This is a genomic window from Enterococcus sp. 12F9_DIV0723, assembly GCF_002174375.1.
Lineage (GTDB): Bacteria > Bacillota > Bacilli > Lactobacillales > Enterococcaceae > Enterococcus_A > Enterococcus_A gilvus.
In genome coordinates this window covers 803,593-861,263 of record NZ_NIBK01000002.1, presented here as the reverse complement: position 1 = coordinate 861,263, position 57,671 = coordinate 803,593, and the positions used below count along the sequence as shown (strand labels likewise).

Here is a 57,671-nt window from a genome sequence, read left to right as displayed (position 1 = left end):
GAAACAGTCATTGATCAGGAAATTGCCAGCTGTTGAAACCATGGGTGCTGTTTCCGTTTTAGCCGTGGATAAAACCGGGACCATCACCGAAAATAAAATGACGGTATCCGAAATATGGGTGGCGGCGAATCAAGTGGAAGATCGATTGATCGAAACCATGGGTCTTGCTAGTGAAACTGAGCCGTACGATCCAATGGAAATTGCCATGCTGGAGTACGATGAAGCCCATGGCTGGAGCAAAGAACGATTATTTAACGGACAATTGGTGAAGGAATATCCTTTTACCGATGAACTAAAAATGATGGGGCATGTCTGGGAACGGAATGCTCGAATCGAAATCACGGTCAAAGGGTCACCAGAAAGTGTGCTAAACATTTCTGCTGTTGATTCGAAGAAGAGAGCGGAAATCGCTGAGGTGATTGATCGCTTTTCTCACGAAGGCTTGCGAGTGATTGCGGTAGGCGAACAAATCGTCTCGACCGAAGCTGAGGTTCCGAAGACGATTGAAGCGTGCGAGCTGAATTTTCTTGGACTGATTGGTCTGTCTGATCCGCCAAGAAAAGGCGTAGCTGAGGACATCCAGCAGTGTCAGAAAGCCGGCATCAAAGTCGTGATGATTACGGGGGATAATGGTGTGACAGCAGGAGCGATTGCACGAAACGTCGGGATCGCAAATACCGATGAATTTATCGCAGGCGTGGAGATCGATACGCTGACCGCTGAGGAACTAAAAGAAAAAGTCGCCGATATCACGATTTTCTCACGAGTGACTCCTGAGCATAAAATGCGCATCGTCCAAGCGTTCAAGGCAAGAGGTGAAGTCGTTGCAATGACTGGCGATGGGGTGAACGATGCACCGGCTTTAAAATATGCGGATATCGGGATCGCGATGGGCAAAAGAGGTTCTGAAGTATCCAGAGAAGCCGCCGACTTGATTTTAATGGATGATGATTTTTCTACTATTGTAAGTACCGTGAAAGATGGTCGCCGGATCTACGACAATATTAAAAAGGCCATCGGGTATATTTTTGTGATTCACCTCCCCATCGCGTTGACCGCGCTTTTCGGTCCGATTCTTGGTATTCCGCAAGCCGCGCTACTGCTTTTACCTGTACATGTGGTGCTGTTGGAATTAGTCATTGACCCAACGTGCTCCGTCGTGTTGGAAAGACAGCCTAGCGAGCCGGATATCATGGACCGGCCGCCTCGTGATCCGAAAGAAAGTATCCTGAGCAGAGGGTTGCTAGTCAAAAGTATAGTACAGGGACTGGTTATTTTCGTCGCCTCTTTTCTGGCTTACTATCTTACTTTGCAGCAAAATCCGTCAAATGATGAACTGGCCCGTACTATGGGATTAGCTGTTTTGATCGTAGCCAATCTTTTCCTAGTTCAAGTCAATAGTTCCAATCATCTATTCGGCATCCAAACCTTTATCAAGTTGATCCATGATAAGGTGATCTGGCTGATCCTTGGTGGAACGATGCTCATTTTACTTGCGTTGATCTACGCGCCGATAAACAGTTTTTTGGATCTGGCACCATTGTCGTTGACGCAATTAGCGATCTGTGCGGCTTTAGGAATGGTCTCCGTTTGCTGGTATGATTTGATTAAGCTGGCTCGAAGGGTTTTGAATAAAGAATAACTGGATGCGTCACTTTTTTATTCTCTATTTGCAAAAGCGATCGTGGGTGATAATAAGAGAAAGCTGATCAATGTCCCTTCTCGGACCATCAAAGGTAAATGGAAGTAAAAGGTGAGTACCAGAGCACCTAGAATACAAAGAAGGTCGATGCTGTAGCGATAATATTTGAAGCTGAGGGTCGTCCGTTCGGTCAAAAAGACACAGAACGTCTCGATTGGAAATTTCAACCAGCGGTATTTCAAGACTTTTCCAGTCCCAAAGCCTGCAATGAGCGTTCCTAAAACAAACAGCAGACAATTTAAGAAATACGCATCCAGTGAAAAGAGCGGAAAAATAAAATAGGTGAAGAGATTGATTGTCGAGCCAAAGCACAGAAGTGCCGTAGTCATGGTGACATAATCCTTTAGTTGTCGTTTTTCGTCTAATGCGATACAGCCTATTAAAAACAGGAAGTTCAATCCCGTGGTGATCGTACCGATCTTAATGTGACTAAAGGCAGCAACCGTTGCGTTCAGAGAGTTGAAGCTGCTGACACCGATTCCAGCCTTCAACGTCAAACTGATGCCAAAGGCGCTAAGGAGATAATAAAGAAAGGAAAGAGTCTTCGTTTTTTGATTCGTCATAGTTGTTCCTCCAATAATGAATTGATAGGATAAGTATGCAGGACATAAAAAACGATCAATAGGAGATATAGCCTAGTTATGATGAAAAAAATAACAGATTCCTCTGTGGCACAGGAGCTTCAGCGATTACACCGAGCTCATTTTACAGGGGATCTATTAAAGCACTGTGTTGTTAGGACGTACGATCGAAATGAACCGCTCCTTCATCAAGGTGCAAGGGTGTCTCATTTACTCATCCTTTTAGCAGGAAAAGCTCGCATCGTTCAACAGGAACCTAATGGAAAAACACTGATTTTGCAATTTCTTGAGCCGGGAGATTTGATCGGTGAATTGACTTTGGTACAAGCAGAGGAGGAAGCGAAGGATGTCGTGGCCATTGATACGGTTCGCTGTTTGGCGATTCCTATGCCGGAGGTAGAAAAACTGCTGAGAACCGATCCCGCGTTTTCTGCGTGGATCGCTAAGTACATTGGAGAAAAACTTCTCTTGCGCATGACTCATTTCTCGAATGCGCAAACCTTTGAGCTGAAATATCGTCTTGCGGCATTATTAATCGAAGTGTCGGTGAACGGCCAATATAGCGAAAAAAATACGCAGATCGCCGATTATTTAGGGGTGAGTTATCGTCATTTGACTCACACATTCAAGTATTTACGAGAAGAAGGCTACATTGAAAAGAATAAACGGGGTTATCGAGTCGACGTGGAGAAACTGAGGGCGCTGGTGCAGGTGGGAAACGACGCTTAAAAATGTGTGCTTTAGAAATGTTGCAAAAATAGATTTAAAACGCCATTTGTAGTGTAAAATTACTGTATACAGAAAAGGAGTGAAGGTATGACAACCGTTAACGTAGAGGCGTCTTTTTGGGAAATCTTTCCCGAGGCGCAGATTCATGTATTGATCGTCAAGGGCATTGGAGAAAATAAGGGGAAAGCGTCTGATCTCTTTTTGACACAGTTATTGACCGATGGAAAAGAAGCAGCCCAAGCTTTTCTTACAAATGAGACATTTAGTCAAAATACGGTCATTGCCCAGTGGCGCGAGGCCTTTAGTAAGTTCAAAACTAAAAAAGGTGCACGTTCATCCATCGAAGCACTGCTGAAGCGTGTGAGTCAAGATCGTGAATTTCATCCCATCAATCCTTTAGTGGACATTTACAATAGTGTGTCACTCGAATTCGCAGTTCCTTGTGGCGGAGAGGATTTAGAGAAGGTCGTCGGTACGATTCATTTGGGTCAAGCCGCAGGCGGTGAATCTTTTTTACCTTTGGGGGCGGAAGCAGATGCACCGGCGCTACCCGGGGAAATCATTTATGCTGATGAGGAAGGGGCCATTTGCCGTTGCTTAAACTGGCGGGAAGCCCAACGAACCATGTTGACAGAAGATACTCATGACGCGATTTTCTTTATGGAATCTGTCAATGAAGAACAGGCTGCACGCGCCGATCAAGCGATGCAGGCATTGAAGCAGCGAATCACGGATTATTTCGCTGTGGAAGGTGTCGATGGGGTCTTGACCGCCGCAAACCCACAAATGGAAGCATAAAAAAATCAGCTTTTAAGGATAATTTCCTTAAAAGCTGGTTTTTTGTTTAAAGATATTTTTCTAATCCTGCGGCAATACCGTCTTCATCGCAAGATAGGGTCACATCGTCTGCGATGGCCTTCAATTCGTCTACCGCATTGCCCATCGCCACGCCGATCCCAGCGTATTCAATGATTGAACGGTCATTTTGCCCATCGCCGAATGCGATCATGTTATAGGAATGGATACCCATTTCAGGGAATACCGCATTCAAGGCCTTAGCTTTGTCGATTCCTTTATCTGTAAATTCAAAATAGAAAGGAGCAGAAAAGGCAGCCGTCACGGTCTCATCAAAGGGTGCATGGATGGCTTCTGCATGCTCCTGCAAATAGTCTGGCTGAGCAGCGATCAAGATTTTGTTAATAGGGAAGGTGGCAAATGCCGCCAAATCATCTATTTCGCAAAGCTTGAAATTGCCGCCCCGCGATTCATATTGAATAATGTTGAAAGGCCCCTCGGGTAAATCAAGCATCCCGTTGTAAACGTCATTTACATAAAGATAGTCATCCTTGTCAATCATTGGCTGTACGTTAAATTTTTTCAGATGCTCTAAGATCGCTTGGCTTGTTTTAACAGCCATCGCTTGGTTAAAAATGACATCTTTTGTTAAGCAATCCGTCACCCGTGCCCCATTGTAGGAGACCAAATACCCTTCATACTTCGTCATTTCTAGTTCTTCTGCCAACCTAAACATCCCTGGAGTCGGTCGCCCAGAAGCCAATATCACTTTAACGCCTTTCTTTTGTGCGTTGATCAATGCTTGTTTTGTTTTTTCAGAAATCTTCTTTTTCGAGTTCAGCAATGTCCCGTCAATGTCTAATACGATTGCTTTAATATCCATTCCACCACGTCCTTTATTGTATTACTTTAAGTCTACTATCGGTAGGAAGACGTGTAAATGGTTTCATTTGTAAATGACGATGGAAAATGGACTGCCTATTTCTAATAAAGAAAGTTTTGATGAACCATTTTTTAAGTGTGATTCGGCAAAAAATCTGAATATCAGGTCACAGATTTATTCATTTATGAATTAAATAAGAAAAATTTAATAATTTTCAAAGTGTTTTCAGAAAACGTTTGGTCTATACGGATTCGTCGTGTCTTTAAACCGTTTTTTAACGAAAATAATTGTTATTTAATATTCTTGAGAATCTGAGAAAAGTGCTTACTATTTAGTAATCAGTACCTAATGTCTGTCTCTTATACACATCTAGATGTGTATAAGAGACAGGATTCGTCGTGTCTTTAAACCGTTTTTTAACGAAAATAATTGTTATTTAATATTCTTGAGAATCTGAGAAAAGTGCTTACTATTTAGTAATCAGTACCTAATGTTGTCTTTAGAGTATATAAAAATGTAATATGACAGACATTATTTTAATATTAATATAAAATGAATCTGCTTTTGGTTTTGTTAATAATAGACTAATATCACAAGTGTTATAACTAAATTACCAAATCTTTTAAAAAATAATATAAAAAATGGGCAAACGCTATGATAATATTTAGTTCGTAAAGGAGGTGAGAGAATGTTAAGACGCAAAATTAAAGTAGTCTTATTTTTAATCATTTTACTTCCATATTTCCAAGTTCCTCATGTGAATGCTGAAGAAACCACACAAGAAAGTACGCGTTCCACTGAGCAAACGGAGGTAGGAGATCTAAGTAATAGTATCCAATCTTCTACTGATGAGAGTAAAACAGATGATCGTGTAATGGAATCATCATCTGAAGACATACCGTCAGCAGAAACAAGTTCGACAGCTCCTCGTGATGAAAAGACAGAAAATTCTGAAAACTCAACAGATAAAACAGCGTCTTCGGAAACGAGTGAGAAGGAACCAGAAGCCAAAAAGGTAAAGATTCGAGCATTAGCAGCAAATGAAGCGGTCGTGGATAACTGGTCAGATTTTGTCAAAGCGATTCGGAATGAAACGATTACTAAGATATCCTTGTCCAAAAGCTTTGACAACCCAAGTGCTTCAGATGGGACCTTGTCGACTTACGCCAGAAAAAATGACCTGGAGATCGACGGTCAAGGGCACCGTGTTGATTTCAAAGATTCTTCCATCTATTTAGCTTCACCTCAAAATGCTACGGGTTCTTTTCATATGCATGATATCACCTTAAACCAAAGGTATGGCGGAGCGTATTCTGAAGACATCGTTGGGAACCGTTTAAATTATACTTTTGGAGCAAAATGGAAGTATCGCTTTGGGAATATCACAGCTGAATCTGGGGTACAACGATTAGCGAGGGCATCACACTCGGAAGTCAGAGTGTATGGCAATATGAACATCAATACCCGTGCTGAAAACTTTTACCTAGGAAGCTTAATCATGGAAGACGGCACGAACTATAAAGGAAACGTCAATTACTATGATTTCTCTGTATTTTGGTACAACGTACGTGCTAGCGCTGGATCAACGGGGGCTTCAAGAGAATTCACGATAGGAAAAAATTGTCATGTTGATGTTGGTCAAACACAAACGACAGGGCGAACCTATCCAGCAGTTTACAGCTATTATTTAGCGCTGACGGTTGGAGAGAACAGTGTATTCAACGTAGACATGCCTGGGAATGCGGTACGTTTTGATGATACTGGTGCGGGAATGACGATCAAAAAAGGCGCAGTTGTCAATCTAACAAGTAAACAATTGGCCGGGTCGATCGTTGCATTTAGTGCCAACAATACGTATTTAAACGCGGAGCCGGGAAGTTTCTTTTATGTGATCGGAACAAGTAATCAACCGTTGATCAATATGGCAGCGAACGGTATAGGAACTGGGAGTGTCAGTCGAACGGGGAACTCCTTCACGTTGAACAGTCCTGCTCAATATGATTTGAGAAACCTGAATAACTCGCAAATCGCGGTTAATGTCGCGTATGGAAGTGAAGCGAACAATACGTTTTCAATTCTAGATTCAGATGTTGATCTTTGGAAGGTTGGCGTGCCTGTTTTAGGCCCGTCAAGTGAAACCTATGCGAAAGTACCGAGTTTGAAAGTTACGGGGAGTGGTTCGAGAGAGGCTGTGACGACATCCGTTGCTGGATTGGACCAATTCAAGCAGGCGAACTATCGCCGAATTTCAGGGATGAACCAAGATCCTAAAATCGAATGGACACCTGTGACAGATGCCGATAAGACGATCAAAGGCCGAGTAATTATTGGTGAAGTACCCGATAACAATGGTTTGGTTGGCGGGGAGATCAAGTATATTCCTGTGTATGCGTCAGAAAACCAGGCGAAGGTGAAACTGACAGATACAAACGGGAATGTCCGAGACAATCTACTGACAGATAAAAATGGCTATGTCTCTTACACAGACACAAGCACACCCGTCAAATTCCAAAAAGCTGGAGAAAATATCTCAGGAATCGCAGAACGCGGACCTTGGATCACACCAACACCAATCACTACCACTGTCATCGATGTTACACCACCAGAACCTGCGAAAGTCGATCATGCGGATGGCATCCAAAGCATTACGAAGCAATTAACAGGAACTGGGGAACCTAACAGTATTATAACATTTACCGTCAATGGTCAACCATCTGGAATTCCTGGGCAATTAGTAGGAGCCGATGGGAAATGGACGATTGATATATCAACGATACAAATTACACGAGGAGATGTCTTACAATTCTTCTTGCAAGACCAGAGCGGTCCGATCACGGTATTAAGCGAGGCGGACCGACCAAGTACGAATAATTCAATTGGTAATATTAATCCTAAAACAGATATGACTTATCGTGACGCAACATTTAAAGCGGGTACGAAGATCACAGTAGTAGGAAGTTTATCATTAGTTTCCGTTCCCAATGGACTGGAATTTGGTAGTAATTCTGTTTCGAACAAATTGGAGACCTATCGTCCAACAGCTACAGGTACTCTTGTAGTCTCCGACACACGAGGCGGAGCAAGAAAGCCTTGGCGATTGACGTTGAGCCAATCTGAAACACTAAAAAATGGGACGATCTCTTTAGAGGATGCTTTATATTATACGTCGACATTAGGTGAAAAACCGATCACCACAGCTTCGCAAATCGTAGAATCCGGATCATTTTCTTCTGATGGCTCCAAGGATATTTCCGCTGGATGGACAGGAAACAACGGCTTCAAGTTGAGTGTCCCCGTTGAAAAGCAACGGGTGGGTGAATATTCAGGAAAACTCTCATGGCAATTAGAAGATGTTCCAGGAAATTAGGTGAGTAGATGAAACGATTAGCTATAAAAAGTTTGCTACTAATAGTGTTGCTGTTTACTGCTGTTCCGGCTTTTGCCGCAGATGCGGAATATGATAGCAATGGGGTTACCGCCTTTTATGGAAAATATGAGTATCCTAAAAAGCCCACAAAAAAAGAGGAATCCCAAAAAGATGGCGGTTCTGCCGCTGTTCCTGAACAGGGCGCTCAGGAATCTGGACATTCAACGACGGGCTATGCCGGCGCGTTACCTTCCTATAAAGGAGAAGGAACGATCATTCCAGCTACAGGGGATACTTCAAATGTGGTCACCTCATTGATCGGCGTTGTCTTGTTAGCATTTGTTTTCTTCAAGCTAAAGGAGGGCGAGAACACTGAAACACATACCATTCGTTAGTATTTTTCTGATGGTCTCGCTTCTATTTATTGGAGGAACGGGCGTACATGCAGAAGATACGAACACACATATGAAGTATCAAAGTGGTGGGGGAACGACAACAAAACCACTTGACCCGCTGCTCCCAGATCCTACAAAGCCAGTTGTTCCTGTTGATCCGACAAATCCAGTTGGACCGCCGGCAGGTACAGGCGGCAGTTTATCTCTTGATTTTTCTTCAAGTATCCAATTCGGGAATCAAGCGATCTCTACGAAGGATGAGACCTATTATGCTCATGCACAAGAATACACTGATTTTGACGGTGTTAAGAAAAAGGGTCCAAACTATGTACAGGTCACAGACGTTCGAGGAACGGGTAGTGGATGGAAGTTAGGAGTCAAACAAAACGGTCAGTTTCAAACTTCTGAATCTCAAAAATTAAACGGTGCTGAATTGATATTTACTCAAGGTGGAATGATCTCGAATCTTTCAAATGCGTATGCACCTGTTGCAAGCGGCGGATTTTCTTTACCGCTTGATGCGGAGATCAATGTAATAACAGCCGACGCAGATAAAGGATTCGGAACATGGCTGTACCGTTTTGGGACCAACGAAGCCACAGGTGGACAAGCGATTCAGTTGAAGGTTCCTGGGAAAACAGTCAAATACGCGAAAAAGTATCAAACAACAGTAACATGGACATTAAAAGATGTTCCTTAAAATAACAGTCGTTTCCGCTTTTTTATGAATGAAAAATTTCGGCAACGACACTAAAAGATGTGAGGAGAAAAAAAGATGAAAAAAGTAAGGTTAATGACCGTTGCGACACTTGCAGCACTATCACTTTCAACAGTCGGCGGTGTTATTTCACATGCAGCAGACACAGATTACACATCAAATGGTGCGGTGGAATTTATTCCAAATCCAGATCCAACAAAACCAGTGGACCCCACTGATCCTGATCCGTCTAAACCGGTCGAACCGGTCGATCCAACAGATCCAAATGGTCCGAATCCAGGAACCGATGGTCCGTTATCCATCGACTATGCGTCATCACTTGATTTTGGTGTAAATAAGATCACCAATAAAGATGAAGTGTACTATGCAAGAGCACAACAATTTAAAGACGGCAGTGCAGCAAAGCCAAACTATGTTCAAGTCTCAGATAACCGTGGAAGTAACGGCGGATGGACGTTGAAGGTAAAACAAAACGGTCAATTCAAAGCGGCAAGCACATTGAATGATACGTTAACGGGCTCAGCGGTTAAATTGGTTAGTCCGACGGTTGCCAGCAATTCGACAGCCGTACATCCTAAAGCGGCAGCAACGATTTCCTTAGATCCTGCTGGTGCAGAAAGTATGGTTATGTCAGCGAAAACAAATCAAGGTGCAGGAACCTACGTCAATCGTTGGGGAACGGCTGAATCAGTAAAGGAAAAAGACAAAGATGGCAAAGAAGTCGATGCAGACGTGACAAAAGCAATCACTTTGTCTGTACCCGGCAGCACACCGAAAGATGCTGTGAAATACAGTACAACATTGACATGGAGCTTATCTGACGTACCTGGCAATTAATTCAAATAAAAGGAGACTATCACAATGAAAAAATTTGGTTCTTTATTTCTAGCAACAGCTATTTTAGCAAGTATTGGCTTGAGCACAACAACAACTTTTGCGGCAGATGGCGGCAATTACGACACAAACGGGGTCATCACATTTACACCTAATACAGACCCAACAAATCCAGTCGATCCAACGGATCCAACGAAACCAGTTACGCCAGTCGATCCAACAGACCCAACAGGTCCTAAACCAGGAACGAATGGCCCATTATCGATCGATTATGCATCAAGCTTAGATTTCGGAACACAAAAAATCACCTCAAAAGACGAAGTATACAAAGCAAAAGCGCAAAAATATCTTGATAAAGACAGCAATGAAAAAACTGGTCCTAACTTTGTCCAAGTAACAGATAACCGCGGAACAGAAGCAGGTTGGACATTGCAAGTAAAACAAAACAGCCAGTTTAAAACAGAGGATGCAAAAGAATTGACCGGGGCTGAAGTAACATTTAAGAACGGAAATGTCGTTACAGCATCCGATTCAGCAAAACCTACGGGTAAAGCGACGATTGTTGCCGATCCAACTGGTGAATTACAAGACGTCATGGCTGCAAAAGCAGGCCAAGGTGCAGGAACCTATTTAAATAACTGGGGAACCGACGCAACTACAGGTGCCAACAGCATTGAATTAAGCGTACCTGGTTCAACAACAAAATATGCGAAAAAATATTCAACAACCTTCACGTGGGTACTAACCGACGCACCTGGAAACTAATCATAACTATTTAATTGAAGAAGGGGTGCTTCTTGCATCCCTTTCTTTCAATGAAAGGAAAACTAGACAATGAAGTATAAAAAAATAACATCGCTATGTATCGCTTTTTTTAGTTTATTAATGGGAACAACCGCTGGCTATGCCTCAGAATTTAATTTTGCAGTGACACCAAAAGCCTCAGAAAACCAAATTGATAAAAACAAAACCTACTTTGACTTGATGCTTTCACCAGATCAAAAAGAAACATTGACCGTTGATTTGCGAAACGACACAGATAAAGAAGTTGTCGTGGAAGCACAAATCAACAGCGCCACGACTAACGGTAATGGCGTTGTAGAATACAGCAAGAATACGATCAAACCCGATCCTTCACTAAAATACAACTTAAAAGAGTACGTAGAAGCACCATCGGAGATCACATTAAAACCAAAATCTGCTGCCGAATATAAAGTGAACATACATATGCCGAATGAAAAATTTGACGGTGTTATTGCTGGAGGAATCACGTTCAAAGAAAAACAATCGGAAGAAGCGAAAGCATCATCAGATAACAACGATAAAGGTTTAGCGATCAAAAATGAGTATTCCTATGTCGTGGCTTTGTTGATGCGTCAAACAACAGAAAACGGCTCTCCAGATTTGAAATTGAATAGCGTCGATCCAAATCAGCGTAATGCACGGAATGTTATTCAGGGAAATCTTCAAAATCCGAATGGGACGTATTTAAATAACTTAGCAACAAAAACAATCATCACCAAAAAGGGAAGTTCAGAAGCACTTTATACCGATGAAAAATCAGAAATGCAAATGGCCCCAAATTCGAACTTTAATTTATCGGTTCCGTTGAACGGAGAACGTCTGCAAGCTGGAGAATATACGATGAAAATCGAGGCTTACGGTCAAAAAGAATCGGATGGCACATTTAAATTCAAAGAAAAAGGTGCGCAAAAAGAAGAGGCTTTTCGTTATCATTGGTCCTTAGAAAAGGACTTCGAGATCAAAGCAGATGTAGCGAAAAAATTGAATGACTCAGACGTCACGATCAAGAAGGATCACACATGGATCTATATTCTGATTGGTATTTTATTACTATTGTTGATTCTTTTGTTCTTAGTATGGCGCAAGAAAAAAAATGACAAAAAAACTGAGGATTAGCTTAATACTGATTTATTGTCTAGCGATTAGTTTCTTATTTTTACCATTCATGAAACAGGCACTGCTTATTTACAGAACGCAAGAAGTGACCATCAAGACAACTTATACGAGTGAAAAGGCGGCTGAAGTTCCCTTAGAGGCAGTGCAGCCGCCAGATCTGGCAGATGTACTCGCCTTTCAGCGAGACCAGACATTTCAAGCATCTGGACAACTTATCATTCCGAACGTCGACATAGGGCTCCCCGTCTTTTCAGGTGTAACGAATCAAGAAATTTTAGTTGGTGCAGGAACCTTGTTTCCAGAACGAACGCCTGAAAATCACAATGTGGTATTGATTGGTCATCATTTGGGAAAAGAGAGCTTATTATTTGGTAAGCTGCTGAATGTATCAATTGGAGATTCTATATTTTTTGAAGATGCAAGCGGCTTTTATCAATACATTGTAAGTGAAACGAAAATTATTGATCAAACAGACCTGCGTGTCTTAGATGATCATGGGATGTCCGAGATCACTCTGATTACTTGTGACAAGCCGACGCAGACGAAGCAACGGTTTATCGTGAAGGGGCAGTTGTTTAAAAAACCGGGTCAAATGACGAAACAAAAAATAGTTCATGATAAACAGGAAATGATTAGGAAAAAGAAACAAAATAATAGGTTATATTGTATAATTGTCGTAGTTTCATTTTTATTTTGTTTATTAGTTGGTATCAAAATAATCACTAAAGTCAGTGATTAAGTTTCGGAAAAGGAGAGTGACAGAATGAAAAAAATGGTCACGCGGTCGATGGTGTTCGCGTTGGGTGCATCGATTTTTCTTTTTTCTGAACACGTATTTGGCAATACGGTCATCTATGATCCCTTAGATCCTCAAAATACGATCACTCCAATCACCGAGCATGAGGTATCTAGCGAAAGCGCAAAGATAGATGGGCAAATTGAATTAGAGGAAACAGAGACTACTAGCGCCCAAACGACTTCGGAGACAAAAAATACTTCGGAAAAAGAACAAGAGGAGACACACCAAGAGTATCCAGATCACCTGCATGTTCCGACACCTGAGCGGAAAAAGGAAAATAGACAATCGACAGATTTTCCCCCTGACGATCCCTATCTTCCTATGAAAAAAAGACATCCTGAAAATCAAGTATTGATTCTTAATGAGGCGTTCTTTTCACAAGAACAGGTGGTCACACCTCCAAACGGGGGCGATGGAGGAAGCGGCGCACCAAATGATTTTCCTGATATCGCGCAGAGTGCTTATCTTTTGTCTGGAGTCGTATTGTATGGGGAAGCAAATGGTAAATTACAGGCGAGAGTGAGTGATCGTTTTGCTAGATAATTTTTTGGCAAAGGAAGAATGGCGGAAGTATCAATTGTTGAAAAAGGTCGAACGAAGTCCTTACTTTGCCTTGACAAAGAAGGAACTGTCCGATGACCTGGAAATGTCAAATTACGTCTTGAAAAGTACGATCGATCAATTGGTTCTTGATTTGGAGCGATTTGGCTTGGCGAAGGAGATCCACCTTTTTGTAGAGGAGCCTTTTGTTCAAGTCGAAAGTACTGGGACGGCGAATTCAGATACCTTGTTGGAAAATTATGTCAAAGAATCGATAAGCTTCAATATTTTATTAGGGGCGAGTTTAGAGAAGTTTAAATCTCTGAATGAATTCTCAGAAAAAAAAACGATCAGTTATCCGATCGCCCACAGCACGTATAAAAAATTGAATCACTATCTTAAGGATTTTGAGCTTCAGATTGATAAAAAGTTTCGGTTAACAGGCAAAAGTGAGAAAAATATTCGACTCTTCTTAACGGAACTCTTTGCACGGATATACAGAGGGCAAGAGGATATTTTCACTTCGTCTGACAGAAGTTTGATTCAAGCCAAGCTGCAGATGTTCGATAGCGCTCATTTTACGGTCCATGAAAAAAACAATTTGATGTACTATTTATATGTGACCAATTTGCGAATTCAACAGAAAAAGTACATCAGTGAAAAACGAACGGCCAATCTACTAATTGAAAATTTCAGTCAAGAGCTTTCCGATACATTTTTTAGAAGGGTTCCTGACACATTTCGCGAAGCAGAGGTCTACGCGTTTTTTTGCTATTATGCGACCTGTTCGGAATCGTTGGATCAAGAGTTATCGCCAGCGGACGATTCTTTGGTTACCGCTTGGAGCCAAGATCTGTTAGTCAGTCTATCGAAAGTATTTCCTAAAATTGCGAATAACCCAGAAAATCAGAAGGCGTTTATGGCACGTAGCCGCTTTTTGCATTTTCAATTACTTGAGACAAGTTTGGCTTATGAAGCCATTCAACCAGAGATCAACATCATTTATTTTCAACAAAATTATCCCGCGCTTTTGGAATTTTGTGGAAACTATGTGAAAGAAATGCAGCAAACGAATCCTGAGTTATATAGAAAAAAGAAACAGGTACTCTTCCAGTACTTATTTCTAATTTTGGATGCTTTCCCAAAGAATGTGCTGTTAGAAACCATCAAAGTATACGTTGATTTTTCCTTCGGGCATTTGTATAACCAATTTATTATGGAAAATATCGGTTTTTTCCACCAAGTCGGTGCTGAGATCACGACAACTATTACCGAGGCGGACATCCTGCTAACGGACTCCAGAGATCTAGGGAGCCTTTACAAGAAAGAATGCATCGTTTGGTTAGCACCGCCTAGACCGCTGGATTGGGCTAATTTGGGTCAAAAAATTATTCAAAAAAGAGCAGATACTGAGAGAGACAAATAAGACCAAACAATGACGAACATTGGATTTCTTTTCAGAAAGTAAACGAAAAAACCGCGCAGCGATCGTAGAATTACTACTACGAGGCTGAGCGGTTTTTTTGTGGGTCTGTCCATAAGGCTGCACAACTATTTATAAATCATATTCCAATAGGGATCTTGAACTGCTACTTCATTGATCTTTTCCCAGCCTTCTTTTTCATAGAAGGCAAGAGCGGGGGTGTTTCGTGACAAACACTTTAAGGTCATCGGCAGATGCAAGGACTGCTTGGACTTTTCTAACAGGAGATGACCAGTGCCTTGTCCTTTGAATCGAGGATCAATGAATAAACAATGGATAAAATTATCTGGAGGATACAAAGAAATAAACCCAATAATTCGTTGGTCGAGCGCAGCAATAAAGACATGTTCTTCTTTGGTATCATAGTCAAAATCTGCTAGATGCATTGTTTCTGGATCGTTCCAATAAAAGGCCACTCGGCGACTGTCTAGGTAAAGTTGACGCAGTGACGGTTTATCTGTTTCCTTCATTTCGCGAATATGGATCATTGAATTCCTTCTTTCTCGTTTAGTTAGGAGTATAATTGTCTGTCATTTTAAGTTCTAGCGTCTAAACTGTCAACTGTTTGGATAGGTAAGGAACTTCCATGTGTGAGAATAACGAAAAACTACTACCAAATGCTAAATAAAAAATACTCCTTTAGGCCTATGACGAAAAGAGAAAAAAACGGCATACTATAGTCATAAGAGAAAGAGACCTAGTGAGTGGAACTCGCTACTATAAATCGGGCCCCATCTATTTGGGAGAAAAAAGGAGAACTGATTCAGATGAAAAAAATGACGAAATCAAAAGATAACAAGGTATTGACAGGAACATTGGCAGGGATTGCGGAGTACTTCGGGATTGATCCTACGATTGCACGTGTGGTCTTTGTGTTATCCATCTTCCTTTTAGAAGGTTCGCCAATTATATTGTATCTTCTGTTTGCCTTCTTTATTCCTTCAGCAGACAACAGCGAAAGAGCTTCATATAAGAAAGCATATGCTCGACCTGCTGAAAGTCAGCCAAAACAAGCGGATGCGGTGGCAGAAGATACATGGAGTGATTTCTAACAACCGGCAGTTTTAAATGAGCAACGAATGAGTTGCTTCTATATAAATACAAAAAAGAAGCGGACCTTCAGAAGGGTTCGCTTCTTTTTTGTTTGAATGGGAACGACTCTTTCTTTTTCGCTTGGGAAAAAAATGTCGTTTTATCAGACAAAAGTGGTTCTTTTGAAGGGGAGAAAATGCCGTATTATTTCCTTATCAGCTAAACGAGGTGATCAAAATTGCAGGAATAAAAAAAACAAGCACCTTCACAAAAGATACAGAAAAAACAAATGATAGAAAGAAGACGGTCTTCATGAAAAGCTTACTTGAATTTTGGACAGATATGTTCAAGTGGCAGTACACGGCTTCAAGAAAACAATACTGGCTTCCAACAATCGTATACAGTGTGTTGTTCGACAGCTTATTCTATCGTACAGGCATCGCATTGACAGGCTTTTCTTATCTCACATTAGAAAATGCAAACATGTTTGTACTCAGCCTTGGAGTGGTTTTGTTCATCGCACAACTTTCCCTTACGATTCGTCGGTTACATGACACCAATCATTCCGGTGCCTGGCTATTGATGGGATTGATCCCGATCGTTGGTTGGCTCCTCTTGATCTACATGTTATGCCAACCGACCAATGAAGCAGCTGGTGCCAATTATTCAACCTATTTAAATCAATCAATTCGATAAAAGAAGGAGTGGTCATTATGACAAACTATGAAAACAAAGAAATGAAAACTGTAGAAGAAGTAGCTCAAACACTAGAAAAAATGGATAAAAAAATAGCGGAATTGAATTCATTGGATCAACAGCCTAAAAAACACACATTAAAAAAATGGGTGTTAGAAAAAGAAACGCTGCACGAGATCAAACACATTTTGCACGAAGCCGATCGTTATGAGAAATACGACGAAAAAGAAATGGCTGAATTTGAAAAGGAAATGGATTCATTCACTTTTTAATCACTAAAAAAAGAAAGAAGATGACGGTATGAAAAAGAATTTATTAAAAGCAGGAATCAGTTTTGGATTAGTCACACTAGGCATTCTCTATGCGGGTAAAAAAACAGGATTACTCGAAAATGACAGCTCACTATACGATGAATACGATTCAACAAAAGAAATGAACCACTGAGAGGAGAAGGAAAAATGCAAAAAAAGAAAGCTATTATGATCGGTGCGGGGATCGCCAACATGGCGGCAGCCGTTTACCTTATTCAAGAAGGAAAATGGAACGGAGAAGATATCACGTTCTATTCTTTAGACAATCACGGATCAAATGATGGTGCGCCTACAGACACTGTCACAGATGAATACTGGAATAAAAATCATCCTATGGAAAATAGAAAAGGGTATGTTGCCCGCGGCGGACGTATGTTGAACTACCGCACGTACGTAGATCTTATGGATTTGTTGAGCCGTATCCCTTCAGCGACCGAACCTGGAATGACAGCGGAAGAAGATACTCGGGATTTCGATTCGAAACATCCGACATTTGACAAAGCACGCTTATTAGAAGGCGAACACGGCATTTTAGATGCTGGAAAATTAGGCTTTAATCATTTGGATCGTAAATTGTTGACCGCGTTGATCGCGATGCCTGATTCAGAAGAGGAAAAACTGGATAATTTAACAATCGAAGACTATTTCAAAGACGATCCCCATATGTTTGAAACGAATTTCTGGTATATGTGGGAAACGACCTTTGCTTTTCGGACAAAGAGCTCCGCGCAGGAATTCCGTCGTTACATGCATCAAATGATTTACGAATTTACGCAAATCGAGCATTTAGTAGGTGTCAATCGGACGCGTTACAACCAATTTGAAAGCATCATGCTGCCGTTGATCCAATATTTGGAAGCGCAAGGCTGTAAGATCGTACTGGATCGTCTTGTGACGGACTTTGATTTTAAACAAACAAAAATGCAGGATGAGATCACTGTAACAGGAATCAAAATGATCAATACCTTGGATGACACTGAACAATACATCTCAGTGGATGAAGACACAGCGGTTCTATTTACGAACGGTTCCATTACAGATTCAGCAACGTTAGGCGATTATGATGCGCCGGCTCCTGAAGATATGGACTATGGTGCTGCATCAAGCTTATGGAAGAATATTTCAAATGAATTTTATAATCTGGGAAATCCAGACAAATTCTTTGCGGACCGTGATGCCAGCGAATGGGTCAGCTTCACATTGACCTCAAAAGACCATGTATTGTTGAATGAGATCGTACGTATTACGACGCAGCAGCCGGGAAATGCCTTGAATTCATTTATTTCTACCGAGGCGATTACACCTTTAGGTCAGAAGGATGTTCGGATGTCGATCGTGGTCCATCATCAACCACATTTCACATCACAAAAAGAAAATGAAACTGTTATTTGGGGGTATTTCCTTTATCCTCGTCGCGAAGGTGAATTCATCAACAAGCCCTACATTGATATGACTGGGAAAGAAATGGCGCAAGAATTGATCGGTCAATTGAGCAAAGTCGACCCTGGTCCAATCAATATTCGCGAAAAAGAAACGGAAATTTTGGAGGGGATCGTGAACTGTATTCCCGTATATATGCCGTATGCGTCTGCCCTGTTCAACAATCGTGCCAAAATCGATCGTCCGAAAGTAATCCCTGAACATTCAACAAACCTAGCTTTTACAGGTGAATTTGTGGAACAACCGTATCAAATGATCTTTACAGAACAAAGTGCGGTCCGCTCAGGTGAAATCGCCGCCTTCCACTTTGCTGGGGTTCCGATGTCTAAGCTTGTAAAAACACCACGCTATGACAAGGACATTCCGACATTGTTAAGAGCCGGAAAAAAAATGTTTGATTAATAGAATGAGAAGGGGGGACTGCGTTCTTTCCCCCTTCGCTTTTTGTAAAGATATCACTTGATACATAGAATAGAGAGGAAATGAAGTCATGAAAAAACAACAGCGAAATAGAGAATACCACGTAGCATTAAATACAAAAGAGAATGAATTTATCGTTTACGATTCGTGTGATGCGTCTATCTACGCAACGGGCGTAACGATCGAAGAAGCCATCAAAAACTATACGCATTTAAAAAATCACACCCATTGACGCACGTTTGAAAGGAGTGTCCTATGAAAAATCATGTGAAAAAAACGCTAGAGAGAGTGACCATCCTCGTTATGCTGATTGTCTTTTTATTGGTATTTGGGCGAAAAGCGATCATTCGAGAAGATGTTCATCTGACTGCGGAGAGCTTTGTCAAAACCATAGAATTGGATCAAAACAACAAGCCGTCTGATTCGAGACCCAAGAAGGAAACAGCAGAGAAGATCCAACGTCTCTCATCCACTGCGTTGCCGCCGAAAGAGAATGAAGAAAATTACTATATTGATTGCACTTGGTCCGACAGCAACAATGAATCCGGAGATCGACCTAAGCAAGTGAGTCTAGACTTGGTCAATGAGGAAGAAACAGAGGTCTATTCTTATACCGTATCAGAAGGAGATGAATGGCTGAAGAAAACAGAGAAACCGCTGGCAACGAGCGATTACAAAGTTTCGGTTGATGTCCCGAAAGGATATGACTGTAGTTGTCAGAAGAAGCAGCGAAAAAATTATTGTCTGATCTCTCTCCTGTTAACACGCATTGAAGGGGAAAATCAGAACGTTGAAGCAGCGAATGCTGATCCAGAATATGAATGAAACGAGTAAAAACGTCAAGCGATGTCTTTACTCTTTTTTTTTTTGCTTTTTTCTAAGAATAAAAAAATTGTCCAGTATTCCGACAAGATTCAGAAAAAAACATAAGGTGATTTGAACTAAACTATGGTTATAAAATAACTCGTTTGAGAGGGGAAAAGAAATGGATAAAAAACATATGATGTCTAAATTTGCCTTTTTTTCAATGACAGCTTCACTGTTTATTACGGTGTATGAATACCCGACATTTGCGACAGTTGGCAAGTCGTTGATATTTTTCTTATTGTTATGTGGATTAGGGTGGTTTTTACCGGTCGCGTTGTGTTCTGCGGAATTGGCGACGATCGAAGGGTATCAAGAAGGAGGAATCTACAGCTGGGTAGGAAAGCCATTAGGAGAAAAGTATGGGTTTGCGGCCTTGTTTTTTCAATGGTTCCAAGTTACCGTCGGCTTTGTAACGATGATCTATTTTATCGTCGGAACGTTATCTTATGTATTGGAGATCCCAGCGATGAACGATGATCCCGTATTCAAATTTCTCTGTGTGGTAGGTATTTTTTGGCTGCTGACCTTGTTGCAGCTAAGAGGAACGGAAACGACGGCCAAGCTGGCGAAGTACGGCTTCAGTATCGGGATCGTTTTGCCTGTGCTTGTTTTATTTATATGCTCGATTCATTACTTTGCGTCAGGGCATCAGGTTTCTCGAAGCTTTACGGAGTCCTCCTTTTTGCCAAGAGGAAAAGATATTGCAGCACTGACTTCTTTCGTGTTGGCCTATATGGGCGTGGAGGCTTCCGCGACACATTTCGCAGATTTGAAAGATGCGAAGCGCGCGTATCCTAAGCTGTTGATGGTCTTGGTCGTAGTAGGGATTCTAATGAGTACGATCGGCGGAAGCATCGTTTCGATGGTATTAAGCGGAAAAATTTCTTCAAACGAAGGTGTGATGGATACAGCGGCACAATTGATTTCTCCAGGACATATCGGATTAGGTGTAAAACTTATAGGCTTTTTGATTTCTTTTGGGATCTTAGCCCAGGTTAGTTCATGGATCGTTAGTCCTACTGAAGGGCTACAATTTGCTGCAACGAAAGGGTTGCTGCCAAAATCCTTGGCAGAAAAAAATAGAAACGATGTCCCTGTGAGAATTTTGATCATTCAAGCCATCGTTGTGACGCTTTGGGCGGCCTTGTTAACACTAGGTTCAAGCAGCGGCGGCGGAAATGTCGGCTTTCAAACAGCCATTTCTTTAACAGTCGTGATCTATTTGAGTGCGTATATTTTGTTTTTTATTTCCTATTTTAAGGTATTGAAGAAAAAGAAAGCGTTGAAAAGAGAGTTTGAGATTCCCGGACCTGACTGGGTGAAGCACCTCGTCGCAGGAGCCGGCTTAGTGATCTCGATCGCGGCTGTAGTCACAGCCTTTATTGTTCCGACAACGATCGATAAAGCTGACAGCTCCATTTATTTAATGAGTTTGATTGTAGGTTTTGTTGTTACATTAGCAATTCCATTTCTCTTTTATCATTTTTACGCTGTACCAAATCGTCAGAAAGAAGAAAAAGTAAAGGAGGACTGGCTACGTGAACATGGTAAAGAGAGAATTTAAAAACTTACTGAAGAATAAAATTTTATTGATCTCAGTGATCGCGATCACTTTTATTCCGATTATTTATACATCGATTTTCGACAAGTCTCTTTGGAATCCTTACGGCGGGATCAAAAACCTGCCAGTAGCAGTAGTAAATGAAGATGAGGACACCGAGCTAATGGGGCAAAAAGTCGCAATAGGCGATCAGGTCGTCGCGAATCTGAAAAAGAATCGGGCGCTGGATTGGCATTTTGTTTCTAAGAAAGAGGCAGAAAAAGGGCTGAAAGAGATGGATTACTACATGATCATCACGCTTCCAAAGAACTTCTCCCAATCAGCAGCCAGCATCATCAACAATGATCCTGAAAAGATGGAGATCATTTATACCACCAATGATTCGTATAACTATATAGGAAAGGAAATTTCCGAAGTGGCCGCGAATGAACTGAAGATAAAAATTCGGGATCAAGTCGTCAAGGCCTACGCCAGTGCGGTGGATACGGAAGCCAATAAGATGCTGGCAGGGTTATCTCAGGCGGCGAATGGCTCAAATGAACTGTCCTCCGGGTCTGGTCAGTTGGCGACAGGGATCAAGGCCTACACGAATGGTGTCGGACAAGCCGAGGCGGGGGCTGGAAAGCTATCCAAAGGAACCGCCGAATTGGCGGAATCTGTGCAGCCTTTATCATCAGGTGTGGCACAATTGGATGCAGGTTCTCAGAAAATGAGTCAGGCATTAAACAAAGTGACCGACATGATCCAATCCAATCAGACCAAAATCTCTGAATTGGATGCTGGAGTGGCGACGTTATCGATCGCTGCCGATGACATGGCCAATGCACTGCAAAACTTTGAAAATCAGTTACCCCCTAATGTCCGTACACAACTTTCTGGACAGATAGATGCGGTCTCTGCTCAGATGGAGGCGTTATTGACGAATGCCAGCGAGTTAAACAAATTGTCGATCGACTCTGCGCAATTAGAGAAAGAAGATCAAGAAATCTCACAAAAACTGATGCTTATGACCGAAGGATTGGCTGATGTCAACCAATCGATCGATACTCAAATCAGTGACTTGATCCGAAGCAACGAAGAAATCTCAGACAGCACGAAAGCGGCATTGATAAAAAATCTAAACGCGATCGTTGATGCAAATCTGACCAATTTAGAGAAGTCGATGACTGCGAAGGTCGAGGATATAAATAGAAATTTAGTTGTTTTATCAAAAACTGTCGCCGCCTTGGCGCAACAGGCGAATGAGATGAGCGCTGTCACCGAGGGGATGAGCAAGAATGCTGGAAATGTCCAGCAAACATTAAATGAAATAAAAAAAGGGAACCAGCAGGTCGAAGCAGCGTTGTCTGAAGTTCCAGCGTCTGAAAATGCCCAAACGATGGTTCGTCAATTAAAACAAGTCAGCGGCTCATTAAATACGGCAGCCAAAGACATTCCAACCGCGATCGCGGGAGTGGAAGAATTGGCATCCGGCAGCAATCAGTTGACCGGTGGGCTGAACGAGCTGCAAGGCAAGCTTCCAGAGCTAGACAGCGGTGTCGCACAATTAAATTCGGGCGCAGGACAATTGTCTGACGGTCTCGATGAGCTGACAAGCAAATCACCTGAGCTTGTCTCGGGAATCAATCAATTAAAAGCTGGCGCGGCAGAATTATCCAGTGGATTAGATGCGGGTGTTGCGAAGGCAAAAGATGTAAAGGTGACCCACAAAACGATTGATCAATTCGTTGATCCTACAGGATTGAAGAACAAGCGCTACAGTAAAGTCAATAATTACGGTGAAGCCTTGGCTCCATACATCATGTCCTTGGCACTATTCGTAGGATGTATGCTGTTCAATTTCGTCTATCCAATCAGAAAAACAGCGATGGATGGCCAATCCAGCAAAAATTGGTGGCTAAGCAAAGTAAGTTTGGGATTTGTCGTTTCTAGTTTGATGGCATTGATTCAAGTAACGGTGATGCTGTTGCTGGGATTGCCGGCCTACAGTATTGGCTTGCTTTACATTACGGCACTGATAACTGCATGGAGCTATATGTCGATCGTCATGTTCTTAGCGATGACATTTGATAACCCAGGACGGTTCGCAGCGATGATTCTATTGGTCTTGCAACTTGGTGGGGCTGCCGGAACATTCCCGATCCAAACACAAGGGGCCTTCTTCCAATTGATCCATCCGTACCTGCCGATGTCCTACTCGGTGTATGCCTTTAGAAATGCAATCGCAGGCGGGATCAGTCACCAATTAGTGACGAAGAGCTATACGATCCTACTTGTTTTAGCCGTGCTCTTTATCGCATTGCTGCGTGTCTCTATGAATTATCTGCAAAAAAATCATTTACACGATGTTTCGTTATTGAATGACAATCAAAAGCTGCTGGCGCTAGAACAAAATGACGAGGAACGTTTGTCTACTCAAGTTGCGCAAAATGTAGCGAAAGAATCGAAAGGAAAGGAGGAGAATCCATCATGAAAAAAATAAAAGACTGGGTGAAATCGTATCGGTTTTTGCAGATTTTGACAGGGATCATCTATTTGATCATGGCGTTATTGGCGATGCGTTATACAGATAATACGATCGTCGAGTCCATTCAATTAGTAGGGGTTTTCTCGTTGATAAAAGGCTTCTTCGAGATTATCAATCGCAATAAAATCTCTAAGCGCACGAAACACAATCAGTATTCGGCACTAGTGATCGGGTTTGTAGACTTGATGATCGGTATCGTATTAGTGGTGAATACGTCTCTCAATTTGACGATGCTTTCCATGTTGTTCGGCTTTTGGTTTATCTGTGATTCGGTTATTTCATTCTTTTTACTGGATCTGGCAAAATCGATCGCATTGCCGTATTACTACCTTTCGTTGATCGTAGATTTGATTGGCTGCTTGATGGGGCTGTTGCTGCTGATTGGCGGCGGCTCGTTGATCGTCAATACGCCATCTTTGATTGGCAATTACTTTTTACTATTTGGCTTTACAAAAATCATCGGCGGCGTTATCAATGTGGAAAATCTCCATTCCGTTCGCTAAACCAATGGTACAAACGGACTACGATTTGTAAAAAACTGAATGAGGGAGCAGGGCGCATTTCTATAGAGATGCGTCTTGTTTTTTCATTCAAATCCAGTGAGAAAAGCCACGTTATTTATAAAAATATTTTGTCGCGAAATACGACAAGATGCGTTAATTACTTAGGGGGTTTCTGCACTAGAATAAATAGTGTAATAAATAACCAAACAAGGAGAGATTCATTATGTGTACAAGTATTTTTATAACAACAAACGACAAGAAACATCTATTAGCTAGGACGATGGATTTTTCATATCCAATCGATGCGCAACCTCTATATCTTCCAAGAGATTATAGTTGGGCATCTGCCAGCGATGGAAAAAAATGGACCAATCAGTTCGGCTTTTTAGGAACAGGTGCAGACCTTGGAGAAGATTACTTTGTGTGTGACGGCGTGAACGAAGCAGGGCTTTCGGTAGCGGAACTTTACTTGCCGGGAGAGGCCGTTTATCAAGAAAAATCAAATCCTGAAAAGACAAACCTTTGTCCTCATGAATTCATCACATGGATTTTAGGAAACTTTTCTTCGATCGATGCATTAAGAGAGGCGATAGAAGACATCAATTTAGTAGATATTGCTGTACCTATCTTAGGATTCGTAACGCCGCTGCATTGGATCATCACAGATACAAACGGCAAGTCCGTTGTCATTGAACCAACCGAGGAAACACTTCATTTTAAAGAAGACCCCGTAAACGTTATGACGAATACGCCTCAATTGGAATGGCATTTGGAAAACTTGAGAAATTATTTGGATGTGCGTCCGAAGCAATATGAATCAAAAGAGTTTGATCATTTTCAAGCGACACCCTTTTCTCAAGGGACAGGAACTTCAGGCTTGCCAGGTGGGTATACACCGCCAGAACGATTCGTCCGGGCAACATTTTTCAAAGAACACATTGAAGATGCGAAGGATGAAGATGAAGGAGTCATGAATGCTTTAAATATCTTGGCCCCTGTGACGATTCCTAAAGGTGTCGTAATAAAAACAACAGGTGAGACCGATTATTCACAATTCATCAGCATTATGTGCAACGAAAGCAAAACGATCTATTACAAAGATTATGCGAGCAACGGTATTACAAAAGTAGTCATGTCCGACGAACTTTTGAATAACACAGAGGTTCAACGATTTGAGGTAGCGAAAGCACCTAAATATAACTAAACAAAGTGAAGAATTTAGAGGGGGAACGATCATGGATAACATTATTCCATTATTTGGATCAAAACAAGCAAGCGAGAATGTCATTATCGACAAGTTAAATAAGGAACCAGTATCACCAGACTGTGCCTATCGATTGGTGAAGGATCAGTTGATCGATGAAGGGAATGCGCGACAAAACATGGCAACCTTTTGCCAAACATATATGGAACCAGAAGCAACAAAACTGATGGCGGAGACGTTTGAAAAAAACGCGATCGACAAATCAGAATACCCCAGCACGGCAGAGGTCGAGCAAGCGTGTGTCAATATTATTGCGGATCTTTGGAACGCGCCGGATAAAGAAAAAATGATCGGCACATCTACCGTCGGCTCCAGCGAAGCATGCATGCTAGGCGGGATGGCGATGAAATTCAAATGGCGTGATGAAGCAGTGAAGCGCGGTGTTGATCTAACGAAACAACGTCCGAACTTGGTCATTTCTTCTGGCTATCAAGTCTGCTGGGAAAAATTCTGTGTCTACTGGGACATCGATTTGCGAACGGTACCGATGGATGAAGAACACATGAGTCTGGATGCAGAAAAAGTAATGGACTACGTGGATGAGTATACGATCGGTATTGTAGGGATCTTGGGCATCACTTATACAGGGAAATACGATGACATTCAAGCGTTAGACAAAAAGGTAGAAGCCTTTAATAAAGAAACGGGACGTGAACTCGGTATCCATGTGGATGCGGCAAGCGGCGGCATGTTCGCTCCTTTTGTCACACCAGAATTAGAATGGGATTTCCGATTGAAGAACGTGGTATCCATCAATACCTCTGGACACAAGTATGGCTTGGTTTACCCCGGAATTGGTTGGATCATTTGGAAGGATCGAAAAGATTTACCGGAAAAGATGGTCTTCAATGTCAGCTACCTTGGTGGCGAAATGCCGACGATGGCGATCAATTTTTCTCGAAGTGCCAGTCAAATCATTGGCCAATACTATAATTTTTACCGATTTGGATTCGACGGCTATAAAGAGATCCATAAGCGGACCCGTAAAGTTGCGATGAAGGTGTCTGAAGCAATCGAACAAACAGACCTCTTTGACATTTACAACAACGGCGATAATATTCCGATTATTTGCTACAAGCTGAAGGAAGATGCGGACGTGAACTGGAACCTCTATGATTTAGCGGACAGATTACAAATGAGAGGTTGGCAGGTTCCGGCGTATCCGTTACCTGAAGATTTAGACAACATTATCATTCAACGATTTGTCTGTCGCGGCGATTTCGCGATGAATTCTGCCAATGCACTGATCAAAGATATCCATGCGGCGATCAAAGAGCTGAATGCAGCGAATGTCTCGATGCACGCGAATGAAGGAAAACACACACAAGGATTTACCCACTAAAACGTGAAGAAAGAAAGGAAGATTTATAATGAAAAAAATTGCATTGATCACTTATAAAAATAACTCAGATGCCTATGAAGCATTATCGAAATTGAAGACACTATCAAATGGGACCACAGTAGAGATCAAGCAGGCAGCGATCATTGAGAAAAGCTCTGACGAAAATGGCTTCTCCATCAAAGACAGCCTGGACTTTGAAAGCGGCAATCGAATTGCTACAGGCGGGTTGATCGGAGCGATCGTAGGAATTTTAGGCGGCCCATTAGGCGTATTGTGCGGCTGGGTCGTAGGCGATATTGCCGGTATCGGAACAAATTATGTAAAAACAAAAAGAAACAATACGATTTTCGATAAGGTCAGTCAACGTTTGAACCCCGGGGATCAAGGATTGCTTGTTTACATGGATGAAACTAATGAAGAGTTGGTCGACATCATGCTCGTGGATAACTTAGGCGGCGAGATTCGTCGTTACAGCTACCAAAATGTCAAAGAAGACATTCGCCATGCAACGAGCTGCTTGAAAGAAGAAGTCAATAACTAAGACGCGAAAAAAGTACACCTTACTAAGTGAATTTTGGTCACTTGATAGGGCGTACTTTTCTTTCGTTTATTGAAGAAATCGGAAGGATCTGTATAGGCTAATCGTACAATCCTTCCAATGTCTCTTCAATCTTTTTTTCGACGACTAGAAAATCTTTTGGCCGCAAAGGCGGTTCTACGACACAAATATTTTCTGGATGGTAGCCATTGATTGAAGGCATGTTGGTGATGACCAAACAATTGTCTTCAGAATTACCGACCGATTCGACCATCTCTAAATTGTATTTTCCTTCAAAACGACGCTGAAGCATTTTTTTCAGGCGTTCTCTCACTAAAAAGGACATATCTGAATCAATCGCAACAGTTATTTTTGGCTCATAGGCGACCCATTTTTCAAAAAAGGAAAAAAGCAAGAGATATCGTTTTACTAAAAGCTCTTCTTCATCAAAAATATCACTATTCGTAGAGGCTTTCATTTCTTTGACGAAGGCGTTCAGTTTTCGAACGAGATTTTTAGGGACATTCGTATCCTCTAAAGAATCATAGCCGTCTAAATCAAAATAGACGCCGGGAAAAATCTTGCTTTGGAGATGGGTACAAAAAAAGTACGTGTAAAAGACATCTAATTTTTCTTCAGGAATACGGAAAAAGTCTTCTTGAAATTTTTCAAAGGCCAAATTTGTTGCCTGAAGAATGTCTGTATTGTTTTTTTTATGATAATTCAGGATACGATCTCTGATCTCAGATGACCGGTACATGCGGTGTTTCATTTGCATGATGACTAAAAGAAACGTCAATTCGTTGTTCTCGAAAATCTGGTAATTGTTCATTCCCTTCACGATCAATTCTTCTTTTCGCAAGGCATGGATGTTGACGTAAGTATCCCAATTTTCGGTGCTGTCGATATAGAATTTTTTCTTGTTTCGAATAAGGCAAATCGCGATAAAATAGGCTATTTGCTTTTTTTGAATGTTGGAATAGGTATAGCCAAAGCCTGCTTCGATCGTAGCGATGGACTGGTATATTTTCTTTTCATCCACGTATTCGAAGGGCCAGGGGCTGTTTTTGTACATTGCCCAGAGGAAAATATACGTAAAAAAGCGACTGGTTTTTTCTTCACCAGTAAAGGTCAACGAACGAGTATCCACTTTTAGTTTAAAAGAGGCTAAAAGCTGATTGATCGTTATAACAGAATTTTTAATTGAATAAGGACTGATAAAATTTTTATCTGCGTATTTTTTTAAGGGCTCTGTTTTTAATAAACACAAATCAATCAGTAATTTTAGATTTTCATCGTTACTAACGATATAAAGCTTTAGCTGTTCTATAGAAGAATCTGAGAAATCCATTTTGATTCCTTTGAATTTCTCGTAGTGCATATGGATGTGCGCATTTTTTTCTTGATTATAGTCTTCAATAATTTCTTCCAAGTAATGAATGTAACGCTGCACACTTCGATCACTGATCTCTAAATTTGTACTGACTTTTTTTACTTCCAGCCAATCTTCTTCAACTTGGAATAACTCAATTAAAGAAAAACAAAATTTACTACGTCTCGCCAACAGTCCATACATTTCTCTCTGCAAGACTTTTCACCTCTCTGCCAATCATTCTTTTCTCTTTGATACTACCAGTTTTGGGCGATTGTTTGAATTGAAAACCATTCAGAGTGTTTATAAGAAGTTTTTTATCCGTTTTGATCAGGGGACGACTGTGGAAACTAGTCCTTTCGACCCATGACGAATGCGTAATAATCTTGCATAATAGACCTATAGAACAATTTGTTGAGGAGAGATCAGCATGAATGAACGAGAAAAAATTTTAGAATCCATAAAAAAAGGAATTCTGTCCCCAGTAGAAGGACTGGATTTACTTGAAAGTCTAGGACTATCAGAGGCAGATAAAGGCGCTGAAGAAACATCAGAAGCAGAAGCCGACTGTGCGACGGAAGAGGTGTCAGAAGCCGAAAAAGTATCAGAGATCGAAGTGGATGCCAGCGAGGATCTGGAACAAACAGACACAATAAAAGCTAAGGAAGCGGCTGAACAAGAGTCAGATTTGGACCGATTTACTGAACAAGAAGCTGAACAAGAAAAAAATGAATCGGATCAAAGCTCGGAGCAAGGGGAAGAACCTTCTCCGAATCCCCCGCATTATACGGACAGCGTGTCTAGTATGATCGACGAGTGGGAGAATTCTTCAGAGGCAGTTCAGGAGGAAGCGGACCCCGTGCGATCAAAAATCGACGAGTTCGATCACGCGCTGCAAACAAAAAAAGAGGCGCTTCGTGAGAAAAAAGACGTATTCAGAGAGCTGAACCTTGAAGCAGAGCTGGGGATTCTTTCAGCTGAAAATCAACCTATTTACGATCAAATGAAGTCAGAATTAGCGGATCTTGAAGAAGAGATCGATTTATTGACTCGTGAGCGGTTAGCCGTTGATGAAGACTTGTTTGTTACTCTGGAAAGTCCTCATGTTTCAGATCGCTTCTTTGATGTTCCGGAGGATTTTGAAGAACAAAGGTACCAACCCTTCGACCGTCCCAAAGTACAACCAAAGGATTTTAGCAGCCGATTGGGCCAAATGGTCAATAAAGCTGCAAGAACGGTATCGGATACTGTTGCAAATGAATTTGATTGGAAGACAGGCAAACAAAACTATTACGGAACAACGAGAACTCATTTTAATCATCCATTTACATTTGAAGAGATTGATGCCCATTCGCTGGATATTAAATTAGCGAAAGGAAAAGTTATTTTAAAAATGTGGGAAGATGAGGAGATCAAGGATGTAAAGGTGGATGCTTCGGTTGATTTAATCGGTCAAATGGATGAAGTTGACCCCATCGATGCATTTTTGGAACGCAGCCAAATTGAAGCAAACGATTATCGCTTTTTATTCCATGTCCCAAATAAACGGGTTCATGCCACCTTGACCTTCTATTTACCAAAACGCGCTTACAACGATCTACGTGTCCAGTTATTGACGGGAGATTTGATGATCGAGGACCTTGCGGCGAAAAATGTATCCATCAAAGCAGTCGATGGGACCGTATTGATCAAGGATATTGATGCGTCCACGCTGGAGATCGAGGGCACAACGAATGAAATCGAAATTCGGGACGGGCGCCTTTTAGATACGGTAGTAGAGACGGTGACCGGAACGATCATTTCAAAAGCGGATGCGTCAAAAGCAGAATACTCGCTGATCAACGGAGACATCAAATTAACGATGGGAAATGATGCTCTGAAGAAAATCAATGCACATACAATAAACGGAAATGTTAAAGTTTCCTTGCCTAAAACGATTGGTTTAAAAGGCGTTGCGAAAACCGGAACAGGAACGATCAATTATCGATTTTCAAACTGTGAAACCCTTCAGGAAAGAAATGGGCATTCCCATAAAGTCCTGCGTTTTCAACGACTCGGAGATGAGCCTGCTCAAATCAATGTTTCTTCGAAGGCAGGCAACATTTTCTTGAAGGATTACGACAATTAGAAAGGAGTAATCAAAATGAAGAAAAGACTGGCGAAATCTCAAAAAAATAAAATGTTAACAGGGACGCTTGCGGGAATCGCGGAATATTATGATATTGATCCGACGATCGTGCGCGTACTCTATATCTTTATTAGTATCGTTTTGGTCGGCGCGCCGATCCTTCTCTATATTTTGCTGATGCTCATCATACCAAAAGCAGATACGAAGAAGGGTCACGGTCAGAACTATAAAAAACAATCAAAGAAATCTCGGAAGCAAGCAAAAGCTTCTGAAGAGGATGTTTGGAGCGACTTCTGAATCTGTAAGTCAAACTAAAAGAAACAACTTGTATAGGTAGTCTCTGTTTTATAAAATAATCACGACATTTCTTGCTAAACAAGAAATGTCGTTTTTTTTAGTGTCTATAGCTTTCCGTTTCTGGCGATAGTTAGGAGAGCGCTTTCACATTTTCTCAATAAAATTTAGTGGCTAAATTCTAATAAATAAAGAGCTGTTTTCCCAAAAAAATTATAAAATAAGAATATTATGGGATGTTTTCCTATTTTTATTCGTGGTTTATAGGGGAAAAGACCTACATAGATTAATAAAAAGATAGTAAAATAGAAGTGTAAAATCACACGTCAATAAAACAATGATAGTTATTTTATGTCTTAATAAAAGAAAAGCTCGTCATTTTATGGAGGTATTTCGCGTTGGCTTGGTTCTAATCATAAAAAATCGTCATCATTGGTTAAATTGGAGGAGATAATTATGGATTTTCGTCAGGTTTTAGGAACAAGTAACAGACGCAGGTTAGAACTGATCGAATTGCTTTATTATAATCGCGAAGGGTCGTCAAGTGAACAGTTGCTGAGTGAACTGGCGTGTTCGTTACCAATCTTATTAAATGACATTAGTCTCATCAATGATGAGCAGGACAATTTCATCATTGTAAAAGAAAAAGGGTTGTATCATGTAGAGTTAAAGGATGATTTAAGTATCGGAAAACTTTATTCGGAGGCTTTGATAAATTCACCAGAATTTCAAATTGCGGAACAACTGTTGTTTGAAAAATGCGACAACATTGAAGCGTTATCTAAAACATTATTCCTGAGTTTTTCCAATACACAGCGCTATTTAAAAAAAATGGAAGCCGAATTGAACAAAGCAGGAATTGAATTGTTTTACAGGCCGTTGCGTCTGGAGGGCAAGGAGAGTGTGATCCGGCACTTTTATTATCGCTATTTTATTGAAAAGCAGTATACCTTAAGAACGGTGCTGCCAGATATGAAAGACTACCAGTTAAGGGCAATCGAAAAATTCGTCACGGAATTTACGGCGATCAATGGCCTTGAAAAAAAGTATATTTTTCAAAAACGGGTGACTTATAATGTATTTATTAGTTTATGGCGGATCAAAAATGGCCACCCATATCCTAAACATAAGCTTAGAAAGAGCGGGTTGCTGCTGCCTGATAAACGAACGATCCGAGGGTTTCGCGATACTGTTTCGGAGGCTTTTCACCTTGATCTTACAGAGGATGTGCTGCGTGATTGCCTGTGGCTTTCTTTTTCAGATTCAGTGGTCTTCAGCAAGCAGCATAGAGATGCGGCCTTGATGGATAACGTGGATTATAGGCAAATGTTCAGAAAACACCTTGCTTTAGTTGAAACATTCACCGCTTTGATGGGCACCTCTTTTGAAAAAGAACGCTTGTTTGAACTAACCACAGTCTTGATGAATGATGTGTATCTTTATGAAGAAAGCGGTGAATTCTTAGCGATTCTCCGTAAAAGCCGCACCGTATTTTTGAAAATGGTCAGGATCATGCACAAGCACGCGGTGGAGAAGGTGACAAAGATCGTCCGTCAGTTTGTCCAGAGAAATCATTTCTACCAAAAAGAAGATTTTATCACGAATTATGTTTACCTGCTTTTGACGGAGGAGGTAGATAGCTTGGAACTGCTGGCTTCTCAAGATAGGACGATTCATCTATTATTGATCTCGGATCTATCACCAACAGAAGAAACCTTCATTTCAAAGGTCATCACACAGATTGTCTATGGGAATTTTACGATCCATCATTTTGAAGATGCGTGGGATGGAAACGAAGATGTGTATAAAAAAATTATGGATTATGACGGATTGATCACTACTGGCGCACGGGAAGGATTGCCTAGAGAGTTTCCTCTGATCTCGATGGACCCTTATGTGACTCCGCAAGCAATCGTCGCCATCCAAAATCTCGTTAATGAATTATCAGAAAAAAAGTCTCTCATTAATCAGTAATCAATTACAGAACGAGCCGGTGCCTCTCTTGAAGAAAGGGAGGCACTTGCTAGTAGGTCAAATATAATTTCCTTGATAAGGAGAGGGAGGCAGCTTGTTGAAATCATAGTGTTCAATGCCTGAAATCTGTCTTTTAAAAGCATGGAGTGACTCAGTCAGCATAATGTTCACGGTGTCGCCATTGGTTAGCAGGCCAATAACAGGCTTGCTCAACATTTTGGCAATCCCAATTTCATAGGCGGTGCCGGGATCGGTGATTCCATGTTCATAATCCAAAATAGCGACCAGACAATCGGCGGCCTTGATATGACGCATATCTTTCAAGTACATTTCCCTTGCCCATTCGGGAGTAAAGGACTCATATTCGCATGCTTGGTCCAATCGTGGAGAATGGTATTCTTCCACCGTTGGATTATTTTTTAAGGCGTTCTCCACAGAGCGAATCAATGCCCGTTGTTCTTTAGAGAAGAAGGGACCAGCTAAATAGACATTCATGAAGCAACGACTCCTTCTCCAGCAACTTCGCAGCAAATTTTATCAATCAAGGAGTGATAATCTGCGGAGATCAATAGGTGCTTAGTAGCCTCTGGATCAATAAAGGCTTCATTTGAAGCGTTGATCAGAAACTCAATGAATGAGTGGTAAAATCCGTCAATATCTAGTATTGCAACGGGTTTTGCGGGAATGAGTCCAATTGAACCAGCACTCAATACTTGGGACAGCTCTTCCAACGTTCCTAAGCCGCCAGGCAGGACCAAATAAGCATCTGACTTATTGATCAAAAGCTGTTTTCGTTCATCCAACGTATCCGTAAAAATAAATTCTGTTACATCCTCTCTAGGTACCTCATCCGCAAATAGTCCACGAGGGTAAATTCCAGTAACGTTTCCATTTTTCTTGATCACGCCATCACTTACTGCCCCCATCAATCCACTGATGGAACCTCCGTATACGAGCTCTGCCCCCACGTCTGCAATGTATTCTCCGACCTGTTCTGCAAGCTTCTTATATTTTTCTTCTTTTCCATAGCGTGATCCGCAAAAGACGGCTAATTTCATAATATAACCACCTATCTTTTTCATCTGAGACTTATCTTAGCGCTAAAAAAATGAAAAGAAAGACTAGATATTGTGTTTTCTTTGTGGTATTTTATCAAAATGGCACAATATATTGTATCTTCTTGTGAAGACAGTTTTCTTTTGCATAGTGAAAAGGATGAATAAATGCCTTTTTATTATTTAGAAAATATAAAAAACAATAAATTATAAATAATTAAAATAAACAAAGAAATTTCTAATTAAACAACAACTGTAATTGCAAATTGTGAAAAATATCTTATGATTAAAACATTGTAGGTCGCTGTAGGTTATATTAAAAGGGGAAATTTACCAATGAAAAAAAGAAACATTGCACTTATCATTATGCCGTTATTATTGATCGCTTTTGGAACGGTAGGAAAAAATTATGCAGATAGTTTGATTAATTGGGGTGGAGAAGACAATATCTCAACTATTAATACAAATTTGGATAAACTTAACACATCCTTGAGTAATAAAGAGCAACAGCTTTCTCAACTGTTATCGAGATCAACGGATGTGCAGAATCAATTGGCGCAAGCACAAAGAGAAGTAGACAATTATAAACAGCAAATCAATGAATCCAAAAATACTGAAAATCAATTGATTGGTGAAAAAAATAGTTTATTGTCGCAGTTAAATAGTAAAAATGGAGAAATCCAAGGTAAACAACAAGAAATTCAAGCAAAACAACAAGAAATAGCTGATAAGTTAAAAGAAATTGACCAGAAAAACCAAGAGATCAATCAGAAAAATCAAGAATGGGGCGCGAGATTGCAAGATGCTCAAAATCAAGTCAGCTCACTGCAATCAACGGCTAACAGCTTAAACAGTCAAGTGACGGCCTTGAATAATGAAAAAAGCTCATTGCAAGCAGAGCTAGACGCAACCAAGCAACAATTAGCGAATTCGAATAAAGAAAATTCTGATTTGAAGGACTATATCGACAAGCTGAAAAAAGCAAATGAAGATGTGAAAAATACTGCTGTAAAATCACAACAGATCGTCAATCAGCATCAGTAATAAAAATGCTTATCCTGTGAGTGACTCCTTAGATAAAAAAACATACGCGCATTACTTAGTATTAGTGTCCTTCTAATAGGGTCGCAGCAGGTAAAAGCCCCTCGGAATTTTTGGATTTCGAGGGGCTTTTGTTTTAGTTCATTTGGTCGATGGGATTCTTCTTCAACGATTGAGGAAGTGAGCGCTAGTGACATCAAAAAAAGAGAACTCGCTTTGAGTTCTCTTTGAGATCATCGATTGAATAAAAAAGCAGATACGAGGTAAAGGATGGCAATGTGAGCTGGATAAAAAATATAAAAGAAGTATTTCATCCCTTTTCCCTTTTGTCCGTTGTAGAGCAAGATCGGAATGATCGCAAACACCATGATCCATTGTGTTGTTCCTAAGAAGAAATAAATGGCTGCGGTGATCGCAATCAATAAACATTGGATCTTCCGGTTGTTTCTTGATATATAAAGTAAAGGTATCAATAACACCATGATATTATTTTCTGCTAAAAGCAATGCCGGCAGAAGAGACGTGATAATCAAAAAGCTGAATCGATGCTGCATTAAATCGGGACTCGAAAGAAGCACAGGCAGCAGCAACGAAAGAAGGATCGGCAATAAAAATAACAAGATGGATGCAATCATTTTTAGCCAATTAGTGTTCTTTTTTCCTTCGATGAACAGGTCGATCGCATACATCATCAGCGTTCCGACAAAAAGGTCCCGAAAAATGTTATTCATCAAAACGACTTGATCGTATCCTACGAGTTGTTCCAGCGAGTAAGTAAATAACGCCATAAGAACCATCGAAATGTAAAGCCGCAGCATATAAGATTTCTTATTATGGGTATGAGAAAACCCCACGACACTGACGAAAAAGAAAAGTGTCGCCACTGGTCGCCCGAACCAATCCAACCAATCGGGTGCGCCGAATGGAACAAACATCTGGTGAACGTGATCAATAACCATTAATATAATTCCTAAAATTTTTAAATCAAATGTAGAAAATCCTTTTTTTATTATACCCGTATTCAAAAATAGTTCCCCCTAATCCAATAATGATCTTACTTTATCAATTCAGCAGCTTTTCGACCATCCGTTTATATGAATAGAAACGAACGATTTTGTCACAAAAATGTAAAGGTGGCTCAAAGGCTGTCAGTAAGCGTCTTTTTGATAATGAAGAATATTGATAACAGAAAGGGATGAAATTTGTGGGGATTTCATGTACAATGTTCCTTACAATTAGTTATTTTATGAAACAAATTAAGTGAATTGATAGGAATCATACGTCATTTGAATAAATAATAATGGAATTATCCGAAAAAAATAAAATAAAAACAGGAGTTATTTTATGAGAAAGTCATTTAAGTTGCGTTTGTTTAGTGCCTCCTTGTCTCTATTAAGTGTTGTCGCGTTTGGATCAACTGGAATCATGACTGTAAAGGCCGCAGATGAAACGGCATCAACCACTAGCAGCTCTGTTCTGAATTCTGAAAGTACGACAGAAGCAACACAAGACAGTGGAAACAAGGAGCCTCTCTCCAATTCTTCAGAAGACAAGGAAACCGTCGTTGAAGCACAGGCTTCAGAAGAAAAGAAAGCGTTAGAAGCTGGTTTTACTAAAGAGCAGTATGATCAAATAATGAGTATTCCTGACGTAGAAGAGGCTGCTCAGCCGCGGATGAGCCGTTCAATGGGGCAGCAAAATTCGATTGTCTCCAGCGCCAGAGCGCAAATCGGAAAACCCTATGCATGGGGGGCAGCCGGGCCTAATGCTTTTGACTGCGGAGGGTTAGTGAAGTATGTCTATAAGCAGGCAACGAATACGGATCTTCCAATGGGGACGACCAATCAGGAAAAATACGGAACAGAGGCAAGTTTGGGTTCTTTACAGCCAGGGGATTTGCTTTTTTACGGAAACCGCGGCGCTACTTACCACGTCGGAATCTATGTTGGAAATAATCAAATGATTCATTCACCTCAGCCTGGGCAAACAGTGAAGGCCGTGAATATTACTTATTTTTACCCGAATTTTGCTCGAAGAATCGTCAGCTCTAACGGCACAGACCCAAATGTTACACCAACAACAGACGGGCAAGCGGCCAACGAGCGTTATATTTTTAGAATGTATAACAAAAATGACGGACAACACCATTACACACAAATCATGAGTGAAGCGAATAACCTGATCAAGGTAGGTTGGAATTATGAAGGCGTTGGGTGGGTGTCGCCAACAACGGGCACGTCTGTATATAGAATGTACAATCCAAACAACGGCAGACACCACTACACACCGTATGTGTATGAACGGGACAACTTGGTCAAAGCAGGCTGGAAATCGGAAGGTGTTTCATGGTATTCAGGAGGAAGCGTTCCGGTGTATCGATTATACAATCCTCATGCGGCGCCAAGGGAAGACAGTCACCACTACACACCGCTGGCATCTGAGCGGGATAGCTTAGTCAAGGTAGGCTGGCGATCGGAAGGTACCGCCTGGTATGCGGCACGAACACTGAAATAAATAGATAAACACTTGCCGCGAATGACGTTGCAAGTGTTTTTTATGAGAGTAAAACATTTCTACATGTAGGATCGAAAAGCAATCGTTTAAGATGATTTGGTCCAACAGAAATAAAGTTCTTTTATACTATAGAAAAGAATATGTGTGAAAGCGGGGAATCACTGTTTGTCTAAAAGAGCCCATCAATTAAAAAGTATATTAGATCAACTAGACACCGGACTGTATAAGCTTTGGCGACAGTTCAAAGCACTGACAATAAATCAGAAAAGGATCGTCCTTGGTGCGGGGATCATTTGCAGTATCGGACTACTCATTTTTATTAATACACACACTGCGAATAATGCAGTCTGGCTGAAAGGTGCGTGGCTTGGTAAGCATGAGCAGTATACTTTTAAAACAAACAATAAAAATTGTCGTTCTTGGACGATTACCTGCAATGATCGAATAGTATTAAAAAATGCGCAAATCGCTACGAACTCTTCTAAAAAGAACATCGTGTTGGCGAGCAGTGGAGAGGATCAAGAGTATCATTTGATCCGATCGGATAGCAAGCATATGACAATGCAGCTATTCGATCATCAAAAAAAGAGAAAAGAATTCACGTTGACCAAGGATGAATAAAAAAACAGCAACACCTTTTTGTTAAGAAAGAGGTGTTGCTGTTTTTTTGTCTGGTTAAAAATCATTTATTTATCTTTATTTCCAAAAACATATCCCGTTGTCTATAAAAACAAGGTGTTATTTTCTTGTCTGAATACGCTCAAAATGCACATAACAGATATGATACTTCTGATCAGAAAGAATAACAAAAATATGCTAATCTTTAGAGGTTTGGGCAACAGCGATTTATGGGTGGGACGCGAAGTTTTTTATCTACGAAAATAGATGATTACTATAAAAGTGTTTAAACAGGGGAATTCACCTGTTTTTTTTGTGGAAAAAGGTTCGTGAAATGTGATGCAAACTCATGTTGCACAAAACATGCATATTATTGGATAACAAAGTTTGTGGAAATGAAAACGTTTTTAAAGTAATTTGAGAGTGTAAGGGTGATGAAGATGAACTTAGAAGATAGAAATAACCAAATATTAATGGAACTAATCAATAATCCGCGAATTACCAGTAAAGTTATATATGAAAGGTTCGATCTATCGAGAAGTCAGTTAAATTACGCTTTAAAAAAAATCAATGATTTTCTGGAAGATGGAAAGCTGCCGCAGATCAAGCGAACAAAGAATGGTCATTTTTTAGTTCCTCAGGCAGTGGTATCCATGTTTGGAGGGGGGAAAGAGAAAGAGCACGAAAAAACAGGTCGTTACATTTTTTCAGGTCAAGAGAGGATCTGGGTCATTGAATTAATGATTTTGGCGAAAGAGGAATACCTTTCCCTGGATCATTTTATCGTGGAACTAGAGGTGAGTCGAAATACGATTTTACGAGATTTGAAGAGAATCAATGAAAAAGTAAAAAAAGACCATCTTGAGTTGAAATACAACCGGCAAACGGGGTATTACTTTCACGGCGATGAATGGAACAAGCGGGATCTCTTGTCTCGAGTTTTGATGAATGTAGCGGAGATTTACGACGGCGTGAATTGCATCATTCAATTTTCAAAAATCGATACGACACTGGTGGAAGTTTTCAAACGCCGTATCAGTCTAGTAGAAGAAAAACTGAACATTCAATTTACGGATGATCGATTAAAGGTATTGCCCCTCTTGATTATTTTAATCATTCGCAGAGCAAAACGAGGGAAACAAATTATCTACAATTTCAAGATCAATGATTTTGAATTGGCGGATACAAAAGAATTTTTAGCTGCGGAACACATTATTTGGGATGTGGAGGAGATAAGCAGAAATGAACGCGTCTATCTCGCGTTGTTGCTGCTTACGACAAATTTATCTCAGGCCAACATCTTATCTGTGAGCGAGATGGACAACTTAAAAGAAGCGTTGCTTGATGTCTTGAACAATTTCGAAAAAGTTTCGGGTCTTACGGTTGATCGAAAAGAAATCTTGCTGGAACGGCTGCTGATTCATATGAGACCGGCATATTACCGCATTAAATATCATTTAAATCTACAAACACGTTTTTATCAAGAAAACAAGGACGCTGATTTATTCTCATTGTTCTATTTAGTAAAAGAATCCAGTGAGCCGTTAGTCCAGTTTTTCGGAGAACCCATTCCAGACCCGGAGCTCTTCCTGATCTCCTTGTTTATCGGGAGTCACATCGTGGAGAGTACGGAGATCATTCGGGATGAGAACCGAAAGCGGGCGATCATTGTTTGTCCCAATGGCATTTCGATTTCTTTATTGCTAAGAAATACGTTGCAGAATTTGCTGCCGGAAATCGAGTTTGTTGAGCTAGTCTCCGAACGAACATTTTACCGTGAAGAATACGATGTGGACTTTATCTTCTCAGCAATCCCTCTAGAGACCGAAAAATCTGTTTTTGTTGTGAATAATTTCTTGACGGACGAGGAAAAAAGGCAGTTGCGTGCACGGGTTTTACGTTCAGTGACGCTCTCTCAAAATACATTAGTCAACCCTGAGAAAATCATGTCTTTGATCAAAAAGTACACGGTAATCTCCGATGAAGAGAATTTGTATCATGAATTGTTGACTTTGTTTACACCGAAAGGCTTTGAGGTGGTGGAGAAAAAAAGGCTGCACTTGGTCGATGCGTTGAATGAAGACACGATCCAAGTGTTCGATGAGGAAATCGCTTGGCTTGATCTTTTAGACAAACTAGCAAAACCGCTAAATGATCAACAGGTCATCAGTAAAAATTTTGTGAAGGTATTAAAAGAAGAAATGCCTGTATTGCCACAATACACGGTACTGCGGAATACGATCGGACTGCCTCATACCATGAGTGAAGCTGGGGCATTGGGGGTAGGGCTCAGTATGGGAATCGTCAAAAAAGGGATCGTGACTGAGGATGGATCGAGGATACACACAGTGATCTTACTTGCTTCGAATGACAAAGACAAACACGTGGATCTGATTTTTGAATTAATGAATTTGGCGGGCTCAGAGCAATTAAAAAAAATAGAAACAGCAGAATCAATCAATGAAATAAAGCAGCAATTAGTAGATTTTAGTGAAAAATATTGGAGGAACTAGGGAATGGAGAATAATGAGAAACTAAGTTTTTATGTAAAAACTCCTTTGATTTTTGTTCAAGAGTCTTTTTCAACAAGTGATGAGATTTTTAAGCACGTTTATGAAAAGGCTTTAGAAATGGGGTGGGTCAGACAAGACTTCCTTGAGCGAATAGAGCAGCGGGAAGCGACATTTCCAACAGGACTCCAACTGGAGACTTTCGGAGCGGCTATCCCCCATACGGATGCGGAATGTATACTGACGGAATTTGTGGCGGTAGTGACCAACAAACAGCCAGTCACATTCACCAGTATGGAGGACATCAATCAAAAAGTCCCTGCCGATATCGTGTTCATTTTGGGGTTGAATCAACCTCATGCGCAACTAGAGATGCTGCAATCATTAATGAAATTATTACAAGATAACACGATTTTAGAGGAAGTTCTATCAGCATCAAATTCGGAACAATTGCTTCATGCAATCAAAAAAAACGAGAAATAAAAGGGGAAGATTATTATGAGAAAAGTTAAAGTATTGGTCGCTTGCGGCGCAGGAATCGCCACTTCAACAGTAGTCATGAAACGAATTGAAGATTTAATGAAAGACAACGATATCGACGCGGATGTTCAACAAATCAAAATCGCCGAGGCAGTTTCTAAGCAGGAAGGCGCCGACATGTTGATCTCAACCACTATTCTACCAACGCAATATAAAATTCCGGCGATCACAGCGTTGGGTTACATCAGTGGTGTAGGTGCCGATAAGCTGGATGAAAAAATTCTCGAGATGGTCCGTTCTGTCGGAGAATAACTTACGTTAAAAATAGTGGCCGCTATTTGTAATAACTATTATAGGAGGAATTATTTGAATGAAAGCTATTAATGATGTTGTACAGTACATCCTGAATTTAGGACCTACTGTCATGCTGCCCATTATGATCCTAATCATCGCACTTATTTTTAGAGTTCCATTTGGGAAAGCATTAAGATCTGGGTTAACGATAGGAATTGGTTTTGTCGGTATCAATTTGGTTATTGGACTGTTATCAGATAACTTGGGACCAGCCGCTCAAGCAATGGTCGAACGCTTTGGGTTCCACTTAACAGTAATCGACACTGGCTGGCCTTCTGCTGCCTCTGCGGCGTGGGCGTCACCAGTATCTGCTGTGCTGATCCCTATCTGTTTGGTTGTAAACGTTATCTTATTGCTTCTTAAAGTAACAAAAACACTAGATATCGATTTATGGAACTATTGGCATTTCATCGCTGCTGGTGCAACAGGATACATCGTAACGAACGGAAATTGGTGGTTTGCTATCCTATGTGCCGTGTTATATGAAGTTGCTTGTTTGATCATTGCAGATAAGACGGCACCATTAGTGGCTAAGTTTTATGGCTTAGAAGGAGTGAGCTTGCCGACAGGTTCGACCGCTGCGTTTGGTTTGATTGGGATTCCGATCGGTATTGTGATCAGTAAAATCCCTGGAATCAACAAATTGCAAGCAGATCCCGATTCGATCCAAAAACGGTTTGGTATTTTTGGTGAACCAATGATGATGGGGATCATTATCGGTGCGGCAATTGCTGCATTGGGCGGCTATGACATCGGCGGTATTTTAAAAATGGGAATCAATATGGGCGCAGTGATGTTCTTGATGCCACGGATGGTAAAAATTCTGATGGAAGGCTTGATCCCTATTTCAGAATCTGTTCGGGACTTCTTACAAGAGCATTATGGAGACAGAGAAATCTATCTTGGCCTAGACGCGGCAGTGACTACTGGACATCCAGCCAACTTGGCAACAGGATTGCTTTTAGTACCGATCACGTTGTTTATCGCTGTTATTTTACCTGGGAATAAGGTTCTGCCATTTGGGGACTTGGCAACAATCCCATTTTATGTGTCATTGATCGTTGCACATCGTAAAGGAAACATTATCCAATCTGTATTGACAGGGACGGTTGTTATTGCTTTGGCATTGTTCATGGCAACGAATTTTGCGCCAGTCCATACTGAAATGATGCGCGGCGTGTATGAATTCCCTAAAGGAGCGACGCAAGTATCGACACTTGATATGGGTGGGAACTTCTTGAACTGGGTTATTTTAAAATTCTCTCAATTAGTTTCTGGAATCCTTTAATTTTTATAGTTTGTACGAATTAAGGGACTCTAAAAGAGTTCCTTAATTTTTTGAAAGGAAGGACATTTGTATGAAAGCTGCGTTGTTAAAAGGATTAAATCAATTTGAAATCGAAGAAATCAAAAAGCCAGTACCGTTGGATCATGAGGTCTTGGTAAAGGTAAAGGCCGCTGGAATCTGCGGATCAGACATCCATAAAATGCAAAATGAGTGGAAATATGGCTTACCGATGGTTATGGGACATGAATTTGCAGGCGTGATCGAAGCCGTAGGGTCTGGGGTAAAACAAGTCTCCATAGGGGATCGTGTAGCTATTGCTCCTTTAATCCCTTGCCATGAATGTACCTATTGTAAATCAGGAAAGTATCAATTATGTGAACATTACACCATGATCGGTTCGCATCATTATGGCGGGTTTGAAGAATACGTAGCTGTTCCTGAAGAGAATGTCATCAATATTGGAGAAATCCTTTCGTTCGAGGAAGCAGCGATGATCGAACCGCTGGCAGTGGCGGCCCATGGCGTGATGGGGCTGGAGCCAAAAATCGGCGATACCGTAGCAGTATTCGGGCTAGGAACGATCGGAATATTGACTGTTCAATGGCTCCGTTTAACGGGAGTTAAAAAAATCATCGGGATTGATATCGATCCGAATAAGCTTGCCGAAGCGAAGAAATATGGCGTTACCGATACGATCAATTCTTTGGAAGAACCGTTGGAAGAACGGATCGCTGAATGGACAAATGAGATGGGTGTCGATATCGCGATCGAATGTGCCGGTTCCAAAATTACAGAAGAACAGTGTTTGTTGATTACCAAAAAAGGCGGAAAAATCGGTTATCAGGGAATCGCCTATTCAGATGTGCTGCTGCATCAACGGGCCTTTGAAAACATTTTTAGACGGGAATATACGATACAAGGGTTTTGGAATTCTTATTCCGCCCCATTCCCTGGGAAAGAATGGCTACATTCGGCAACCTTTATCGAACAAGGAAAAATTCAATTAAAGGACTTGATCTCACATCGCTTTGAGCTGGAAGACATTCAAAAAGCCTTTGACCTCACAGTGAACCGTGAAGAATCCTACAATAAAGTAATGATTTTTCCTGAAAGCAGAGAGGGGGAAACAAAATGATGAAGGGCGTCTCAAAACAAGCACCCGGTTATGACCAAATGGCATTTATCGACTTGCCAGTACCTGAAGCCACAGCGGACAAGGTACTCATTAAAGTCGCGTATACTGGAATTTGCGGGTCGGATATCCATACGTTTAAAGGGGAATACAAAAACCCCACCACGCCCGTTGTATTAGGGCATGAATTTTCTGGAGAGGTCGTTGCAGTCGGCGAGCAGGTGACCAAGGTCAACGTGGGCGATCGTGTTACCAGCGAAACGACGTTTTATGTCTGCAACGAATGCGACTACTGCAAAGAAAAACAATACAATCTTTGTCCTCACCGCAAAGGCATCGGCACCCAGCAAAACGGCTCGATGGCGAATTATGTTTTGGCTCGGGAAGAAAGCATCCACGTTTTACCGGATCACTTGAGCTACGAAGGTGCGGCGATGAGTGAACCGTTGGCGTGCTGTGTACATGCGATGTACCAAAAGAGCCAGCTAGAATTGAAGGACACGATCATTATTATGGGGCCTGGACCCATCGGCCTGTTCCTATTGCAAATCGCTAAAGAAATTGGCGCATTCGTCATCATGACGGGGATCACCAAAGATGCCCATCGCCTAGAATTGGCGAAAAAATTGGGCGCGGATGTGATCGTTGATACGATGACTGAAGATTTGGCTAAGGTTGTTACTGACGTGACAAATGGCTACGGTGTCGACAAAGTCTACGACGCTTCTGGAGCGGTGCCGGCAGTCAATGCCAGCTTGCCGTTGATTCGCAAGCAAGGACAATTCATCCAAGTGGGCTTGTTCGCCAATAAAATGGTGGAACTGGACACCGAATCGATCATTCAGCGAGAGATTGAATACATCGGCAGCCGTTCGCAAAATCCGTACGATTGGCCGATCGCGATCCATCTGCTTGCCAAAGGCGCCATCAACATCGACGAGATGATCACGAAGAAATTCCCACTGACCGAATGGCGCGAAGCCTTCGACAAGGTCATGGAGGGCAACGAGATCAAAGTGATGATCGAGTCCAATCCGGGAGAATTTTAGAACGAGATTTCAAGGAGGACAGTATGGAAAATTGGTTGCATTTGGACGATAAGGTCATGATAGTCACAGGCGGTTCTTCAGGGATCGGGAAAAGTATCGTAAATTCTTTGTTAGATAAAAATGCACGAGTGATCAATTTTGATCTCAAGACTACCGATTCCTTTGATAATGAAAACTATTTCTTCTATAAAGTAGATGTATCTAAAAAAACTGAAGTGGAAGATCAGGTCGCTAAAGTTTATCGCACGTTTGGAAAAATCGACGGTCTTGTGAACAATGCGGGAATCGCTTTTCCCGGAATGTTAGTGAATCCAGATGGGTCAGGAAACTATGAGCTAACGGAGGAATTGTTTGATCGAACGATTGCCGTCAATCAAAAGAGTGTCTTTTTATTAAGTCAAGCAGCGGCACGTGTCATGATCCCTCAGCGATCAGGCGTCATCGTGAACCTGTCTACTGAAAGCGCCAGAGAAGGGTCCATTGGTCAAGGCTTTTATGTAGGGACCAAAGGGGCGATCAATAGTATGACGTGTACGTGGGCTAAGGAATTAGGTCCATACAATATTCGTGTGTTGGGCGTGGCCCCCGGAATCATGGAAGAAACAGATCTGCGCTCAGAGAGTTACGAAGAAACACTCGCATTCATTCGTGGGATAACTGTCGAAGAATTAAGACAGGGCTATGAGCAGGCAGCAACTATTCCAATGGGCAGAGCAGGAAGACTTAGCGAAGTTGCGGATGTCGTTGCATTTTATTTATCAGATCATGCAAGCTACTTAAGTGGTATCATCACAAATGTGGCTGGCGGAAAATCAAGAGGGTGAGGGTGGAAAATGGAGTACATGTTGGATACCGTTTGCTTAGAAAGTATTGAAAAATATCTGGATATCGTCCCTATAAAGGGAGTGACCTCAACACCAAGTATCATAAAGAGAGAGGGCAAAATTGACTTTTTCTCTCATATGAAAAGAACGTTAGATGTGATTGGCAGTGATCGCACCTTGCATATGCAGGTGGTAGCAAAGGACACTGTGGGGATGATGGCGGATGCTAAAAAAATTTGGCGCATTCTCGGGGAGGACGTTTTTGTTAAAATCCCTGCATCTAAAGCTGGGTTGAGTGCATTGACACGCTTGAAAAAAGACAATGCTGAATGTCGGATCACGACCTCAGCGGTGTATACAAAATTACACGCGTTTATGGCGTTGGAGGCGGGAGCCGATTATGTCGCTATTTATACCAATCGTTCTGAAGCGCTTGGAATCGATCCGTTTGAGACGATTCATTCTGCGAAGAGGTACGCGACAAGCCAGTCCCTGCAAGGAAAAATAATGGCCTCTAGTATCAAAAGTACGACACAAATCACAGACGCGATAGAAGCAGGCGCGGATGCAGTTACATTTTCTCCGGCGATTTTAGAAGAGTTTTTTCATTTTGCTGCGACAAAAAAAGCGATCGATGATTTTACCGATGATTGGATAAGCCTGTATCAAACAAAAACGATTTGACCTGATTTTTAAGGCGCTATTTCGAACATTCGAAATAGCGCCTTTTTGTCATGAGCGGGTATAAAAGAGAAGCTGCGTATTCCTCGCATCTTTATCCTCAACTAATTTAGAGCAGCTTGAATAAGGAGTGCGTGTGGAAAACAAGAAATCAAGTTCTTTCGATAATTGCAAATAAACGGGAATGTCTTTGCTGAAGGGATTCATGGGGCTTTTTCCCAAAATACTGTCGTTTTTGAGGGCTCAAAAAAATGATTTTTCCTTCTTTCTGTGGTAGTTTCAAAGAAAGAGCCGTTAGTTTATAAGGAGGGGTTTGGATGCAAGCAGTGGTATGGTTTCGCCGCGATTTGAGAATACAAGACAATAAAGCGCTCTATCACGCATTTCAGGATTTATCAGAGGAAGATGAATTGGTGTTGCTGTTTCAAGTGAATCCAGAACAATTCCTAGAGGACAGTTCAAACCATGAAGCTTTTTTCGCTAGTGTGGCGCATTTTAAGAAAACGATCGACAAAAAAGCTCATTTGCACATCCAATATGGGGAACCATTGGACTTATTTAAGCGATTGAAGGAGACATTGCCAGAATGGGGAAGAATTTATTTTAATGAAGATACCTCTGGATACGGGGCAGAAAGAGACGAGCAAGCAAAGAAATTTTTCAAAGAAAACGACATTGACTATTACCGTTTTCAAGATCATTACCTGCACGGTGCTAAAGAAATCAAAAACCAACAGGGAAATGCCTATAAGGTTTTTACACCTTATTACAATCAATGGAAGGAACGTGCCAAAGAGACACCCGTCAATGTTCGTTTCAAGGCAGATGCGGTCTATTCAAAAATGCTTTTTCAAGAGGATGAAAAAAAATTTGAAAAGCTGATCGGAAAATTAAAAAAACAAACTAAAGTTGGCGAAGAAGCAGCAAAACGGCAATTGAAGAAGTTTGTGACGGAATTTGTTTCAAATTACGAAAACGCGCGAGATATTCCGAGTTTGGATCAAACCAGCCATCTGTCACGTTATCTGCGAACAGGGGAACTAGGAATTCGCACGGTGTGGCAGGCATTACAAGAGGAGAAGCCTTCTCAAAGTCGAAAAACGTTTGAAAAAGAATTATGCTGGCGTGAATTTTATAACATGATCTATACAAATTCTCCCCGTCAAAAAAAGGAGCCCATTCAAGAACAATTTCGTTTTATCAAGTGGCAAAATAACAAAGAATTGTTTGAAAAATGGAAAACAGGAAAGACAGGATTTCCAATCGTGGATGCCGCGATGCGCCAGTTGAATGAAACAGGCTGGATGCACAACCGTCTGCGAATGATCACAGCCTCCTTCTTGACTAAAGATTTATTGATCGATTGGCGTTGGGGAGAGAAGTACTTCCAGCAAAAGCTGATCGATTATGATCCCGCCAGCAACATCGGCGGCTGGCAGTGGGCGGCCTCTACAGGGACAGACGCGGTGCCGTATTTCCGAATTTTTAATCCAACAACACAATCGCAAAAATTTGATTCTAAAGGTGCGTTTATTCGAGAGTTTATCCCAGAGTTAAAAAATGTGCCGGATAAGCTGATCCATCAACCCGAAAAAATGACGAAAGAGGAACAGGAACAATATGGAGTCATTTTGGATAAGGACTATCCGAGTCCGTTGGTGAATCATAAAGAACGTCGGAAAAAAGCACTCTCCTTATACGAATCCAGTAAGGAGTACGCGCGAGAGGTAGAACAATACGAAGAAAGAGATTGAGAAAAGTCGTATTCAGTAACGGAAATGCCAAGAAAATAGGATGAGTCTGCTCCTTGCTATCAGTTTTTTTAAGACTGATAGAAGGGAGTGGATTTTTTGTTGTGGATTTGGAAATCAGAAGTAGAGGCTCGACTGCGAATCAAAATAAAAGTTAAAAAAAATCCAAGTATTTGCATTCTTATGTGAACTTAAGGTTATTTATTATTATGTCAGTCGTTCTTTTATATTTTCCTTTTGATTATACGAATAGTCGTTTTATTCAGTTCAAATAACTAAATAGCAACAAGCCATAGTTGTCTAAATTATAAGTACAATTGTTAAAACCTCTAATCATAAAGGGATTTAGACTGAAAGGAACACTTGATTAAAAAAATAAAATATTTTCATGCGAAGGAATTTGTGATATGATTAGCAAAAAATAAAAATAGTGCAATAAATGGATAGAGTTGTATTAAGTATATCTATTTGTTTTTTATAGTAAGGTGAGCGCATGAGAGAAGAAATTAAACAAGCCGACGTTATTGTTGTAAAGGTCGGAACAAGTTTGTTAGTGTCTCCAGAAACGGGAATCATCGAAACCTCCATTGAACAGTTATCTAATGTATTGACTGAGCTGATGGCGATGGGGAAAAAACCTATTTTGGTCTCTTCGGGTGCTGTGGGGATCGGTCTTACACAGCTGGGAAATGTTTCGAAGCAGACGGCTGCCGCTGTTGGACAAGGGATACTGACAGGCCTTTATGAAGAAGCCTTTAGAAATCAAGATCAGAAAATCGCGCAATTGCTGCTGGATCGGAAGGTCTTTGAAGGAGACGAAAGTCAAAAGGCCTTTGCTCGAACGATCGAAGAGCTGCTGGCAGGACAAATTTTGCCTATTATTAATGAGAATGATGCAGTAACGATCGACGGGCCAGAGTATAAAACGAAATTTGAAGACAATGATGAATTGTCATTACTTGTTGCAGAGGCTGTCCAAGCCGATTTGTTGGTTATGCTGACGGACGTGAATGGGTTATACGCAGAAAATCCTGCTGTAAATGAAGAGGCAAAAATGTTTCGTCATTTGTGCGAGATCGATGAACGATTTATCGCGGAAACAGACGAACTTCCAACTGGAAAGCTCAGCCGCGGAGGGATTCGCAGTAAATTAAAGACTGCAACAGGGGCTTTGGCCGCGAATATCTCAATGGTCTTAGCGAACGGGCAAAGTCCGTATGTCTTGTTTGATATATTGGCTGGACGAGAAGTCGGCACGCTATTCAAGAAATAGCGTGAGAAGTGTCTGGTGGAAAAAGAAAGCACAGAGAGAAATATCAGAAAATTGCAAAATTTACGTTGACGCACCCTTTCTGATTTTTTCGAACGAATAATGGCTACATTCAGCTTCGGCTGGTTAATAGATAGAGGGAGGAAGAGTTTTACATGGAATTAGTTAAATTAATAGGTATTTTGATCGTTATTATTGGTTTTGCATTGAAATTGGACTCTATTTTAATTATTTTAGTCGCGGCAGTCGTGACGGCAATTACGGGTGGTCTGGGCGTGGATGGCTTGTTGAACACACTGGGAACCAGCTTTGTCTCGAACCGTTCGATGGCGATCTTTATTTTGATCATGTTGGTAACCGGTACATTAGAGCGAAATGGCTTGAAAGAGTCAGCAGCCAAATTGATCGGGAAAATAAAAAATGCGTCGGCAGGGGCGGTTATTGGGGCATACGGTATCATGCGCTCGATCTTTGCAGCCTTCAACATCAGTTTCGGCGGCGTGGCAGGGTTTGTTCGTCCGATCATTATGCCAATGATGATCGGTTCCATCGAAGCAAAAGGACAAGAACCGGATGAAGAATACGTGGAAGAGCTGAAGGGGATGTCTTCAGGAATGGAGAATATCGCCTGGTTCTTCTGCCAAGTGTTATTTGTCGGTGGACCGGGAGCGTTGCTGGTTCAAGCGACACTGAAAGATTTAGGGTACGAAACGAGCTTGCTTGATCTTGCAAAAGTAGAGATTCCAGTCGCGTTGTTTGCGGTTATCGTAGCGATCGTTTATTACTTCTTAAAGGATCGCAAGCTTTACAAAAAATACTACGGCAGCAAGAAATAGGGAGGAAAAAGGATGTCATTTTTTCTAAGTCAAGACGTATTATTATCTGAAAAATTACTCGAAATCATATATATGGTCATGGGCGCAGTAGCCATTTATACAGGAATCAAAAACGCCCGCGATAAAGACAATGCGACCCCCATCGGCACCGCAATTTTCTGGTGTGCATTAGGGATCGTAATGATGTTCGGTCGCTGGATTCCACCGATGATCAACGGGGTATTGGTGATCATCATGACCTTGCCGCCAATTTTCAAAAAGGTGAGCAAGGGCAAGGAAAGTGCACCAACAGAAGCAGTCACGAAGAAAATGGCTGATAAGATCGGCATGAAAATCTTCATTCCAGCGTTATCAATGGGGATCTTCGCCATTATTTTCGCGGTATTCACACAACTAGGTGCCTTGGTCGGCGTCGGTGTTGGGGTATTGGTCGCGATCGTTATTTTGATGGTGTATTCACGATCTAACAAACCTAAGATTTTCTTGGACGATGCAGAGCGTATGTTATCTACAGTCGGTCCATTGAGCATGCTGCCGATGTTACTGGCAAGTTTAGGGGCTATTTTTACAGCAGCAGGCGTTGGCGAAGTCATCTCTGAGCTGGTGGCGAAAGTTATTCCAAAGGGAAATGTGAATCTTGGGATCATTGTCTTTGCGATCGGGATGATGTTGTTTACAATGATCATGGGGAACGCGTTTGCGGCGATCACGGTCATGACTGTCGGTATCGGGGCACCTTTTGTCTTAGCCTACGGTGCTGATCCAGTGTTGATCGGCATGGTTGCTTTGACTTGCGGGTACTGCGGAACGTTATGTACACCGATGGCAGCGAACTTCAATATTGTACCTGTGGCGATGCTAGAGATGAAGGACCGTTTTGGCGTGATCAAAAATCAAGCGTTGCTTGCGGTGGTCTTCTTAGTGTTCCAAATTGGCTATATGATTCTATTTAAATAGTAGAAAAGGAAAGGTGAGTCTAATGAAAGTATTAATTACCGGGTTTGATCCTTTTGGTGGCGCGGCCATCAATCCAGCGTATGAAGCAGTAAAATTGTTGCCAGATACGATCGAGGGAGCAGAGATCCATAAATTAGAGATTCCAACGGTCTTTGAAAAAGATGGCGAAGTCTTAGCCAAAGCGATAGACGAACAACAACCAGATATCGTGATCTGTGTTGGTCAAGCAGGCGGACGTTCGGATATTTCGATTGAGAAAGTAGCGATCAACTTGATGGAGGCGCGCATCCCAGATAATGAGCAGCAGCAGCCATTAAATCAAGTTATTCATGAGGATGGCGAAACTGCCTACTTTGCGACGATCCCAGTCAAGGCGATGGTGAGCAACGTGAAAGAAGCAGGGATTCCTTCCAGTGTTTCTTATACGGCGGGCACATTTGTCTGCAATGATATCATGTACCGTTTGTTATATTTAGCAGAGAAAAAAGAACAAACAATCAAGGGTGGATTCATCCATGTGCCGTATTTGCCAGAACAAGTCGTGGACTTGCCTGTCGGTACACCAAGCTTACCCGTTGAAACGATAGCCAAAGGGTTAGAGGCTGCAGTGGCTGCCGCAATCACGACAGACGAAGATCAACAGGTCGCAATGGGAACAATCATGTAATTTTAAAACGTATAAGATCAAGCATCGGGCTGCCCGTGTTTGATCTTTTTTTATGGAGAAAATTTAGAAAATAGGAGAGTCATCGGAACTGGATCGAAAAAACGCAACGAGTCATAGGAACAGTTTCCACGACTCGTTGCGCTTATTTTAATTGGTGACGATTTCCCAAAAACGATCGAGCGTAGCCAATTGGGTCATTTGCCGATTGCATTGATTGCTGTCGGTGCAGATATAATTTCCTTTTTTTGTATAGGTTCCATCGCCAGAAGTTTTTGTAGTAGCTAAGAAGAAGCTCACTGTACTGATTTGATTGCAAATGGCACAGTGCCCTTTTTGAACATCCGAGCTGAAGCTGCCGTATACTCCTGTGAAGCGGTTGTCGATCTTTCGAATCAAATACTTACGATTCGTGCCGCTATCAGTCCAACCTAAATAGCTCAACTCACGAAAATCCATTGCTTCCAAATCTGGGTAGTTCATTTTTTTTACTTTTCGAAAGGCCTTCTCCATTTGTTTAGTGGAAGGCGTGTCCATCGGTTGGACAAACGCTTTTAGTTCTTCAAAATATTTTTCAAAGGTTTCCCGAGTCATTCCGGTATCAAGAAATTTCTCCCAATACGCGGCTAATCGAGGGTCACGGCCGAAGAATTCTTCGGTCTTTCCTTGTATCAATGTCTGTAGCGTCACGATCGTCTGCTTGTCATTGACAGAATGGTAGGCGCTGATCAACTCACCAACCTGTTGTTTGCAGTACCAATAATCAGATGGGCGCAATAATAGTTGTTTGTTCGTCATGATTTTCCTCGTTTCTTGTCTTTGAGGAAAAGAGCTTTCCATCAAAGAACGAATAATTAAATACAGGGTCGTCGTTCTTTGTGCGTACGATACAAGATGATTCTGTCATCAAGACCGCCTCCTAGCTTCTAAATAGTGTTGGGTGTTCGTCATGCATTATAGTCGGAAATGACTTCCTTCGCAAGAATTCACGAAGAACACTTTTGATAGAATAAAGCATTCCATTCGTTTCTACAAGTCTTTTTACTCTCAACGAAATTTAGTTGATAAAGTAAACTAAATTGTGTATACTTCAACTAGTTGATAAAGTAAACTAGTTGAAGAGAATTGGAGGACGGGATGGATACGCAGGAAGTAAGGAAATTCAATCGTTATTACACGAGAATCTTAGGCGTCTTCGATCAAAAAGTCTTTGATCTGGATTATTCCATGATCGAAATGCGGATTTTGGGAGAGATCGGTCGTCATCCCAATGTCACGGCCAATGATCTGACGAAATGTCTAAATATTAAAAAGAGCTATTTGAGTCGGAAATTGAGTAAATTAGAACGAAACAGCTATATTTATAAAGAGAAGAGTTCTGAAGATAGCCGAAGCATGCATCTTTTCCTCACTGAAGAAGGCACGGCGTTGAATCGTTATGTCGAAGCGCAGTCGGATCAAAAAATGCAGGAGCTGTTAGCACCTCTAAATAATGAGGAGCAGCAGCAATTGGTTCAGGCTATGAAAACGATCGAAAAAATTTTGTATCAAGTCGTTCCTAATGAGTTAGAAGAATAAAAAGGAGTTGTCCAACATGTCAGAAGTAAAATTCGTACCGTTTGAAGAAAAATACACGCAAGAGATCGTGGATCTGATCATTCCTATTCAGCGAGAAGAGTTTAACATCCAGCTTACCGTTGAGGATCAGCCAGATCTGTTAACGATCCAAGAAGAATATATCAATATGGGAGGCAATTTTTGGGTCGCGCTGTTTGATGATAAGGTGATCGGGACGATCGCGCTTGTACGATTAGAAAATCACTGCGGGGCGATCAAAAAGATGTTTGTCAGAAAAGATTTCCGAGGAGAAAAACAGATCGGTCGAAAATTATTGGATACTTTGGTGAACTACTGTAAAGAACAAGGCTATGAGCGGCTTTATTTAGGGACGGTAGAGGTGTTGAAGGCGGCTCAAAAATTTTATAAAAAGAACGGCTTTGAGTTGATCGATAAAACAGAGATGCCAAAAGATTATCATTTGATGGATGTTGATACCGTTTTTTTCATGAGAAAATTAACTGAAAACTAATACTGCAAAGACCCAATCCCTTCGATTTGTTGATTGGGTCTTTGTTTTTATATGGAATTAAGTGATAAAAATATCGCAAAAGAAATATGTGCTATGAATCTTAACTCAGCTTCAAAAGCAACTAACGGTCTCTGATAATTAAAGCTACCTTTATATAGTAGAAAAAAGAATATTTAGTCTCGGAATTCAATTGAAAAAGGTGAGTCTCTCTTATATTCCCTCCGAGAAACTGCTACACTTAAAAAAGCAGGACAGGGAGAGCTGGAAAAAGGAGGAGCAGGAATGAGTGTACTGGCATCGCCCATTAGGGTAGGGAATCTTAAAATCAACAATCGATTGGTGTTACCGCCAATGGCCACAGCAAAATCTACCGAGAATGGAGAAGTGACAGATGCACTTTGCGCGTACTATGCTGAAAAAAGTGCAGGAGGGTCACTCGGATTGATCATCACGGAGCATAGCTTTGTCCATCCCCGCGGACAAGCGAGTGCCGGACAATTATCTATTGCGAAAGACAGTGATATTGCGGGCTTGAAGAAAGTGACCACGGTTATTCATCAAAATCAGACAAAAGCATTCGCGCAAATCAGTCATGCAGGGGGATTAGCTAAACAGGCGATTATCGGAGCAGAACCCTTAAGCGCAAGTGCAACCGTGTTTCCTAAAGTCTCGCGGGCGGAAGGAATACCGAAGCAAATGACGGTGAAAGAGATCCAACACGTAATCAGTGCATTTGTTGCGGCAGCAGTAAGAGCAAAAGAAGCAGGTTTCGATGGCGTGGAGCTTCACTCGGCACACGGTTACTTGCTAAATCAGTTTTATTCTCCGTTGATCAACAAACGAAGAGATGCCTATCGCGGCGACCAAATCAGCGGTAGAATCAAGCTTCATTTAGAAATTATCCGCGGGATTCAAAAACAGGTCGGTATGGACTTTCCTATTGCTGTTCGATTGGGTGCGAGTGATTATTTGCCTGGTGGAACTACGATTGAAGACAGTGTGATTGCCGCAAAGGCGTTTGAGGAAGCAGGTGTCTGTTTGATAGATGTTTCCGGCGGGTTTAGTTTTTATACGCACCCCCACACGAAAAAGCAAGGCTACTTTTGTGATCTATCAGAAGTCCTCAAGAAAAGTGTACGCATTCCTGTTATACTTACTGGGGGCGTGGTGACGGCTTCCGCTGCAGAAGATCTTCTAGTGAGTAATAAAGCAGATATGATTGGCGTTGGGCGCGCGATATTGAAGGATTCAAATTGGGCGAGCGAAGCACTCGCGGCAGTGGAGTAGTCACGATTGTTTTTTTATCCTATAGGTCGAAAAAGAAATGAGTAAAGAAAGAAGCGTTTAAATGAAAGGGTACAGTGTGCGGTTAATCAAGTTGGTAGTTGGGTTGTTCTTATTTGCGTTGGGGTCCTTTTTGACCATTCAGGCCAATATCGGGCTGGCATCTTGGGAAGCCTTCAGTATTGGGATTGCTAATCTGGCGAATCAAACCTATGGAAATATTCTGATCATCAGTGGGTTTGCCATTTTAGTCATCGATGTTGCGTTAAAGGAAAAAATTGGGATCGGTACGATTTTGAATACCATTTTGATCGGTACCTTCGCGGATATGATTCAAGCCACAGGGATCATCCCGCAAATGACTCATTTTTTACCGGGTGTCGTGATGCTGCTGTTGGGGCAAATCGCCATTTGTGTAGGCAGTTATTTTTACATTGGTGCGTCCCTTGGCTGCGGTCCCAGAGATGCCTTGATGGTAGCTTTTGGAAAACGAATGCCCAATGTTCCCATCGGTCTCGTTCGAGGAATCATTGAAGGAACGGTCTTGTTGATCGGCTGGCTATTAGGAGCGAAGGTCGGGATCGGGACTGTTATTTCAGTCTTCGGTATCGGCTTTATCCTGGAAACCACATTCAAGATTTTTCATTTTGACGTGACAAATGTCGCCCATGAGAGTGTTGTAGATACGGTGAAGGGACTGCATGGACAGGAATTTTAACTTAAATAAACGGTTTTTTGACACACTCAGCAGTGATTTGCTGAGTGTTTTTTTGTTCTCTTAATTTTTACAAAAAGTTATTTAAAGATTGAGAGAGAGGAAGAGAGTGTGTGAGGAGAGAATTACTTTTGAGTGGTTTATAGTCATAAGAATCGATAATTGCGCTTTTTTTATTCAAAATCTCTATTTATTTTTTTATATACCGTTTGGTTGTAAGCAAATTATTGTTAAAAAAAAATAAAGTAAGTTATGCTTATTTATGAAAGCGAGGAAGAAAAGTGGTGCGACCATTTTTAAAAAATACGAGATAGTTATTTTATAATGATTGCCCAAGAACAATTCATATCAACTCTTTAAGGAGGCGCATTATGAATCGTGGAATAAAAGCAATCGGTATTCTTTTCTCTGTGTTGTTGATGTCAGTATTATTGATGGTAATCGCAATCAGTTCACCCTATTTGACTCTTCCTTTCGGTATCCGACGAAACAATTTCTTAATGACAACGTTGTCCAACGATTATTTTCGTCAGTATCTCTTTTGGTTAGCTTTAGTATTCGCTGTAGTAGTACTGATTTTTATCTTGTTCCTTATTTTTTATCCAAAGGGAAAACAGACGTTTGTTTTGAAAGAAAACAAAGGCCGCTTATCCTTTAGCAAACAAGCGATAGAAGGATTTGTCCGTTCCAAGATCGAAGGGGTTGGGTTCGTGGACTCACCGCAGGTCAAGGTTCGTGCAACCAAGAACAAGATCAAGGTCAAAGTAAAAGGCAATTTAAATCGAACGTCCGCCCACATCGGAAAAACAGGAACGTTGATGGAAGACATTCAAAAGGAATTGCAGGAAATTTTAGGTAGCCGTGAACAGGTCAAAGTAGATGTCGCTTATACATCATTTGAAGAACATCCGAAGACTGAAAATCAGTCACGCGTGAAGTAGGAGGGAGCACATGAAAGATTTATTTAATAACTATAAACTCCCAATTATTTTTGGCGGATTGGGACTCATTTTAGCGATTCTGTTTGTATCCATTGGTTTTTTTAAAACGTTGGTGATCATTATGTTAACAGGATTAGGTGTAGCGCTAGGCTATTACTTTGAACAAACGGGTCTACTTGATGAATTTATGTATAAAAGAAAGAACAAATGAAGCTATCTATGCTTTTCTAAGTGTACTTAGAAGGCATGAAAGATAAATACAATTATATTATAGGAGGAATTGTACATGGTAGAAAATTTTGAAAAGAAAAATTTAAACGAGAAGGCAGGAGCTTCGACACCGACTCATTCAAATCCCACACATAACAATCATGAGTCTGATGAAGTTAAAGGAGAAGTTTCGTACGACGACAAAGTGATTCAAAAAATCATTGGTGTCGCAATCGAACAAATCGATGGCTTACTAACAGTTGATGGCGGCTTTTTCTCAAACGTTGCGGGCAAATTAGTAAACACAGATAACGTGACTGCAGGTATCGAAACAGAAGTCGGCAAGAAGCAAGTAGCTGTGGATATGGACGTTGTGGTGGAATATGGAAAAGA

At 41.3% G+C, this 57,671-nt stretch carries 60 protein-coding genes (2 of these 60 only partly in view); 51 read left to right on the top strand and 9 right to left on the bottom strand.

The window, feature by feature from the left end; genetic code table 11:
* Positions 1 to 1,642 carry the 3' portion of a cation-translocating P-type ATPase gene (locus A5868_RS17190; RefSeq protein WP_086305106.1) on the top strand. Its footprint begins 884 nt before the window's first position, so 1,642 of the gene's 2,526 nt are visible here — the last part of the coding sequence; its start codon lies off the left edge, out of view; the stop codon is at positions 1,640 to 1,642.
* A gap of 17 nt (positions 1,643 to 1,659) precedes the next feature.
* On the opposite strand, the gene A5868_RS17185 is transcribed toward A5868_RS17190, so the two are convergent.
* A complete protein-coding gene (locus A5868_RS17185; RefSeq protein ID WP_086305104.1) occupies positions 1,660 to 2,265 on the bottom strand; it encodes a YczE/YyaS/YitT family protein in 606 nt (201 codons plus the stop codon).
* Between the two features lie 78 nt (positions 2,266 to 2,343).
* On the opposite strand from A5868_RS17185, the gene A5868_RS17180 reads away from it, so the two are divergent.
* Together A5868_RS17180 and A5868_RS17175 are read left to right on the top strand one after the other, a co-directional pair.
* Positions 2,344 to 3,012: a cyclic nucleotide-binding domain-containing protein gene (locus tag A5868_RS17180; RefSeq protein ID WP_086305103.1), complete on the top strand. Its 669-nt coding sequence runs from the start codon at positions 2,344 to 2,346 to the stop codon at positions 3,010 to 3,012.
* An 87-nt stretch (positions 3,013 to 3,099) separates the two neighbouring features.
* Positions 3,100 to 3,810, top strand: coding sequence for a B3/B4 domain-containing protein (locus A5868_RS17175; RefSeq protein WP_086305102.1), 711 nt, complete (start codon positions 3,100 to 3,102; stop codon positions 3,808 to 3,810).
* A 46-nt stretch (positions 3,811 to 3,856) separates the two neighbouring features.
* On the opposite strand, the gene A5868_RS17170 is transcribed toward A5868_RS17175, so the two are convergent.
* Positions 3,857 to 4,690 carry a Cof-type HAD-IIB family hydrolase gene (locus A5868_RS17170; RefSeq protein WP_086305101.1) on the bottom strand — a complete coding sequence of 278 codons (834 nt, stop codon included), beginning with the start codon at positions 4,688 to 4,690 and terminating at the stop codon, positions 3,857 to 3,859.
* A gap of 688 nt (positions 4,691 to 5,378) precedes the next feature.
* Between A5868_RS17170 and A5868_RS17165 the strand changes: the two genes are divergently transcribed.
* The 9 genes from A5868_RS17165 to A5868_RS17125 all read left to right on the top strand — a co-directional run bounded on the left by A5868_RS17165 (position 5,379) and on the right by A5868_RS17125 (position 14,689).
* Positions 5,379 to 8,057, top strand: a complete 2,679-nt coding sequence (locus A5868_RS17165; RefSeq protein WP_086305100.1) for a pectate lyase-like adhesive domain-containing protein — start codon at positions 5,379 to 5,381, stop codon at positions 8,055 to 8,057.
* An 8-nt stretch (positions 8,058 to 8,065) separates the two neighbouring features.
* Positions 8,066 to 8,452, top strand: coding sequence for an LPXTG cell wall anchor domain-containing protein (locus A5868_RS17160; protein ID WP_086305099.1), 387 nt, complete (start codon positions 8,066 to 8,068; stop codon positions 8,450 to 8,452).
* A gap of 70 nt (positions 8,453 to 8,522) precedes the next feature.
* Positions 8,523 to 9,152: a WxL domain-containing protein gene (locus A5868_RS17155; RefSeq protein WP_441316145.1), complete on the top strand. Its 630-nt coding sequence runs from the start codon at positions 8,523 to 8,525 to the stop codon at positions 9,150 to 9,152.
* A gap of 75 nt (positions 9,153 to 9,227) precedes the next feature.
* Positions 9,228 to 10,007, top strand: coding sequence for a WxL domain-containing protein (locus A5868_RS17150; protein ID WP_086305097.1), 780 nt, complete (start codon positions 9,228 to 9,230; stop codon positions 10,005 to 10,007).
* Positions 10,008 to 10,031: 24 nt separating this feature from the next.
* The gene (locus A5868_RS17145) at positions 10,032 to 10,769 is read left to right on the top strand and encodes a WxL domain-containing protein (protein ID WP_010779071.1); all 738 of its coding nucleotides are present in this window, start codon (positions 10,032 to 10,034) and stop codon (positions 10,767 to 10,769) included.
* Between the two features lie 69 nt (positions 10,770 to 10,838).
* On the top strand, positions 10,839 to 11,924 hold the full coding sequence (locus A5868_RS17140; protein WP_086305096.1) for a DUF916 and DUF3324 domain-containing protein: 1,086 nt from the start codon (positions 10,839 to 10,841) through the stop codon (positions 11,922 to 11,924).
* A gap of 85 nt (positions 11,925 to 12,009) precedes the next feature.
* Positions 12,010 to 12,663: a class A sortase gene (locus A5868_RS17135; protein WP_254908341.1), complete on the top strand. Its 654-nt coding sequence runs from the start codon at positions 12,010 to 12,012 to the stop codon at positions 12,661 to 12,663.
* A gap of 24 nt (positions 12,664 to 12,687) precedes the next feature.
* A complete protein-coding gene (locus A5868_RS17130) occupies positions 12,688 to 13,266 on the top strand; it encodes a hypothetical protein (protein ID WP_086305094.1) in 579 nt (192 codons plus the stop codon).
* The gene (locus A5868_RS17125; protein ID WP_086305093.1) at positions 13,247 to 14,689 is read left to right on the top strand and encodes a helix-turn-helix domain-containing protein; all 1,443 of its coding nucleotides are present in this window, start codon (positions 13,247 to 13,249) and stop codon (positions 14,687 to 14,689) included. The genes A5868_RS17130 and A5868_RS17125 overlap by 20 nt, the downstream gene beginning before the upstream one ends.
* A 125-nt stretch (positions 14,690 to 14,814) precedes the next feature.
* Here A5868_RS17125 and A5868_RS17120 read toward each other — a convergent pair whose 3' ends face one another.
* Positions 14,815 to 15,234, bottom strand: coding sequence for a GNAT family N-acetyltransferase (locus tag A5868_RS17120; RefSeq protein WP_086305092.1), 420 nt, complete (start codon positions 15,232 to 15,234; stop codon positions 14,815 to 14,817).
* Positions 15,235 to 15,513: 279 nt separating this feature from the next.
* Here A5868_RS17120 and A5868_RS17115 point away from each other — a divergent pair, with 279 nt between their 5' ends.
* The 13 genes from A5868_RS17115 to A5868_RS17060 all read left to right on the top strand — a co-directional run bounded on the left by A5868_RS17115 (position 15,514) and on the right by A5868_RS17060 (position 27,250).
* Positions 15,514 to 15,798, top strand: a complete 285-nt coding sequence (locus tag A5868_RS17115; protein ID WP_086305091.1) for a PspC domain-containing protein — start codon at positions 15,514 to 15,516, stop codon at positions 15,796 to 15,798.
* A gap of 292 nt (positions 15,799 to 16,090) precedes the next feature.
* On the top strand, positions 16,091 to 16,474 hold the full coding sequence (locus tag A5868_RS17110) for a DUF805 domain-containing protein (protein WP_086305410.1): 384 nt from the start codon (positions 16,091 to 16,093) through the stop codon (positions 16,472 to 16,474).
* A 17-nt stretch (positions 16,475 to 16,491) separates the two neighbouring features.
* Positions 16,492 to 16,746, top strand: coding sequence for a hypothetical protein (locus tag A5868_RS17105; protein WP_086305090.1), 255 nt, complete (start codon positions 16,492 to 16,494; stop codon positions 16,744 to 16,746).
* Positions 16,747 to 16,774: 28 nt separating this feature from the next.
* Entirely contained in the window at positions 16,775 to 16,918 is a 144-nt protein-coding gene (locus A5868_RS17100) for a methanol dehydrogenase (protein ID WP_086305089.1), read from the top strand.
* A gap of 14 nt (positions 16,919 to 16,932) precedes the next feature.
* A complete protein-coding gene (locus tag A5868_RS17095) occupies positions 16,933 to 18,627 on the top strand; it encodes an oleate hydratase (RefSeq protein WP_086305088.1) in 1,695 nt (564 codons plus the stop codon).
* 88 nt (positions 18,628 to 18,715) lie between these two features.
* On the top strand, positions 18,716 to 18,877 hold the full coding sequence (locus tag A5868_RS19170) for a hypothetical protein (RefSeq protein ID WP_010779082.1): 162 nt from the start codon (positions 18,716 to 18,718) through the stop codon (positions 18,875 to 18,877).
* A 23-nt stretch (positions 18,878 to 18,900) separates the two neighbouring features.
* Complete coding sequence (locus A5868_RS17090) at positions 18,901 to 19,470, top strand: Cna B-type domain-containing protein (RefSeq protein ID WP_086305087.1); 570 nt, start codon at positions 18,901 to 18,903, stop codon at positions 19,468 to 19,470.
* A gap of 160 nt (positions 19,471 to 19,630) precedes the next feature.
* Complete coding sequence (locus tag A5868_RS17085) at positions 19,631 to 21,076, top strand: amino acid permease (RefSeq protein WP_086305086.1); 1,446 nt, start codon at positions 19,631 to 19,633, stop codon at positions 21,074 to 21,076.
* Positions 21,057 to 23,546 carry a YhgE/Pip domain-containing protein gene (locus A5868_RS17080; RefSeq protein ID WP_254908359.1) on the top strand — a complete coding sequence of 830 codons (2,490 nt, stop codon included), beginning with the start codon at positions 21,057 to 21,059 and terminating at the stop codon, positions 23,544 to 23,546. Before A5868_RS17085 ends, A5868_RS17080 begins: the two co-directional genes overlap by 20 nt.
* Entirely contained in the window at positions 23,543 to 24,103 is a 561-nt protein-coding gene (locus tag A5868_RS17075; RefSeq protein WP_010779086.1) for a DUF308 domain-containing protein, read from the top strand. Before A5868_RS17080 ends, A5868_RS17075 begins: the two co-directional genes overlap by 4 nt.
* A gap of 223 nt (positions 24,104 to 24,326) precedes the next feature.
* Positions 24,327 to 25,307 (top strand): choloylglycine hydrolase family protein, encoded by a 981-nt coding sequence (locus A5868_RS17070; RefSeq protein ID WP_086305084.1) that lies wholly within the window; start codon positions 24,327 to 24,329, stop codon positions 25,305 to 25,307.
* 31 nt (positions 25,308 to 25,338) lie between these two features.
* Positions 25,339 to 26,709, top strand: coding sequence for a glutamate decarboxylase (locus A5868_RS17065; RefSeq protein WP_010779088.1), 1,371 nt, complete (start codon positions 25,339 to 25,341; stop codon positions 26,707 to 26,709).
* A gap of 28 nt (positions 26,710 to 26,737) precedes the next feature.
* Positions 26,738 to 27,250, top strand: a complete 513-nt coding sequence (locus A5868_RS17060) for a hypothetical protein (RefSeq protein ID WP_010779089.1) — start codon at positions 26,738 to 26,740, stop codon at positions 27,248 to 27,250.
* Between the two features lie 97 nt (positions 27,251 to 27,347).
* On the opposite strand, the gene A5868_RS17055 is transcribed toward A5868_RS17060, so the two are convergent.
* Positions 27,348 to 28,835 carry a helix-turn-helix domain-containing protein gene (locus A5868_RS17055; RefSeq protein ID WP_086305083.1) on the bottom strand — a complete coding sequence of 496 codons (1,488 nt, stop codon included), beginning with the start codon at positions 28,833 to 28,835 and terminating at the stop codon, positions 27,348 to 27,350.
* A 214-nt stretch (positions 28,836 to 29,049) separates the two neighbouring features.
* Between A5868_RS17055 and liaX the strand changes: the two genes are divergently transcribed.
* The 3 genes from liaX (at position 29,050) to A5868_RS17040 (ending at position 33,015) form a co-directional block, all read left to right on the top strand.
* A complete protein-coding gene (liaX, locus tag A5868_RS17050; protein ID WP_086305082.1) occupies positions 29,050 to 30,747 on the top strand; it encodes a daptomycin-sensing surface protein LiaX in 1,698 nt (565 codons plus the stop codon).
* 15 nt (positions 30,748 to 30,762) lie between these two features.
* Positions 30,763 to 31,044 (top strand): PspC domain-containing protein, encoded by a 282-nt coding sequence (locus tag A5868_RS17045; RefSeq protein ID WP_086305081.1) that lies wholly within the window; start codon positions 30,763 to 30,765, stop codon positions 31,042 to 31,044.
* A 453-nt stretch (positions 31,045 to 31,497) separates the two neighbouring features.
* A complete protein-coding gene (locus tag A5868_RS17040; RefSeq protein WP_086305080.1) occupies positions 31,498 to 33,015 on the top strand; it encodes a helix-turn-helix domain-containing protein in 1,518 nt (505 codons plus the stop codon).
* 57 nt (positions 33,016 to 33,072) lie between these two features.
* Here A5868_RS17040 and A5868_RS17035 read toward each other — a convergent pair whose 3' ends face one another.
* Both A5868_RS17035 and A5868_RS17030 read right to left on the bottom strand, forming a co-directional pair.
* Positions 33,073 to 33,510, bottom strand: coding sequence for a nucleoside 2-deoxyribosyltransferase (locus tag A5868_RS17035; RefSeq protein WP_086305079.1), 438 nt, complete (start codon positions 33,508 to 33,510; stop codon positions 33,073 to 33,075).
* A complete protein-coding gene (locus A5868_RS17030; RefSeq protein ID WP_086305078.1) occupies positions 33,507 to 34,073 on the bottom strand; it encodes a TIGR00730 family Rossman fold protein in 567 nt (188 codons plus the stop codon). The genes A5868_RS17035 and A5868_RS17030 overlap by 4 nt, the downstream gene beginning before the upstream one ends.
* Positions 34,074 to 34,406: 333 nt before the next feature.
* Between A5868_RS17030 and A5868_RS17025 the strand changes: the two genes are divergently transcribed.
* Positions 34,407 to 35,114, top strand: coding sequence for a DNA-directed RNA polymerase subunit omega (locus A5868_RS17025; protein ID WP_086305077.1), 708 nt, complete (start codon positions 34,407 to 34,409; stop codon positions 35,112 to 35,114).
* Between the two features lie 230 nt (positions 35,115 to 35,344).
* Here A5868_RS17025 and A5868_RS17020 read toward each other — a convergent pair whose 3' ends face one another.
* Positions 35,345 to 36,136 carry a TraX family protein gene (locus A5868_RS17020; protein ID WP_086305076.1) on the bottom strand — a complete coding sequence of 264 codons (792 nt, stop codon included), beginning with the start codon at positions 36,134 to 36,136 and terminating at the stop codon, positions 35,345 to 35,347.
* Between the two features lie 319 nt (positions 36,137 to 36,455).
* On the opposite strand from A5868_RS17020, the gene A5868_RS17015 reads away from it, so the two are divergent.
* The 15 genes from A5868_RS17015 (at position 36,456) to pcp (ending at position 52,042) form a co-directional block, all read left to right on the top strand.
* Entirely contained in the window at positions 36,456 to 37,625 is a 1,170-nt protein-coding gene (locus A5868_RS17015) for an NlpC/P60 family protein (RefSeq protein ID WP_086305075.1), read from the top strand.
* 165 nt (positions 37,626 to 37,790) lie between these two features.
* Positions 37,791 to 38,246 carry a hypothetical protein gene (locus A5868_RS17010; protein ID WP_139843620.1) on the top strand — a complete coding sequence of 152 codons (456 nt, stop codon included), beginning with the start codon at positions 37,791 to 37,793 and terminating at the stop codon, positions 38,244 to 38,246.
* Positions 38,247 to 38,677: 431 nt separating this feature from the next.
* A complete protein-coding gene (locus tag A5868_RS17005; RefSeq protein ID WP_086305073.1) occupies positions 38,678 to 40,756 on the top strand; it encodes a BglG family transcription antiterminator in 2,079 nt (692 codons plus the stop codon).
* A 3-nt stretch (positions 40,757 to 40,759) separates the two neighbouring features.
* A complete protein-coding gene (locus tag A5868_RS17000) occupies positions 40,760 to 41,236 on the top strand; it encodes a PTS sugar transporter subunit IIA (protein WP_010779101.1) in 477 nt (158 codons plus the stop codon).
* Positions 41,237 to 41,251: 15 nt separating this feature from the next.
* Positions 41,252 to 41,545, top strand: a complete 294-nt coding sequence (locus A5868_RS16995) for a PTS sugar transporter subunit IIB (RefSeq protein WP_086305072.1) — start codon at positions 41,252 to 41,254, stop codon at positions 41,543 to 41,545.
* A 58-nt stretch (positions 41,546 to 41,603) separates the two neighbouring features.
* Positions 41,604 to 42,875: a PTS galactitol transporter subunit IIC gene (locus A5868_RS16990; RefSeq protein ID WP_010779103.1), complete on the top strand. Its 1,272-nt coding sequence runs from the start codon at positions 41,604 to 41,606 to the stop codon at positions 42,873 to 42,875.
* Positions 42,876 to 42,945: 70 nt separating this feature from the next.
* Entirely contained in the window at positions 42,946 to 44,010 is a 1,065-nt protein-coding gene (locus A5868_RS16985; protein WP_086305071.1) for a galactitol-1-phosphate 5-dehydrogenase, read from the top strand.
* Positions 44,007 to 45,056 carry a zinc-binding dehydrogenase gene (locus tag A5868_RS16980; RefSeq protein ID WP_010779105.1) on the top strand — a complete coding sequence of 350 codons (1,050 nt, stop codon included), beginning with the start codon at positions 44,007 to 44,009 and terminating at the stop codon, positions 45,054 to 45,056. Before A5868_RS16985 ends, A5868_RS16980 begins: the two co-directional genes overlap by 4 nt.
* Before the next feature lie 23 nt (positions 45,057 to 45,079).
* Positions 45,080 to 45,880, top strand: a complete 801-nt coding sequence (locus tag A5868_RS16975) for a sorbitol-6-phosphate dehydrogenase subunit (protein WP_086305070.1) — start codon at positions 45,080 to 45,082, stop codon at positions 45,878 to 45,880.
* 9 nt (positions 45,881 to 45,889) lie between these two features.
* A complete protein-coding gene (locus A5868_RS16970; RefSeq protein ID WP_086305069.1) occupies positions 45,890 to 46,564 on the top strand; it encodes a fructose-6-phosphate aldolase in 675 nt (224 codons plus the stop codon).
* A 314-nt stretch (positions 46,565 to 46,878) separates the two neighbouring features.
* Entirely contained in the window at positions 46,879 to 48,315 is a 1,437-nt protein-coding gene (locus A5868_RS16965) for a cryptochrome/photolyase family protein (protein WP_086305068.1), read from the top strand.
* A 490-nt stretch (positions 48,316 to 48,805) separates the two neighbouring features.
* Positions 48,806 to 49,585 (top strand): glutamate 5-kinase, encoded by a 780-nt coding sequence (gene proB, locus A5868_RS16960; RefSeq protein ID WP_086306439.1) that lies wholly within the window; start codon positions 48,806 to 48,808, stop codon positions 49,583 to 49,585.
* Between the two features lie 152 nt (positions 49,586 to 49,737).
* The gene (locus tag A5868_RS16955) at positions 49,738 to 50,418 is read left to right on the top strand and encodes a 5-oxoproline transporter, DUF969 family subunit (protein ID WP_086306440.1); all 681 of its coding nucleotides are present in this window, start codon (positions 49,738 to 49,740) and stop codon (positions 50,416 to 50,418) included.
* 12 nt (positions 50,419 to 50,430) lie between these two features.
* Positions 50,431 to 51,375: a DUF979 domain-containing protein gene (locus tag A5868_RS16950; protein ID WP_010779111.1), complete on the top strand. Its 945-nt coding sequence runs from the start codon at positions 50,431 to 50,433 to the stop codon at positions 51,373 to 51,375.
* Positions 51,376 to 51,397: 22 nt separating this feature from the next.
* Complete coding sequence (gene pcp, locus A5868_RS16945) at positions 51,398 to 52,042, top strand: pyroglutamyl-peptidase I (protein ID WP_010779112.1); 645 nt, start codon at positions 51,398 to 51,400, stop codon at positions 52,040 to 52,042.
* 147 nt (positions 52,043 to 52,189) lie between these two features.
* Here the strand turns inward: pcp and A5868_RS16940 are convergent, their stop codons facing one another.
* Together A5868_RS16940 and A5868_RS19165 are read right to left on the bottom strand one after the other, a co-directional pair.
* Complete coding sequence (locus A5868_RS16940; RefSeq protein ID WP_086306441.1) at positions 52,190 to 52,837, bottom strand: FusB/FusC family EF-G-binding protein; 648 nt, start codon at positions 52,835 to 52,837, stop codon at positions 52,190 to 52,192.
* Entirely contained in the window at positions 52,803 to 52,946 is a 144-nt protein-coding gene (locus A5868_RS19165) for a hypothetical protein (RefSeq protein WP_157777025.1), read from the bottom strand. The genes A5868_RS16940 and A5868_RS19165 overlap by 35 nt, the downstream gene beginning before the upstream one ends.
* Before the next feature lie 230 nt (positions 52,947 to 53,176).
* On the opposite strand from A5868_RS19165, the gene A5868_RS16935 reads away from it, so the two are divergent.
* The 7 genes from A5868_RS16935 to A5868_RS16905 all read left to right on the top strand — a co-directional run.
* On the top strand, positions 53,177 to 53,617 hold the full coding sequence (locus tag A5868_RS16935; protein WP_010779114.1) for a MarR family winged helix-turn-helix transcriptional regulator: 441 nt from the start codon (positions 53,177 to 53,179) through the stop codon (positions 53,615 to 53,617).
* A 16-nt stretch (positions 53,618 to 53,633) separates the two neighbouring features.
* Entirely contained in the window at positions 53,634 to 54,128 is a 495-nt protein-coding gene (locus A5868_RS16930) for a GNAT family N-acetyltransferase (protein WP_086306442.1), read from the top strand.
* Between the two features lie 282 nt (positions 54,129 to 54,410).
* Positions 54,411 to 55,415: an NADH:flavin oxidoreductase gene (locus A5868_RS16925; protein WP_176281416.1), complete on the top strand. Its 1,005-nt coding sequence runs from the start codon at positions 54,411 to 54,413 to the stop codon at positions 55,413 to 55,415.
* Positions 55,416 to 55,476: 61 nt separating this feature from the next.
* A complete protein-coding gene (locus A5868_RS16920) occupies positions 55,477 to 56,130 on the top strand; it encodes a YczE/YyaS/YitT family protein (RefSeq protein WP_086306444.1) in 654 nt (217 codons plus the stop codon).
* A gap of 368 nt (positions 56,131 to 56,498) precedes the next feature.
* Positions 56,499 to 57,068 carry an alkaline shock response membrane anchor protein AmaP gene (gene amaP, locus A5868_RS16915; RefSeq protein WP_086305067.1) on the top strand — a complete coding sequence of 190 codons (570 nt, stop codon included), beginning with the start codon at positions 56,499 to 56,501 and terminating at the stop codon, positions 57,066 to 57,068.
* A 10-nt stretch (positions 57,069 to 57,078) separates the two neighbouring features.
* Positions 57,079 to 57,279: a DUF2273 domain-containing protein gene (locus tag A5868_RS16910; protein ID WP_086305066.1), complete on the top strand. Its 201-nt coding sequence runs from the start codon at positions 57,079 to 57,081 to the stop codon at positions 57,277 to 57,279.
* Between the two features lie 75 nt (positions 57,280 to 57,354).
* A protein-coding gene (locus A5868_RS16905; protein ID WP_086305065.1) for an Asp23/Gls24 family envelope stress response protein crosses the window boundary here: on the top strand, positions 57,355 to 57,671 show its 5' portion. Its footprint extends 283 nt past the window's final position; only the first 317 of its 600 coding nucleotides appear in the window; it begins with the start codon at positions 57,355 to 57,357; its stop codon lies beyond the right edge, outside the window.

Coding starts and splice junctions, on each gene's coding strand:
- A5868_RS17040 (WP_086305080.1), top strand. CDS start 31,498: ATGGATTTTCGTCAGGTTTTAGGAACAAGTAACAGACGCAGGTTAGAA.
- A5868_RS17110 (WP_086305410.1), top strand. CDS start 16,091: ATGAAAAGCTTACTTGAATTTTGGACAGATATGTTCAAGTGGCAGTAC.
- A5868_RS16990 (WP_010779103.1), top strand. CDS start 41,604: ATGAAAGCTATTAATGATGTTGTACAGTACATCCTGAATTTAGGACCT.
- A5868_RS17145 (WP_010779071.1), top strand. CDS start 10,032: ATGAAAAAATTTGGTTCTTTATTTCTAGCAACAGCTATTTTAGCAAGT.
- A5868_RS16955 (WP_086306440.1), top strand. CDS start 49,738: ATGGAATTAGTTAAATTAATAGGTATTTTGATCGTTATTATTGGTTTT.
- A5868_RS17160 (WP_086305099.1), top strand. CDS start 8,066: ATGAAACGATTAGCTATAAAAAGTTTGCTACTAATAGTGTTGCTGTTT.
- A5868_RS17130 (WP_086305094.1), top strand. CDS start 12,688: ATGAAAAAAATGGTCACGCGGTCGATGGTGTTCGCGTTGGGTGCATCG.
- A5868_RS17060 (WP_010779089.1), top strand. CDS start 26,738: ATGAAAAAAATTGCATTGATCACTTATAAAAATAACTCAGATGCCTAT.
- A5868_RS17095 (WP_086305088.1), top strand. CDS start 16,933: ATGCAAAAAAAGAAAGCTATTATGATCGGTGCGGGGATCGCCAACATG.
- A5868_RS16995 (WP_086305072.1), top strand. CDS start 41,252: ATGAGAAAAGTTAAAGTATTGGTCGCTTGCGGCGCAGGAATCGCCACT.
- A5868_RS17045 (WP_086305081.1), top strand. CDS start 30,763: ATGAAGAAAAGACTGGCGAAATCTCAAAAAAATAAAATGTTAACAGGG.
- liaX (WP_086305082.1), top strand. CDS start 29,050: ATGAATGAACGAGAAAAAATTTTAGAATCCATAAAAAAAGGAATTCTG.
- A5868_RS16935 (WP_010779114.1), top strand. CDS start 53,177: ATGGATACGCAGGAAGTAAGGAAATTCAATCGTTATTACACGAGAATC.
- A5868_RS17030 (WP_086305078.1), bottom strand. CDS start 34,073: ATGAAATTAGCCGTCTTTTGCGGATCACGCTATGGAAAAGAAGAAAAA.
- pcp (WP_010779112.1), top strand. CDS start 51,398: ATGAAAGTATTAATTACCGGGTTTGATCCTTTTGGTGGCGCGGCCATC.
- A5868_RS17065 (WP_010779088.1), top strand. CDS start 25,339: ATGGATAACATTATTCCATTATTTGGATCAAAACAAGCAAGCGAGAAT.
- A5868_RS16970 (WP_086305069.1), top strand. CDS start 45,890: ATGGAGTACATGTTGGATACCGTTTGCTTAGAAAGTATTGAAAAATAT.
- A5868_RS16950 (WP_010779111.1), top strand. CDS start 50,431: ATGTCATTTTTTCTAAGTCAAGACGTATTATTATCTGAAAAATTACTC.
- A5868_RS17140 (WP_086305096.1), top strand. CDS start 10,839: ATGAAGTATAAAAAAATAACATCGCTATGTATCGCTTTTTTTAGTTTA.
- A5868_RS17000 (WP_010779101.1), top strand. CDS start 40,760: ATGGAGAATAATGAGAAACTAAGTTTTTATGTAAAAACTCCTTTGATT.
- A5868_RS17015 (WP_086305075.1), top strand. CDS start 36,456: ATGAGAAAGTCATTTAAGTTGCGTTTGTTTAGTGCCTCCTTGTCTCTA.
- A5868_RS16920 (WP_086306444.1), top strand. CDS start 55,477: ATGAAAGGGTACAGTGTGCGGTTAATCAAGTTGGTAGTTGGGTTGTTC.
- A5868_RS17170 (WP_086305101.1), bottom strand. CDS start 4,690: ATGGATATTAAAGCAATCGTATTAGACATTGACGGGACATTGCTGAAC.
- A5868_RS16980 (WP_010779105.1), top strand. CDS start 44,007: ATGATGAAGGGCGTCTCAAAACAAGCACCCGGTTATGACCAAATGGCA.
- A5868_RS17165 (WP_086305100.1), top strand. CDS start 5,379: ATGTTAAGACGCAAAATTAAAGTAGTCTTATTTTTAATCATTTTACTT.
- A5868_RS17070 (WP_086305084.1), top strand. CDS start 24,327: ATGTGTACAAGTATTTTTATAACAACAAACGACAAGAAACATCTATTA.
- A5868_RS16985 (WP_086305071.1), top strand. CDS start 42,946: ATGAAAGCTGCGTTGTTAAAAGGATTAAATCAATTTGAAATCGAAGAA.
- A5868_RS19170 (WP_010779082.1), top strand. CDS start 18,716: ATGAAAAAACAACAGCGAAATAGAGAATACCACGTAGCATTAAATACA.
- A5868_RS17155 (WP_441316145.1), top strand. CDS start 8,523: ATGAAGTATCAAAGTGGTGGGGGAACGACAACAAAACCACTTGACCCG.
- A5868_RS17025 (WP_086305077.1), top strand. CDS start 34,407: ATGAAAAAAAGAAACATTGCACTTATCATTATGCCGTTATTATTGATC.
- A5868_RS16965 (WP_086305068.1), top strand. CDS start 46,879: ATGCAAGCAGTGGTATGGTTTCGCCGCGATTTGAGAATACAAGACAAT.
- A5868_RS16930 (WP_086306442.1), top strand. CDS start 53,634: ATGTCAGAAGTAAAATTCGTACCGTTTGAAGAAAAATACACGCAAGAG.
- proB (WP_086306439.1), top strand. CDS start 48,806: ATGAGAGAAGAAATTAAACAAGCCGACGTTATTGTTGTAAAGGTCGGA.
- amaP (WP_086305067.1), top strand. CDS start 56,499: ATGAATCGTGGAATAAAAGCAATCGGTATTCTTTTCTCTGTGTTGTTG.
- A5868_RS16925 (WP_176281416.1), top strand. CDS start 54,411: ATGAGTGTACTGGCATCGCCCATTAGGGTAGGGAATCTTAAAATCAAC.
- A5868_RS17120 (WP_086305092.1), bottom strand. CDS start 15,234: ATGATCCATATTCGCGAAATGAAGGAAACAGATAAACCGTCACTGCGT.
- A5868_RS17185 (WP_086305104.1), bottom strand. CDS start 2,265: ATGACGAATCAAAAAACGAAGACTCTTTCCTTTCTTTATTATCTCCTT.
- A5868_RS17005 (WP_086305073.1), top strand. CDS start 38,678: ATGAAGATGAACTTAGAAGATAGAAATAACCAAATATTAATGGAACTA.
- A5868_RS17075 (WP_010779086.1), top strand. CDS start 23,543: ATGAAAAAAATAAAAGACTGGGTGAAATCGTATCGGTTTTTGCAGATT.
- A5868_RS16975 (WP_086305070.1), top strand. CDS start 45,080: ATGGAAAATTGGTTGCATTTGGACGATAAGGTCATGATAGTCACAGGC.
- A5868_RS16940 (WP_086306441.1), bottom strand. CDS start 52,837: ATGACGAACAAACAACTATTATTGCGCCCATCTGATTATTGGTACTGC.
- A5868_RS17080 (WP_254908359.1), top strand. CDS start 21,057: ATGGTAAAGAGAGAATTTAAAAACTTACTGAAGAATAAAATTTTATTG.
- A5868_RS16910 (WP_086305066.1), top strand. CDS start 57,079: ATGAAAGATTTATTTAATAACTATAAACTCCCAATTATTTTTGGCGGA.
- A5868_RS17100 (WP_086305089.1), top strand. CDS start 16,775: ATGAAAAAGAATTTATTAAAAGCAGGAATCAGTTTTGGATTAGTCACA.
- A5868_RS19165 (WP_157777025.1), bottom strand. CDS start 52,946: ATGACAGAATCATCTTGTATCGTACGCACAAAGAACGACGACCCTGTA.
- A5868_RS17150 (WP_086305097.1), top strand. CDS start 9,228: ATGAAAAAAGTAAGGTTAATGACCGTTGCGACACTTGCAGCACTATCA.
- A5868_RS17105 (WP_086305090.1), top strand. CDS start 16,492: ATGACAAACTATGAAAACAAAGAAATGAAAACTGTAGAAGAAGTAGCT.
- A5868_RS17035 (WP_086305079.1), bottom strand. CDS start 33,510: ATGAATGTCTATTTAGCTGGTCCCTTCTTCTCTAAAGAACAACGGGCA.
- A5868_RS17175 (WP_086305102.1), top strand. CDS start 3,100: ATGACAACCGTTAACGTAGAGGCGTCTTTTTGGGAAATCTTTCCCGAG.
- A5868_RS17090 (WP_086305087.1), top strand. CDS start 18,901: ATGAAAAATCATGTGAAAAAAACGCTAGAGAGAGTGACCATCCTCGTT.
- A5868_RS17085 (WP_086305086.1), top strand. CDS start 19,631: ATGGATAAAAAACATATGATGTCTAAATTTGCCTTTTTTTCAATGACA.
- A5868_RS17115 (WP_086305091.1), top strand. CDS start 15,514: ATGAAAAAAATGACGAAATCAAAAGATAACAAGGTATTGACAGGAACA.
- A5868_RS17180 (WP_086305103.1), top strand. CDS start 2,344: ATGATGAAAAAAATAACAGATTCCTCTGTGGCACAGGAGCTTCAGCGA.